The sequence below is a fragment of the Bacteroides sp. MSB163 genome, from assembly GCF_036416795.1.
GTDB lineage: Bacteria > Bacteroidota > Bacteroidia > Bacteroidales > Bacteroidaceae > Bacteroides > Bacteroides maternus.
The window spans coordinates 5,753,725-5,811,395 of sequence record NZ_CP143867.1 but is presented as its reverse complement, the minus strand read 5'-3'; the positions used below and the strand labels follow the sequence as shown (position 1 = coordinate 5,811,395).

Sequence of the window (57,671 nt, the reverse complement as noted above, 5' to 3'; positions counted from 1 at the left end):
TTGCTGTATTGATAGCGTCGCAAACAAGGTCAGTATTCAATGCTTCAAGTATTGTCTTGCCCGGAAGGATTTCGGCAGCCATAGCCGCTGAGTGAGTCATACCGGAGCAACCGATTGTTTCAACCAATGCTTCCTGAATGATACCTTCTTTTACGTTCAAAGTCAGTTTACAAGCACCTTGTTGAGGAGCACACCAACCTACACCATGTGTTAAACCTGAAATATCAACTATTTCTTTTGATTTTACCCATTTGCCTTCTTCGGGTATGGGAGCCGGTCCGTGGTTAGGACCCTTCTTTACAACACACATGTGTTCCACTTCGTGTGAATAAGTCATAATTAGCTCTTTTTTTAAGTTATATAAATTAAAAAACGTAATCCTCTTTCTAAAATCGCTCGCAAAGTTACTCCTTTTCTTTATTTATGCAAATCGAGTTATCTGACTTTTTTTATAAAAATAGATAATAAGAGACAGTGGTTCTGTGTATTGCAATCTCCACATTACAATAAAATTAACGGGGACTTTTGAAACTGTACTTTTTCCCTCCGGAATAAATCTTGATGACGGCAGGTTCGGTAAGAGCGTATTCGGCCTGTTCGTCAAGACTTTGATGTGAGGTTATGATTCGTCCCGATAAATCATAAATGTCGATAAGAACATTCGTCGGTACTCCAGCTCATGGTGCAATGGTCGATGATGATGTTATGATGGTTGCGTCCCCACAAAGCATCATCTTCCGTCTTTTTCTTGTCGCCCATACGGCAGCGGATAAAACGGATGATAACATTATCGGCCTTCACTGCCACTGAGTAATTTTTCAGACAGATGCCATCACCGGGTGGCAATAGTGATATTAGCATTCTTAATTTCAAGGGTGCCGAGCAGGCTGATGGTACCGGATACATCGAACACAATCGTGTGGTTACCTTTTTTGAGACCTTCGCGTAGTGAGCCGCTTCCACTGTCATTCAGATTTGTGACGTGATAAACGTCTCCGCCGCGTCCTCCGGTAGTGGTGTAATGGGCCAATCCCTCAGCACCGGGAAAGGCGGGAGTAGTTTGGGCTTGTGTAAAGACTGCACATAAAAGAATGATAAATAGAAGTGCGTAGTTTCTTTTCATGGTTTTATGATTTATATTCTGAGTGGGACAAAAGTATGCGTTTTCTGAGCAATGAATGTCGATAAATTCTTTTTCTATGTGGAAGTTTAGGTCTTACTGTGTCATTTTTTAATAAATTTTTCCTATTTTCGCATTAGAATAGAGAAAATAAAAAGCTGGTGGTTACAGAAACTTCTCATACATTTATTAGTATTAGGCTTGATGAACGGGAGTTCCATAATGTTTTTGATAAATATTATGTGGCGCTTTGTTTGTTTGCAAATCAATATACCGAGAATGAGGAAGTCTCTGCAGATATTGTGCAGGATTCTTTTGCTAAGTTGTGGCAGATCAGAGAAGATTTTTTTTATTTGCACCAGGTTAAATCTTTCCTTTATACTGCTGTACGTAATAAGGCTCTCAATGAACTGGAACATTCTAAAGTGGTATTTGAATATGCTCAGAAAGTAATTGAGAAAAGGAAAGATTCTTTTTTCCATGATGCAGTAGTCGAAGAAGAAACTTATCGGATGCTGACGGATGCCATTGATAAGCTTCCCGGTCAGATGCGGGCTATCATGCGATTGGCCATGGAAGGAAAAAAGAATGGAGAAATAGCTGAGTACCTAAATGTATCCGTTGAAACGGTACATACCCTTAAAAAGATTGCCTATAAAAAGCTTCGTATATATCTGAAAGACTATTACTATTTCCTTATTCTCTTCTATTTGTAAGCGGCCGGTTAAAAATAAACGTAGTTTCAGTTTTTTTTCCGTAGCCGGTCTGTATTATCTCCATACCATCTCCGTGTCATCTCCGTACCAAGTCCGTACTAAGTCCGTACCAAGTCCGTTCGTATAGATACGGAGATGATACGGAGCAGGTACGGAGCGGATACGGTTCGGGCTTTGAGAAGCTTTTATTTTTTCGTCGATAAATAGAATACGGCCATATCACTTTCCGTTCCTATTCTGAAAGGCGGTCCCCAAAGAGATAATCCGCTGGAGACGTATATGTGGCTGTTTCCCCACTGCCGATAGCCATGGCTTTGTTCATAGATATAGTCTGTCACCCAACTCATGGGCCATACTTGTCCACGGTGTGTATGTCCGCTGAACTGTAAATCTACACCGGCTGCCTCACTTTCGGTTAGTTTATACGGCTGATGATCCAGCAAGATGATGGGTTTACTTTTATCTATCCCGGCCATCAACTCTTGCAAGGAGCGGCGGGCTGTGTTCGACCGGTCGTCGCGTCCTATCAGCTGTATGCCGTTGGGAAGCGTTACTACTGAATCGCGCAGCAACTGTATGGGGGTATCTTGTATGAATCGGGCGCTTGCCTTAATACCACTGATATATTCGTGATTTCCGGGAACCATATAAACACCCAGCGGAACTTTTAATTCCGACAGTTCCTCCATCATCTTTTCAGTGTAAAGAGGTACTACGCTGTTATCAATTAAATCTCCTGCGATCAATATCAAATCGGGATTTTGTTCATTAATCATTTTTACATACCGTTTCAAGGCTGTTTTCCCAGTTCCATTACCCAAATGCAGATCGCTTACGGCAACTATCTTAATCGGTTTTGCGTCACCGGCTAAAGGTTTGTCGAGGGCGATGTTGATTGTATTTGTCTTAGGATGATGGTAATTATAGTATCCATATCCTAATAAGACGACCGTGAATATAAGAGAGAGGATGAAACCGTAGTTGACGGGGACACGGTAGAGTTTCAGCAGATCAAACGCGAGCAGGAACAAAACCATGTATAAAGTGAATATCAGCCAGCCGGTTCCTACTTCATACATGGTATGGGATAAGAAAACCGGCATTTTTATATTGCGGGTTAGCATAGTTCCTACGATGGATAAAGTCGCGAGCCAGAACAAGATGGCCAATGATATTTTAAATCCACCGGGAAGACCGGATAACGCTTGCGCACCCCTGTAAAATATATAGGTGTTTCCGCCAAGGTATACAGTGATAAGAATAATGAAGAATATCGGCATAAGATTTATGTATTGAGTTTAAGTGACAAAAATAAGCTAAATTCCGGTTTATTAAAAAAAAAGTGCTTTTTGATTCACCATGATTTTAATTACTCCTGTTTTATAATAAAAGACAACGAAAAAAGTTCAATTTATGATAAAACAGGATTTTTATATAGCTAATATTATAGCCAGGCACTTATCCGGTGAAATCACTCCTGAAGAGAGCGCTCAATTGGAGAGTTGGCGAAAGGAAGATTCTGCCCACGAAGCTCTCTTCCAGAAAATATGCAGTAAAGAGAATCTTAAGAAACATGTGGAGAAAGGTGTGTCATTTGATGTCGCAACCGGCTGGCTGGAAGTACAAAAGCGTATTAGGAAAAGCAATAACCGGGAACGAATGATGAAAATACTCCGTTATGCCGCCGCTGTTTTAGTCCCTGTCTTTTTGGTAGGCATTACACTGAAGTATACTGATCATGGTCATTCTTCTGATAAGTCCGTACTGATTGCTCAGCCCATATTGCCGGGGGCTGCCAAAGCGATATTGACTTTAGATAATGGAGAAACAATCAATTTGGATAAAGAAACGGCAGATGCTTTGCAGAAGATAGAAGGGACACATATTCAGGTAGATTCGACTACTTTGAATTATCAACTGGCACAAACCACATCCGTTCAGGTAAAACCTGTATATAATAAGGTGGAAATTCCGCGTGGCGGTGAGTATGCGTTGGTGCTGAGTGACGGGACAAAGGTTCATTTGAACTCAATGAGCAGCCTCCGTTTTCCGGTTGCTTTTACTACGGGTAAAAGAGAAGTAGAACTGCAAGGCGAAGCATATTTTGAAGTGAGCAAAACCGGGCAGCCTTTTATTGTAAACGTCAATGGTATGCAAGTTGAAGTATTGGGCACAACCTTCAATATCTCCGCTTATCTCAATGAAGAATATCAGACAACTTTGGTCAACGGTTCGGTAAGGGTCAGTGCCGAAAAAGGTGAAAGCCTTGTTCTGAAACCGTCTCAACAGGCCACCATTGTTTCGGGTGGCAATTCCATACAGGTGCGAACGGTGGATACTTCGTTCTATACTTCATGGGTAAAGGGAAAGATCAATTTTAAGGACCAGCGTCTGGAAGATATCATGAAGATACTTTCCCGTTGGTATGACATGAATGTGATTTATGAAAATGAAGGACTTAAGAATATACGTTTCGGTTGTAACCTGAACCGTTATGAAGAGATAACTCCTTTCGTCAAGTTGCTGGAAAAGACGGAAGAAGTGCATGTGAAAATCGAAGGTAATACAATAACATTCTATAATTAACCAAAAAATGATTACTATGAGCAAGAAAGGACACAAGAATCAAGCTGAAAGAAGTAGTAGACGTTTATGGATAACGTTGCTGTTTTTTTGTTTCACAGTTACCGGTTTTATGCAGGCTGCCAATACCGTATTTGCACAAACCACTGTCACTGCAACCTTTAAGAATGCCACTCTTGGCGAAGTATTGTGGGAAGTTCAGCGACAAACAGATTTCACGTTTGTGTATAGCACTGAAGATGTGAAAAAGGTGAAAGTAGCAAACTTGATTGTAAACCATGAAAAAATAGCTGATGTACTGGAAAAATGCCTGAAAGGCAGTGGACTGACTTATACGGTTCATGATGGAGTCATTGCTATCAAATCGGTTTCTAAAGTTGAAGCTGTAGCTGCTCCCCAGCAAAAGACTAAAGTAAATGGAACCGTTGTAGATGAAACGGGTGAGGCTGTAATTGGAGCCAATGTGATAGTGAAAGGCACTACTAACGGTTGCACCACCGACCTGGATGGTCATTTTTCTCTTGATGTAGATCACCTTCCGGTTACTTTGGTTGTCTCCTATATCGGCTATATCCGCCAGGAGATCAAGGTAACTTCTGCAAGGACGGTTAAAGTGGAGATGGTGCCAGATAATAACCTGATGGAAGAAGTGGTAGTCACTGGTTACGGTACTTTCAAGAAATCTGCTTATGCCGGTTCTGCTGCCAGTGTAAAGGGAGAAACTTTAAAGGACGTTCCGGCTATTTCTTTTAAAGACCTGCTTCAAGGCAATGCGCCGGGCGTGCAGTTCACTTCTTCCTCTGGTCAGCCGGGTGCGTCTTCTTCATTGAGAATCCGTGGTATGGGTTCTTTCAATGCCAGTAACTCGCCCCTTTATGTCATAGATGGAGTGCCGATGCGCTCAGGTACCATTAATACAATGAGTTCGGATGCCGGTCTTGATATTATGTCTACCATTAATAGCTCTGATATTGAAAGCGTTACGGTGATAAAAGATGCTGCTGCCGCTTCACTTTACGGTTCGCGTGCCGCAAATGGTGTCGTGCTGATTACGACGAAGAAAGGTAAGGCGGGAAAGCCATCCATTTCATTGAAGGCCGATTGGGGTAGTTCTGATTTTGCCATGGATTATCGTCCGATTATGGGTGGAGAAGAGCGTCGTCAGTATATCTATGACGGTTTGGTAGCCGGACAGATAAAGAAAGGTAAGAGTGAAGTTGATGCAATGGCTTATGCCGATGGGAAAATTGATGACTATGCTCCGGTTCCCTGGTGTGGATATACGGATTGGGATGATGTTCTGTTCAAGAAAGGAAATCACCAGTCTTATGAAGCTTCTCTTTCAGGAGGAACGGATCGGTTCAAGTATTACTCTTCACTTTCTTATCTGAAGCAAGACGGTATTGCCATCAACTCAGGTCTGGAACGTATCAGCGGACGCTTGAATGTGGATTTTCAAGCTACCAGCAAACTGAAATTGGGAGCCAATGTCTTGTTTGCTACGGTTAACCAGGACGTATATAGTGAAGGTACTTCTTATTCTTCCCCTTTCTACACCTCACGTAATGCTGTGGTACCTTCTGATCCTATATATAATGAAGACGGTAGTTGGAATCGTGACTTGATCCGTATTGGTGACCGTAACCCGTTGTTGTCGGCAACTTACGATTATCAACGCGAATATGTGACCCGTACGTTCAACACCATCTATGGTGAATATGAATTTATCAAGGACCTGAAGTTTAAGTCTACTTTCAGTTATGACTATGTAATTACGAAAGGTAAAGACTGGAGTGATCCGCGTACTTCCAACGGTGATGATATCAACGGTGGCATGAGCAAGAAGTATTATGAATACAATAAAATGGTATGGGCCAATCAGTTGAGTTATAAAACTACAATTGCTGAGGATCATCATATTGATGCACTGGTAGGTTACGAAATAGATGATCAATACCGGGATTATCTGTCAGGATATGCCACTAACTTTGCAACTCACGATAGAAATCAAATCAGTAACGGTATGAAGACGGAATCGGTCGGTGGTAATGATACCCGGACACGTATGGTTTCTTACTTGATGCGTTTGAACTATGATTATAAGAACAAATACTATTTAGGCGGCAGTTTCCGTACGGATGGTAGTTCCCGTTTCCAAAGAGATAACCGTTGGGGTAATTTCTGGTCTTTATCCGGTGCTTGGCGTATTATTGAGGAAGAATTCATGTCTCCAACTAAAGATTGGTTGACTGATTTAAAAATACGCGCGTCTTATGGTGTGAATGGTACCCTTCCTTCCGATTACTTCGGATATATGGGATTGAGCAGCCTGACTAACGGTTATCTGGAACAACCGGGCATCATTCAGTCGCAGCTGCGGAATGACGACTTGCAGTGGGAGACTAACTATAATCTGAATCTGGGTTTGGACTTCGCCTTGTGGAACCGTATTAACGTTACTTTGGAGTATTATACCCGTACCACCAAGAACCTGTTGATGGACCGTCCTATTTCTATGACCACCGGTTTTGGCAGTTACCTGATGAATATCGGTGAAGTGAAGAATAAAGGTGTGGAGTTGGAAATCAGCTCAACTAACATTCAGACTAAGGATTTCTCATGGAATACAACATTCAATATTTCGCATAACAAGAATAAGATTGTAACTCTGGATGGTATGCAGACGGAAATTAAGAGTGGTTCTCAGATTCGTAAAGTAGGAAAATCATACCGTACTTTCTATATGATTGAATTTGCAGGTATCAATCCGGAAACCGGTGCTCCCCAATTCTATACGAATGATGTGGACGAAAATGGAAATTACATTAAAGACATCACCGAAGAAATCAATAAAGCTCATGCTATTGTGCTTGATAAACATGCAGAGCCGAATGCTATAGGCGGTTTATCAAATACGTTGCGCTATAAATGGTTCGATCTGAACTTTATGTTCTCTTATCAGTTTGGTGGTTATTCTTACGACAACTGGGCACAGAAAACCGAGCATGGTGGTAATGACCTGGAAGCTAACATTCCGTCTTACTATAAAGACAGTTGGAAGAAGCCGGGAGATGTTACAAAGTATGAGTTATTCTACGAGAAACCTTCTGTAGCAATGAATAAAGTAACGACTACCCGCCGTCTGCACAGCACTGACTTTATCCGCTTGAAGACGCTGACATTCGGCTTCACCGTTCCGAAGGACTGGACACAGAAAATCGGTATCGAGAACGTACGTTTGTATGCATCGGCCAATAACCTCTGGACATGGGCGGCATATGACTTTTATGATCCGGAAGCGGTGAGTGGCGGTACTGCCATCTGGGGAACTCCTCCTTTGAAGACTGTAACTTTTGGTATTAATGTAAATTTCTAACCCGATAAAAACGATATATTATGAAACCATTAAAATATTTATTTATCAGTTCCATGTTGTTCATCGCTACTTCTTGCGGGAACAGCTGGTTGGATTTGGAACCTTCCACTTCGGTAGATACTGAAACCAGTATTAAGATATTGTCGGATGTTGAGTTTACTCTGAACGGTATCTACAGTACGATGCAGAGTTCGGATGCTTACTCCGGGCGCCTGGTATATTATGGAGATGTGACGGGTGATGATATGCAGGCTGTTAGCTCTACTAAGCGTGTGGCCAACTATTACCGTTTTAATTTTACCAAGGATGATAACCCTTCCAGTCATTGGTCTTATCTTTATTCTATCATTCAGAATTGTAATCTGATTTTGATGAACATTGATAAACTGGCTATTGATGAAGAAGACAAGGCGTATCGGGATGATCTGAAAGGAGAGGCACTGGCCATCCGTGGTCTGGCATTGTTCGATCTGACCCGTATTTTCGGTTATCCGTATCTGAAAGATAACGGGGCATCGCTGGGTGTACCTATTATAGAAGGGCTGTCCACGATTGATAGCAAGCCGACACGTAACACAGTAGCTCAATGCTATACGAAGATAATCGATGATCTTACTCAAAGTATTTCTTTATTGGGCGAAAAATTCAATAAGGGTAAAATAAATAAATGGGGTGCAATGGTACTTCTCAGTCGTGTGTATCTCTACAAGGGTGAAAATGCCAATGCTTTAAAAATGGCGAGCGATGCTATTACAGGAGCTGAAAAGAATAAATACGCTTTGTGGACCAATGAAGATTACCCCACGGCTTGGGGAGAAGATGCTTCAGCCTCTAAACCAGGCGAAGTATTGTTCGAAATCGTAAATCTCACTACTGACAGTCCGGGTAAAGAAAGTATGGGGTATCTCAACTCTTATGACGGTTACGATGATATGTGTATCACTTGCTCTTTCTATCAGTTCCTGAAGGAAGACCCGAAGGATATACGTCTTAAGCTGCTGAGCTTCGATAAGAAATACTATGCGTATGTAAATAAGTACCAGCCGCAGAGTGAAGAGAATATTGAAGATGCCAACATCCCGCTGATTCGTCTTTCCGAGGCTTATCTGAATGCAGCCGAAGCAGCTGTGAAGGAGAATGATAATGATGCTGCTGTTAAGTATCTCGATCCGATTGTGAAGCGTGCTAATCCGGATAACACTGTGGTGGGACAGACTATTACTTTGGAGAGAGTGCTGAACGAACGCCGTAAAGAACTGGTTGCCGAAGGACACCGCATGTATGACGTTATCAGAAATGGATTGACAGTAGAGCGTAAGGATGTAAAAGACAGTAATCTGAGTAAAACCAAACATGATACGAAGTATATGACCTATGACTGGAATTTCTATATGATTGTACTTCCTATCCCCAAGAAGGAAATGGATGCCAATCCTAATATGGAACAGAATCCTGGATATGGTGGAAGGTAATTTTAATAAATGATATATGACGAGTAAGACAAGTTTCACGAAGTACTTTCTTATCGCATTTACTCTAATGTTCATCAGTTCCGGCCTGAGTGCCGGAACTTTTGATTCAGACGGTAAGAAGAAAGACAAAGAGAAAAAAGAAGAGTTATCGGCTGATGGCCCGTATGTGCTTTATCAGCCTGATGGTAAAACGCGTGTGATCAGTGTCGATAAGAAAGGGAAGATTACCGATAGGACTTATGTTGCGCTACTCGAAGATTTTACCTTGCATGTGGTAGATCATAAGGGGCGGTTTCCGTTTGATGTGAAATTGCATCCTGTGAAACGTCCCGATTGGCAATATCGGCAACCGGAGAAAGTGTTTGTTATGTCCGACCCGCACGGTAGGTTGGATTGTGTTATTAGCTTATTGCAGGGCAATGAGGTTATCGATAAAAACTATAATTGGAGCTTTGGTAATAATCACCTGATGGTTATCGGTGATATTTTCGATCGTGGAAAAGATGTATCGCAAATATTCTGGCTGTTTTATAAGTTGGAAGATGAGGCTGCAAAAGCGGGTGGAACGGTTTCTTTCCTGTTAGGGAATCATGAGCCGTTGGTATTGGCCAATGACTTGCGTTATACGAAAGATAAATATAAAGTGCTGGCACAGAAATTGAATATGGATTACCCTAAACTTTTTGGACCCGATACGGAATTGGGTAAATGGTTAGGAACTCGCAATACGATGCAGACCATTGGCAGCGACCTTTATGTTCATGCCGGATTAGGCAAGAATTTTTATGATCATAATTTAAGCATTCCTACCGTGAACGAAGAAATGAGCAAAGCCCTTTTCATGAATAAGAAAGAACGCAGGGCTCTTTCTCCATTGACCGCATTTCTGTATGGTAACGATGGTCCTATCTGGTATCGTGGTCTTGTGCGTACAGATGCCAAGTATCATCCAATGGCACAGGACAGCCTGCAAATGGTGATGGAACGCTATAAAGCCAAACACATTATCGTAGGGCATACCATCTTTAAGGATATTTCTACTTTTTATGATGGTAAAGTGATAGGTGTCAATGTGGATAATAAAGAGAATCGCAAGAAGAAACGTGGTCGTGCATTGCTGATTGATAAGAATACTTACTTCGTTGTGGGAGATAAAGGAATTCTGCGGAAATTGTAGGGACACTTTTCATACTACATCTAAATATTACTATCTTTGTGGGCATTAAGATCGCAAAGATAGTAATGTTTAAGATGAAAGTGATATGACATCAGAAACCAATCGTACTGAATATAAGCAGTATCTTACAGATGATTTAGAAAAAGAAGCTGTAGCTTTTTTAAATTATCTTGAGGGGGGAGTGATATATATTGGTGTTCATAAAACTGGAACTCCTATTGGTGTTGATGACATCGATGGAGATATGTTAAGAATAAAAGATCGTCTGAAGAATAATATTATGCCTTCTTGCATGGGATTGTTTGATGTGGCTGTAGCAAATATTGATTCTAAGGATGTAATTAAAATAACTTTTGCGAGTGGAACAGAGAAACCCTATTACATTAAAAAACTTGGAATGTCAGAAAAGGGTACATTCATTCGCGTTGGGACTGCTGCCGAGCCTATGCCGGTGAGAATGATCGAGTCCCTTTTTGCGAAACGAACTTGTAATTCTATAGGCAAGATCAGATCTTCCAATCAGAATCTTACATTTGAACAGCTTAAAATATACTATGAAGGAGCCAATAAGACTTTAAATCAGCATTTTGCGTCTAATCTTGAATTACTTACAGAAGATGGTGGTTATAATTATGTAGCTTACTTGCTGTCTGATGTTAATGGGATTTCTGTAAAAGTAGCAAAGTACGATGGCCTTGATAGGGTGGACTTGATTGAAAATAACGAATATGGCTATTGCTCATTAATAAAAGCTACGAAGCAAGTGTTAGATAAAATAGGTGTAGAGAATAAGACATTAGCTAAAATTACTCCTAAAGAACGTGAAGAGAAAAAGCTTTGGAACCCTGTAGCTTTGCGCGAGGCCGTAATAAATGCAATGGTTCACAATGATTATACTTCGGAAATACCGCCAAAGTTTGAATTTTTTGATGACAGAATTGAAATCACCTCATTCGGTAGTTTACCGCAGGGCATAACCGAAAAGGAATTCTTTGAAGGCTACTCTGTGCCTCGCAATAAAGAATTAATGCGTGTTTTTAGAGACTTGGATTTGGTTGAGCATTTAGGTTCCGGTGTTCCTCGTATTTTAAAAAGTTATGGAAAGGAATGTTTTAAGTTCACGGAAAACTTTTTGCGGATGATATTTCCTAGTACGGAAAAAGTCACCCCGCAAGTCACCCCGCAAGTCACCCCGCAAGTGAGGGAACTGATAAGAGTATTGGATAAAGAAATGAATAGACAAGAGTTGCAGGAGAAATTGCAACTCTCTGATAGAGAGAATTTTCGTCTGCTTTATTTAAAAGCAGCTTTAGATTCGGAAGTTATCGAAATGACAATACCTGATAAGCCGAATAGCCGCTTGCAGAAATATCGTTTAACGCAGAAAGGAAGATTACTTAAAAAATCACTTTAACATATAAGAAGACTATGATAGAAATTACTGATGCCGCCTTGCGCAAAGCCGCAGGCGAGGGAATGGATACTTTTATTCAGGTATTTACCGATAGATATAAAGAAGTGATAGGTGGTGAACTAACCGCTGAATCCATGCCGTTGCTGACAGGTGAGCAGCACACTTTGCTTGCTTACCGGATATTCCGTGATGAAGTAATGGATGGTGGCTTCTGCCAGTTGATACAGAATGGGTATGGTGGTTATATTTTTGCCAATCCGTTTGCTAAAGTGATGCGTCTGTGGGGAGCAGAAGATTTCGGCAAACTGGTATATAGAGCTAAAAAGATTTATGATGCCCATCGTGAAGATTTGGAACGGGAACGTACAGATGATGAATTTATGGCTATGTACGAGCAATATGAAGCTTTCGACGAACTGGAAGAAGAATTTTTGGAGAAAGAGGAAGGAATCACAGCTATGGTAGCCAGTTATGTAGATGAACATCTGGAACTGTTTGCTAAAATCGTCTGACAAGAGAGTTTTTTGACAATCTTGTCTGCACACCTACATCCATGTGACTGAAACCCTTTGCTGATGGGAGGGGGAGGCATGTGTAGGTAAGCTGAAAAGTGGTGTAGATAAACAGTTTATCTACACCACTTTTTGTAGAATATTTACAAAAAAAAGACTTATCTTCTTGTCTGACAGTTGATAATTCGATAAATGTTGAATAGAGGTATTTTGTGTGAAAAAGCAGCATTTTTGGGTCTTATTATCTCTAATGTAGGGCTTTTTCCTCTCAAAATCGTATTTTCTCCCTTTCTTCCTTAGGATTTATCCGTAAATGACTGAAGAAAGATCTCTTTTCCTTTACTCCTAAAAGTACATACCCTTAATTTAAAATGTGGTTAGGTCTAAACTAAAACTCTATCCCCCAATTATGGGCCCGTTGGTTTCCATCTGTGGGCTATCCGTTTTCCAATTGTGGGCTGAACAGCCCGCAATTGGAAAACAAAGATTAGAATAAGGCATAGTGATAAAAAGGTTAAGGCAAAGTAATGTTTTACTTTAACTTTATTGCTATTTATCTGCTGTTGGGAAGATGTTCGCCACAAGTACACTGTTTGGTTACTACACTTTTTCCTTTCTCTGATGTTACGCTGTTTGTGAATTGATGTTAAATAGGAGGCAGGGGTGCAGTATTTAGATTAATATTTCATTTACTCTTAAAAACAATGAAAAAACGAGGAGAGTGCTATGCAACTCGATTCTTTTATCTAAATTTGCAAACTCTAATATTTATAGAACAATGAAAATGGCTAAATTAAAAATCTGGATGGTTGCCCTTACCTTAATAATGGGTGTTTCTTTATCTTCATGCTTAAATAGCGAAAGTGATCCTATATATAGTGATGCTTTTCCTGTTAAGTGTGTGAATTTCTATCCTCCCACTTTTCAGACTATTAATGGACAAAAATTAGTTTTATCAGGTTCCTCTACAGCGTCTTTTAATGTAGGAGAACTTTATATGCTATATTTCCAATTTAATACGGAAGAACAATCAGTTGATGCACCTTCTATAAATGTAACAGTTTGGAACGGCATTGAACCGATTGCCTTAAATGCAAAGAGCTCTGAAGGACCAACCGGTATTTCTGAATCTACCAAAGCAAACTCGGCTTTATACGCTTTTTCCGGTATTGTATCTTCCTCGACAGGGAGTGTGAATATAGATCCGGCTGTTATCTTTGATAATGAATATTTGTATGTAAGACCTGTATATTGGGTAAAACAGGTAACTGGCGATGAAAAGCAAAAAGAAGAGTTAGCAAAACATGCTTTTGTACTTACTTATGATTTAGAAAGTATTAAGGAGGGAGATGAAGAACTTGTTTTGACTCTTAATCATGTAATTACAGAAACAAGTGAGGAGGAGGTTAAACGCGATGCATATACTTCCACGATTAAGGCATATCCATTAACTTCTGCACTGTATGCATTTCAATCTAAAGCGAAACAAAAGCCGACTAAGATTAAGTTGGTAGGTCAGGTTAATACTTCGAAGAATTCTTTGGAAGGAGCTACTGAACAAGTGTGGGAATATACAATTAAATAATTTGGATTATAAAGCATTATTCCATATAGCAATGTTACTGATTTCCTCTCCGGCCAAGGCCTGGGAGGAAATTCGTTTGGAAGAGGATAGGCGAAAAGTATTTACTGCTTTTGTCTATCCTATGATTGGTTTATGTGGATTGTCCGTCTTCATCGGTTCTTTGCTGGCGAAGGGATGGGGCGGTCCCGAGAGTTTTCAATATGCCATGACGCAATGTTGCGCGGCGGCAGTATCCCTCTTTGGAGGATATTTCTTGGCGGCGTATCTCATAAATGGGATGCGCGTTAAAATGTTTATGATGGACAGTGACATGCCGTTGACGCAACAGTTTGCGGGCTATGCGCTGGTTGTTCTTTTCTTGCTCCAGATTATTATCGGCATATTGCCGGACTTTAATATCATCGGATTGCTGTTGCAGTTCTATATTGTGTATGTGGTGTGGGAGGGGGCTTCCACGTTGATGAAAGTAGAAGAAAAAGACCGGTTACGGTTTACAATCATTTCTTCCATCCTACTGATTGCCTGTCCTATGCTCATCCAATTGGTATTCAACAAGCTGACGATGGTGCTTAATTAACGTTTGAAATCATGAAACAAGCTCCTGTTAATATAAAAAATAAGCGCGCTACATTCGATTACGAATTGGTAGACACTTATACCGCGGGCATTGTGCTCACGGGTACGGAAATTAAATCGATCCGCATGGGTAAAGCAAGCCTTGTGGATACCTTCTGTTACTTTGCCAATGGCGAGTTGTGGGTGAAGAATATGCATATTTCCGAATACTTCTACGGTTCGTATAATAACCATTCGGCACGCAGGGAGCGCAAACTCTTACTTACTAAAAAAGAACTTGATAAACTGGCACGTGGAGCAAAAGACCCCGGTTTTACAATGGTTCCCGTTCGTATGTTTATTAATGAAAAAGGGCTTGCCAAAGTAGTGGTGGCCCTTGCTAAAGGTAAAAAGCAATACGACAAGCGCGAAGCGTTGAAAGAGAAAGATGATAAACGCGATATGGCGCGGATGTTTAAGAGATAATTGTTTAACGTGGTAATGTGATAAAGTGATAATGTGATAGAGTAATATCACTTTACCACTTTATCACATTACCATTCTATCATTGAATACAAATGGTTTCTATTGAAAAGTTGGTGCGTGAGCGCATCCTTATTTTAGACGGTGCTATGGGCACCATGATACAACGGTACAACTTAACGGAGGAAGACTTCAGGGGGGAGCGCTTTGCCGGCATCCCCGGGCAAATGAAAGGAAACAATGACCTGCTTTGCCTGACGCGCCCTGATGTGATACAGGATATACACCGTAAGTATCTCATGGCAGGTGCCGATATCATTGAAACCAATACGTTTAGTTCTACCAGTGTCAGTATGGCCGATTATCATGTGCAGGAGTATGTACGTGAGATGAATCTGGCTGCCGTTAAACTGGCACGTGAAGTAGCCGATGAATTTTCCACACCTGATAAACCACGTTTTGTAGCCGGCTCTATCGGACCTACCAATAAGACTTGCTCCATGAGTCCCGATGTGAATAATCCGGCTATGCGTGCGCTGACTTACGATGAACTTGCCGATGCCTATCGGGAACAGATGGAAGCCTTGCTGGAAGGTGGAGTAGACGCTCTGCTGATAGAAACCATATTCGATACATTGAATGCCAAAGCAGCTATCTTTGCTGCGGAAGAGGCGATGGAGGCTACAGGCGTTCAAGTTCCTGTTATGCTGTCCGTTACCGTATCCGATACAGGCGGACGTACTCTGTCGGGACAGACTTTGGAGGCTTTTCTTGCCTCAGTTCAGCATGCCAATATCTTTTCGGTAGGTTTGAACTGCTCCTTTGGCGCCCGTCAGTTGAAACCTTTTCTGGAACAGCTTGCTGCCCGTGCTCCTTATTATATCAGTGCATACCCCAATGCGGGGTTGCCCAACAGTCTGGGACAATATGACCAGACGCCTGCCGATATGGCGCATGAAGTGAAAGAGTATATTCAGGAAGGGCTGATAAACATCATTGGCGGTTGCTGTGGTACGACCGATGCATACATTGCCGAATATCCTGCCCTGATAGCCGGTGCTGCTCCCCATGTTCCTGCTCCGAAACCCGAAAGTCTTTGGCTTTCCGGCCTGGAATTGTTGGAAGTGACTCCTGAGAAGAACTTTATCAATGTGGGAGAACGCTGCAATGTGGCCGGTTCCCGCAAGTTCCTGCGTCTGGTTAATGAAAAGAAATATGATGAAGCCCTCAGCATTGCCCGCCAGCAAGTAGAAGACGGGGCGCAGGTGGTGGATGTAAATATGGACGACGGCCTGCTGGATGCACAGGCTGAAATGACTACTTTCCTCAATCTGATTGCTTCTGAGCCGGAGATTGCCCGCGTTCCTGTGATGATTGACTCTTCCAAATGGGAGGTAATTGTTGCCGGATTGAAATGCCTGCAAGGAAAGTCCATCGTGAATTCAATCTCTCTGAAAGAGGGAGAAGAAAAGTTTCTGGAACATGCCCGCACGATCAGGCAATATGGTGCGGCTACCGTAGTAATGGCTTTTGATGAAAAAGGGCAGGCGGATACATACGAACGTAAGATTGAAGTGTGTGCCCGTGCTTATCAGCTTTTGGTTGAGAAGGTGGGCTTTAATCCTCATGATATTATCTTTGACCCTAACGTCCTTGCCGTAGCTACGGGTATGGACGAACATAATAATTATGCTGTAGACTTCATCCGGGCTACCGGTTGGATACGTAAGAATCTGCCGGGTGCGCATGTCAGTGGTGGCGTTAGCAACCTTTCATTCTCTTTCCGCGGCAACAATTATATCCGTGAAGCCATGCATGCGGTGTTCCTTTATCATGCCATCCGTGAAGGAATGGATATGGGGATCGTAAATCCGGCTACGGCTGTACTTTATACCGACATCCCTGCCGATATATTGGAACGTATAGAGGATGTGGTTTTAAACCGTCGTCCCGATGCTGCCGAACGCTTGATAGAAACTGCTGAACAACTGAAAGCAGTTGCCGAACAACAGAAAGGTAATGCCACTGATAAACAAGTTGCTCCTCTTTCATGGCGTAATGGAACAAGTGTGGAAGAACGCTTGAAACATGCTTTGACAAAAGGAATTGGTGACTATCTGGAGGAAGACTTGGCAGAAGCCTTGAAACTTTATCCGAAAGCAGTGGATATCATCGAAGGTCCTTTAATGTCAGGTATGAACTATGTAGGTGAGCTCTTTGGTGCCGGAAAAATGTTTTTGCCCCAGGTGGTGAAAACAGCCCGTACCATGAAGAAAGCCGTTGCCATTCTTCAGCCTGTAATTGAAGCGGAAAAACAAGAAAGTTCCACCTCTGCCGGAAAAGTCCTGCTTGCCACGGTGAAAGGTGATGTGCATGATATAGGCAAAAATATCGTTTCTGTGGTCATGGCCTGCAATGGTTATGAGATTATAGACCTTGGTGTGATGGTACCTGCCGAAACGATTGTTCAGCGTGCCTTGGAAGAAAAGGTGGATATGATTGGACTCAGTGGTCTGATAACACCATCATTGGAAGAAATGGTACACGTGGCTATGGAACTGGAAAAGGTAGGTGCTGATATTCCTTTATTAATAGGTGGCGCCACTACTTCCCGACTGCATACGGCATTGAAAATAGCTCCCGTCTATCATGCTCCTGTGGTTCATCTGAAAGATGCCTCGCAGAATGCAACGGTAGCCGCCCGCTTGATGAATCCGAAAGCCAAAGAAGAATTAAAAGAAAAATTAAGATCAGAATATCAACGGTTGCGTGAAAAGAGCGTTACGCAAGCACCGAAGACTGTTTCGTTGGAGGAGGCGCAGAAGAATAAGCTGGAACTCTTTTAATAAGTATTAGGTATTAAGTATGAAGTTGCGCTATGTACTGCATTGTCATATTTCATACTTAATACTTCATATTTCACTTCTTTATCTTCTTCTTATACGTCTCATACCTCCCCATAATATCCCTCACAAAGTTATATGTCTCTATTCCACGGAAGTATCCGTTTTTGCAGACAGGGTCGGTGAAGTATTCTTCATTGCTTTTCAATAAGATGAAGTTTTCTACATTGTCTTTCCAGACATATTTGTTCTTTCCATATTTCTCAGCCAGTGCCATTGCATCCTGTACGTGGCCGATACCCGAATTGTAGGAAGCAAGTACGAAGTTGAGCCGCTCCTCTTTCGGTACTGAAGAGAAACTCTTACTGGTGGCATTGATATATTTTATGGCAGCTTTCACACTCTCTTCCGGATTCTGTTCTTTTCCTTCAGGCATTCCCATTGCACGTGCTGTAGCAGGCATCAGTTGCATTAGCCCTTTGGCTCCGGCCCATGAAACGGCAGTCGTATCAAAGTTCGACTCCGTATATGCCAGAGAAGCAAGCAATCGCCAGTCCCAGTCTATTTCCGAAGCATACTTTTTGAATAATTCGTCGAAGTGCGAGATTTTTCCCTCACGAAGTGAAAGGATAGAAGTGTGTGGAGTTGCTTTGCTGATCTCAAAATATCTCTTCATACTGGCAGTGTAGGCGGGAGAAGTCATATTTTCTTCATGCCATTTATTAGCGGCAGCTGCCAGTTCCGGACTATCCTTGCGCACCGCCCAGGAAGCTCTTTGATCGAAACTGATGGATAATTTAATATTCAGGTTGGGGTAATACGTAGTGTTAAGTCTGGCTACGTCATTATCGGCTACCGTATAAGGTATCTTTCCCTGGGATACTTGTGTGATGAGGTCCTCTACTGAAATGCTGTCATTAGTCACTTTGTGGATATGGATGCCGCCACCGAGTTCTTTATCCAGATTTACCAGGCGGTCGTAATACTTCCCGGGCTTTACATATACATCCTTACCTATCAGTTCCGTTACATCCGTCAGCGGTTTTGTCTTCCCGCCTGCGCGTTGCACAATAACCTGGTGTGTGATGACCTCTTCACCGCAATAGATCAGACTATCTTTTAATTCCTTCGTGATGGGGACATTGTAGGCAATGATGTCTCCTTCGCCTGCCAGTAACTTTTTTATAAGTCCCTGTACATTCCTTGCCACCACTACGCGCAGTTTTACCCCGAGACTTTTGGCAAACTGTTCACTCAACTCGTACTGGAACCCCATTTCCTGGCCACGATAGTTGAAGTAGGAAGTAGAACTGTATAGCGTCAGTACAACGAGTTCACCGCTATCTTTTATCTGTTGCAAATCGCCCACAGCCTCATCGGGCATGGAACCATGCCGTTTATTTCCGCACCCCGACAGGCAGCACAGACATAGCAAGAATATTAAGATACTTCTATTCATTCAAATATATAAATAACTGAGACGCCTCAGTTGTTCATTTATCAGAGATGCTTCTTTATATACATCGTCAGAATATCGATTGCCACCTGATTATTTCCTCCTTCGGGTATAATCAGATCCGCATATCGTTTGCACGGTTCGATGAATTGCAGATGCATAGGTTTCAAGATACGGGTATACCGCTCCATAACAGCTTCTGCCGTACGTCCACGCTCCACTACATCCCGTTGTATAACACGAATCAGACGTTCGTCCGGATCAGCATCCACAAAGATTTTGAGGTCCATCATGCTGCGCAGTTTCTTGTCGCACAGGGCAAGAATCCCTTCAATAATCACTACTTCCCGTGGCTCGATATGAATCGTTTCGGGCTCTCGTGTACAAGTAAGGTACGAGTAGGTGGGTTGTTCAATGCTTTTTCCTGCACGCAGCATGGCTACGTGTTTGGATAAAAGCCCCCAATCGAAAGCATCCGGGTGGTCAAAGTTGATGTTCTGTCGTTCTTCTACAGGTACATGGCTACTGTCCTTATAGTAAGAGTCTTGCGGTAACAGTACCACTTCGCCTGCCGGCAGGCTTTCAATGATTTTACGTACGACGGTGGTTTTTCCCGAGCCAGTTCCGCCTGCAATTCCTATTATTAACATCCGTTTAAGTGTATATTTAAAACAAAACGAGTATTTTTGCGGTTAATATTAATCGCTTTGGTTGACAAATATATAGATAAATCATTAAAATTGCAAAGTTATGGTCAAACACATTGTATTATTTAAATTAAAAGACGAAGCTCCGGCTGACAAAAAGCTGACAGCAATGAAAGAATTCAAGGCCGCTATCGAGGCTTTACCAGCTAAAATATCTGTTATACGTAAGATAGAAGTTGGACTCAATATGAATCCCGGCGAAACTTGGAGCATTGCCCTCTACAGCGAATTTGATACGCTGGACGACGTGAAATTTTATGCTACTCATCCCGAGCATGTGGCAGCAGGCAAGCTGATTGCTGATGTTAAGGAGAATCGCGCTTGTGTTGACTACGAAACAATTGACAATTGACAATTCGTAATTTGTAATTCGTAACTCGTAATTAAAATCATTGTATGAAGAAAATATTATCCATTTGTCTGTTGCTGATTGCTGTCGTGGCACAAGCGCAGATACAGGAGCCCGTCAAGTTTAAGTCGGAACTGAAGACGCTTGCAGCGGGAGAGGCGGAAATTGTATTTACCGCTACTATCGATAAGGGGTGGCATGTATATTCTACCGACCTGGGTGACGGTGGTCCTATCTCGGCTACCTTCAATATAGAGAAGATTTCCGGTGCTACAGTTGTAGGAAAGTTGCAGCCGAAAGGAAAAGAAATAGCTTCTTATGATAAGTTGTTTGAGATGAACGTACGCTATTTTGAGTCTACGGCACAATTTGTTCAGAAGCTGAAGCTCACAGGAGGAGATTATAAGATTGAAGGTTTTCTGGAATTCGGTGCTTGTAATGATGAAAACTGCTTGCCTCCTACGCAGGTAGAGTTTAATTTCTCAGGTAAAGCAGAAGCCGCTAAAGGTGCGGCAGCCGCAACTCCTGCTGAAAAGGTAACAGCTCCGGCAGAGGACACGAAAACGGAAACTCAGCCTGCTTCTCAAACTGAAACACCTGCGGATACAGCTTCTATTGGCATCATAGGTGGTGCAGATGGTCCGACGGATATAAATGTGGCAGGCAATATTGACTTGTGGAAACCTGTCATCAATGATCTGCAATCTTATGGTGAAACCACTTCACAGGACGACATGTCATGGATTTATATCTTTATCACCGGATTCCTCGGTGGACTGTTGGCATTATTCACGCCTTGTGTGTGGCCTATTATCCCTATGACTGTAAGTTTCTTCCTGAAACGTTCCAAAGATAAAAAGAAAGGTATTCGAGATGCCTGGACGTATGGCGCTTCTATCGTGGTGATTTACGTAACTTTAGGTTTGGCCATTACGTTGATCTTCGGTGCCAGTGCGCTGAATGCACTTTCCACGAATGCTGTGTTTAATATTCTTTTCTGTTTGATGCTGGTGGTGTTTGCGGCTTCTTTCTTCGGAGCTTTCGAACTGACGCTGCCCTCTAAATGGAGTAACGCAGTAGATAGTAAGGCAGAAGCAACAAGCGGTTTGCTCAGTATCTTCCTGATGGCATTCACGCTTTCACTGGTGTCTTTCTCATGTACAGGTCCTATTATCGGTTTCTTGCTGGTACAGGTATCTACAACAGGTAGTGTGGTAGCTCCGGCTATCGGTATGCTCGGGTTTGCTATTGCTTTGGCATTGCCGTTCACACTGTTCGCCTTGTTCCCGTCCTGGCTGAAGTCTATGCCGAAATCAGGCGGTTGGATGAATGTCATTAAGGTTACTCTCGGTTTTCTGGAACTGGCTTTCGCTCTGAAGTTCCTTTCTGTAGCCGACCTGGCTTATGGCTGGCGCATCCTCGACCGCGAAACGTTCCTGGCATTGTGGATTGTTCTGTTTGCTTTACTGGGCTTCTACCTGTTGGGCAAGATCAAGTTCCCGCACGATGATGATGATACGAAAGTGGGGGTGGGCCGTTTCTTTATGGCACTCTTCTCGCTGGCATTTGCCGTATATATGGTTCCCGGTTTGTGGGGTGCTCCGTTGAAAGCGGTCAGTGCTTTTGCACCGCCTATGCAGACCCAGGACTTTAACCTCTATAATAATGAAGTGCATGCCAAGTTCGATGATTACGACTTGGGTATGGAATATGCCCGTCAGCATGGCAAACCTGTAATGCTCGACTTCACCGGTTATGGTTGTGTAAACTGCCGTAAGATGGAGCTTGCTGTATGGACAGACTCTAAGGTAAGTGACATTATCAACAACGACTACGTACTTATTACACTTTATGTAGATAATAAAACCCCGTTGACCTCACCTGTTAAAGTGACAGAAAACGGCCGGGAACGTACATTGCGTACAGTAGGCGATAAGTGGAGTTATCTTCAACGCGTTAAATTCGGTGCCAATGCACAACCCTTCTATGTATTGATAGATAATGAAGGCCGTCCTTTGAATAAATCTTATTCGTATGACGAGGACATTCCTAAGTATATCGAGTTCCTGCAAACAGGATTGGAAAACTATAAGAAAGGAAAATAAACGAACGAATGCCCGGCTGATATATACGACCGGGCATTTTTCATTAATCAATAACTTTATGAGACATATTGTAGACATCGAGACATGGGAGCGCCGGGACAATTACAATTTCTTCCGGGGCTTTGTAAATTCCTGGTATTCCATTACCACAGAGATTGATTGTACCGAAGCCAGTGCCGCAGCGAGAGCCTCGGGCCATTCCTTTTTTCTCTATTATCTGTATGCCGTAGTGCGTTCGGCGAATGAAGTTCCGGAACTTCGTTATCGTACCGACAAGAACGGACAAGTTATTTTTCATGATGAAGTGGATATCATTTCTCCGATAGCTGTTCCCGGAAAGACTTTTTATACGGTTCGGATTCCTTACCACGAAGATTTCAAACGCTTTTATGCCGAAGCGTATGAGTTGATAACCAATATCCCCGAAGATGGCAATCCTTATGGTGCCGAAGAGGAGTTGGCAAAACAGGGAGATTATGACGTAGTGCATTTAAGTGCTGTCCCCAAAATGTATTTCACTGCCACCACTTATACGCTGGCCGAGGCCGGCAATGGTTGCAGTTACCCTTTGATGACTTCCGGTAAAGCGGTAACCCGTGAGGGACGTCTGGTATTTCCTTTATCCATTTATGTAAATCATGCCTTTGTAGATGGTTCGCATCTGGCATCATTCTTTCAAAAGATAGAAGAGCACCTGAAACGGATTTCACTGGAATAAATCGATAGAATAAGTAAGCTATGCTTTTTTCTTATTTTATCTTTTCCCTTTTTTATTTCCCGGATTTTACATACGTTTGCAGCATCTATTAAACTTTTGTTTCCTGAAAAAACTAAAGATTGCTATATGTGTGCAGATAATTTCTCAGAAGAACGTTCACTCATTCTCCGCTTGATAGAGGGGGATGAGGACGCCTTTTGTGAATTGTATGCTACTTATAAAAACCGTCTGATATACTTTGCAATACGTTTTCTTAAATCGCGGGAGTATGCAGAAGATGTTTTTCAGGATGCTTTCACTGTAGTTTGGCAAAGCCGCCGTTTCATTAATCCCGATGCTTCCTTTTCTTCCTATCTTTACACCATTATGCGCAACCGGATACTGAACCAGTTGCGCAATGCCGCTAATGAGGAAAAACTGAAGGAAAGCATTCTTTCACAGGCATTGGATTATACGGAAGATACCAAACGTGAAGTGATGCTGAATGATTTGAAATCCCTCATTTCCCATGCCTTGCAGCAGCTGACTCCCCGCCAGCGTGAGATTTTCGAGATGAGTCGTGAAGCACAGCTCTCCCATAAAGAGATTGCAGATAAGTTGGGCATCTCCGTCAACACCGTTCAGGAGCATATATCTACCTCCCTTAAGTTGATTCGTACCTATCTCATTAAGTATTCAGGCAGTGAATATGTGGATTTGCTATTGCTGCTAATTTGCCTTAATACATAATAAATGTTAATCACACCCCAGATGTTTTCCTTTACTGTGTATTACTCTATGTAAAGGAAGAGTTTTCATGACCTTTATACTAAAAGAGCCCGCACAATGAAGAATGATGTAACAGACAAATCTATAATGCGCCGCTATCTGGACGATATGTACACCCAGGAAGAGGCACGTGGATTATTATCCCGACTGAAAGATGATACTCATGCCCCAATGCTGGATGAACTGGCAACGGATGTCTGGAAAGAAGCCGCTATGGAAGAGTTCACCACCGGCATGGAGCGTGAAAAATATAAGGAAGAAGCCGGTCGGTTGCTGAAACGCATTGAGCATAAGAGACGCACCTGGTTTCGGCGGATAGCCCTGACGGTGGCAAGTGCTTCTGCTGTTGTACTGCTCATTTTCGGGGGAATCAATCTACTGGGTTATATGGATAAACGGCAGATTTCTTATTTGGAAGCCTCTACCTCTTATGGTGAATCCAGACAAATCCGGTTGCCGGATGGAACACAGCTGATCTTAAATTCCTGTTCTCGTGTTCGCTATCCGAACAGTTTTGTAGAAGATGAACGGCAAATAGAACTGGAAGGCGAAGCTTATTTTCAGGTGCAACGAAACGAGAAGCAACCTTTTATTGTCAGGACCGCCCGTTTTGATGTAAGGGTTCTGGGAACTTGCTTTGATGTGAAAGCTTATTCTTCGGATGAAGTTGTTTCTGTAGATGTGGAAAGTGGCAAAGTACAGGTGGATCTGCCTGAAGCGATGATGCGTTTGCAGGCTAAGGAACAAGTGTTGATCAATACACTTTCCGGTGAATACAGCAAACGGTGCGAAGAACGTGATGTTGCCGTATGGCGCAAAGGTGGATTACGTTTTAGCAGCACTCCGGTGCGCGATGTGGCTAAAGAGCTTGAACGCATGTATAATTGTCGCATTACGTTTGCGGAAGGACAGGAGTTCAACAACCTGATTTCCGGAGAACATGAAAATAAAAGTTTGGAGGCGGTACTCCAATCAATGGAATATACCAGTGGCATCCGGTATAGAAAAGAAGGAAATCATATCTTCTTATTCAAGTAGCAGAAAAGCATGGATATACGTCCGGCTGGTAAACGGATGTGTATTATAATATATGTGAGTATTAATATGTTTAACCTTTAATTAAAAGAGAATATAGAATATGAAAGCACCCACTTAGTGTCTCCTCTAAGAAAAATAGGAGCTGTCTCACAGAGAAGCCCCTATCTCGTAATGCGAACAGGTATTCATTCGTTTCGACCCGCGTGAATCATGTATCGCGAATTACTCCTTTGTTCTAATTAATTTTATCAATTACTAAAACGCACAAATAAATGAATAATCTTCCTAATTCCAAAAGGAAAAGTAGAAATATACATTCGTTTTTAGCTTTTTTACTATTCGTATGCTTGTCATTGATGCCTGATCAGGCGCAAGCTCAGAAGGAAAAAACTGTAACGTTGAACGTTCAGAATGAAACAGTAGAGAATGTTTTTGTTCAGTTGGGCAAGCAGACAGGCTTGAAATTCTTTTATGATCAAAATGTTGTGAATACTGCTCCGCGCATATCTATCAAAGTAAAGAATAGTCCCCTACAGACTGTTCTGGACAAGATTACGGAGCAAACCAATTTGTTTTTCAATAGGGATAATAATACAATATCTGTAGGCAAACAAAAAATAGGGAACGATGCCCTGAAGTCGAAGACAAGAACTATAAAGGGAACAGTGGTAGATGAAACCGGTGAATCGGTAATTGGTGCTACTGTAATGGTGAAAGGCACTACTAATGGTGTAACCACTAATCTTGATGGAAATTACACGTTGAATGATGTTCCCGATGGTGCTACTATCTTAATTTCCTATATCGGTTACCAGACTGTTGAACTAAAGTCCGGCAGTAAGGAACTGGCTAAAATTACATTAAAAGAAAACAGCGAATTATTGGATGAGGTTGTAGTCTTGGGATATGGTAATATTCGCCGTAGTGATGTGACGGGATCTATTGCGTCCGTTTCCTCGGAATCTATTTCTAAAGTAGCCTCTGCCTCTGTGGCCGATGCCTTGGCAGGAAAGATGGCAGGTGTACAGATTACTACAACAGATGGTGCATTGGATGCTGAAATCAGTATTCGTGTACGTGGTGGAGGATCAATCACTCAGGACAATTCACCGTTGTTCCTGGTCGACGGCTTTCCGGTTGACGATTTGAGTGGTATTCCGCCTACAGATATCGAGTCTATTGATGTCTTGAAAGAGGCTTCTATGACTGCTGTTTACGGTGCCAGAGGTGCGAATGGCGTAGTCATTGTAACCACGAAGAACCCGAAAATGGGTAAGACCTCGGTTCAGTTCAATAGCTATGTACAGACACGTACACTGGCAGGGAAGTTGCCGGTAATGGACAACTATGAATTTGTGATGGCGGAGTACGAGTACCAGATGATACGTAAAGGATCGGCTGATACCTTTATTAAGAATTTTGGCTATTATGACGATATTGACTTATACAAATATACGGATTCCACCGACTGGCAGGATGAAGTATTGGGAGGCAATCCGATTTCACAATACTATAATCTGACTATCAGCGGTGGTAGTGAAAAGACGAAATTTAATCTAAGTTATAACCGTAATAAAGATGAAGGACAGCTGATAGGTTCCGGTCTGTCACGTAACAATATTATTCTGAAGCTGAACCATGAACTGTTCAGGAACCTGAAACTGGAGACGAATGCCACATATCGCACCCGTACCATTGACGGAGCAGGTACATCGGGAACCAACATTGTCACGGCTCTTCGTTTTCGTCCCACAAACGGACTGACTTCCGGCGCATCCCTTGATCCGGATGATGATGATGAGAACTTGGACGAAGATGGTAATTCCTTAAACCAGAAGTATACACCATTGGAGGAAAATAAGCAGAACTATAGAAAAAGGAAAGAATCTGCAATCAGTCTTAAGGCAGCTTTGGTGTGGGATATGTTTAAAGGAATGCAATTCCGTTCCGAATATGGCATCAGCACAACGGACTCGAATGATGACCAGTTTTATGGAGCTTTATCCGGTACAGCGTCTGCTGCGGGAATGAATAATATGCCTTCGGCTAAGCGTACTAAAACACATAAAGAGTCGTATCGACTGGCAAATACAGTGACCTATCGCAATTTGTTCCGTAAAATCCATAATGTAAACCTGATGCTTGGACAGGAAATAAACCATTCGCAGAATAACAATACTTTTATGAGTGCACGTTATTTCCCGGTTTCCATTACAGCAGAAGCAGCTCTTGAAAACTTTGCATTGGGAACTCCTCATCAGAGTACCAGTTATAAAGCTGCTCCGGACAGAACAGCCTCTTTCTTTGGCCGTGGCTTGTACGACTACAAAAGCCTTTACTATGCCACTTTTACATTTCGTGCAGACGGCTCGACGAAGTTTGCACCCGGTAAACAATGGGGCGTGTTTCCTGCCGGTTCCATAGCTTGGAGGCTTTCCAAAGAGAAATGGATGAAATCGGTCAAGTTTATTTCGGAACTGAAACTGAGAGCAAGTTACGGGTTGGCTGGTAACAACCGTATCAGTGATGATTTGTGGCATAACATCTATCGTGTGTATAGCGGATCGAGCGCTCCGGGTTTCAATAATGAAGAATATAATTACTATCAGTTTGCTGACCAGACTTATTTGTATGATCCTGATTTGAAATGGGAAACTACCATTACACGAAATCTTGGTTTGGATTTCGGTATCTTCAAAAACCGTTTAACCGGTACAGTCGATGTATACTGGAATACAACTAAAGATTTACTGGTGCCGTCAATCATTCCTAATTCATCAGGTTATTCGCGACAGATGACAAATGTAGGCCGGACTTCCAATAGGGGAGTTGAGCTTTCATTGAACGGTAAAATCGTCCAGACAAAGAACTTTAATCTGTCTGCCAGTTTCAATGTGGCCTTTAATAAGAACAAAGTCGATAAGCTTTCTTCCGGTGAGATGGAATGGAAAACAAAAGCTTCCTTGTCCAACTGGTATGGAACCTACAATTATAAAATGGAAGTGGGCAAAAGTATGGGACTCATCTATGGTTTTGTGAATGATGGTTTTTATACGGTTGACGATTTTAATTTTGATGAAACGACGAAGAAGTGGACTTTGAAACCGGGAGTTCCGGATAATTCTTCATTCAGCTCAGGCAACTTTAGCTTTAAACCGGGAGCAATGAAGTTCAAGAAACTGTCTGACTCCGACTCAGACCTGATAACGGAAGAAGACATGACGGTCATTGGAAATACGAATCCGAAAGTAACAGGCGGTTTTGGCCTTTCCGGCAGTTGGAAGAACTTGGATTTTACCGCATTCTTTAATTATATGTGCGATTTTGATGTATTCAACGTCAATAAACTCTATTTGAATTCGGCTGTTCGTCGCAACTATTCCAATCTGTCTACCAATATGAATTTGGCACGCCGTTTCCGCTATGTGGATGATGCCGGTGTCAATGTCTCCAGTGATCCGGTTGCATTGGCCGCATTAAATCAGAATGCCGCCACTTATTCCTGGATGTCCGTTACACAGGGTATCACAATGAGCGATTTGATTGAAGACGGTTCATTCTTGCGTCTGAGTACGCTGACTGTGGGATATACATTTCCGCAACGTTGGTTGAGCCGCCTGGGAGTCAAGAGTCTGCGTCTGTACTTCTCCGGTAGTAACCTGTTCACTTTGACGGGATATAGCGGATATGATCCGGAAGTGAATATACAGAAAGGTTTGACACCGGGTATAGATAATAATGTGACTCCTCGCAGTCGTGTTTATACGCTTGGAATGAATTTGAATTTTTAATACTATAGAATTGAACCATGAGAAAATTTTATATTCCAGTTATCATATTGATGATACTTACATCTTGTGAAGATTACCTGAATGTAAATTCGCCTTCCACTTTTGATAAAGATTATATATTTACCAGTGAATCGGAGATTGCGACTGCCGTCAATGGCATGTACGTGCCTATGGTCAGTGGTAAGGGATGGGTAGGTAACCTGGCCCAGAAAATGCTGTTTAATACGGATGTGGAGTTTACTACGGTCACTACATCGTCCAATTTGAAAGAGAGTGCTTTCGAACCGAGTGCAGGTGATATCAGTTCGTATGGCAGCATCTGGACAGGTATGTATGACGGAGTAAACCGGACGAATGACGTGATAGAAGGTATCGAGCAAAGTCCCTTGTTTGAGGCTGCCGATAAAACCAAACCTTCCCGGGTGATGCACTATTATGGTGAAGCGAAAGTTTTGCGTGCCATGTACTATCTGGAATTAGTGAGAAACTGGGGAGACGTGCCTTATAGGAGGAAACCGGCGGGAAACAAGGATGAACTGTTTATTGGTGCAACCGACCGTGACATTATATTGGCGGATATGATCAATGATCTTATTGAAGTCGAGCCGGTGATGTGGTATGCGGAAGAATCGGACAGGGGAGTGGAAGCTGCTTCAAGAGAGTTTTGTCAGGGATTGATTGCCCGCATGGCATTGTATAGAGGAGGATGGACTCTGCGTCCGGATTACTCGAACCCTGCCGCTATCGGTTCAATGCAGCGCAATGATGACTGGCAGAAATACTATGAGATAGCCGAGAAATATGCAGGTAAAGTGATTAATGAAGGCAAACACTCGCTGAATCGCTCATTCCGTCAGGTTTGGGTGGACGAATGTAGTTGGATTGTTCCGGTGAATGATGATAATATCTTCGATGTACCGGCAAAGGTAGGAGGCTCCGGAGAGTTGGGATATTCCTGGGGGACATACATCGTTTCGCAAAAGAATTCAGAGGGACAGAATGCATCTAATGCTCCGCATGGATATTCTTCGGGAGGTTCCAAACTGGCGCTTACTTATATGCTGTCGTTTGATAATAGGGACTTGCGCCGCGACCTTACGTGCGAGATGTTCCGTTATGAAAATTCAGGAATGACTAATATAGTCCAAAAACCGATAGCTGCCCTTACGGTTTATTGCGGAAAATGGAACCGCCTGTTTATGGCAACTCCTCTGGGTAGTACTTCCAATAAAGGTACTGGAATCAATTACACTTATATGAGATATGCAGACGTACTACTGATGTATGCCGAAGCTGCCAATGAGAATCATAATGGTCCTACACCCCAAGCCAAAGAGGCTCTGAAGAAAGTCCGCAACCGTGCTTTCGCGGCGGAAGATCAGGCGGAGATGGTAGATGCCTATGTCGATAAACTTACTTCAAAAGAAGATTTCTTTGATGCGATTGTTAAAGAGCGCGCATGGGAATTTGGGGGTGAAAAGCATAGAAGATATGATCTGGCGCGTTGGAATCTGTATGGAAAGACCCTCTATAACTTGTATTTTGATTGGATTACGTTAGGAAAAGTTGCCCGTACCAAGCAATATGAGAATACGACCACTGCATTTGAGGAACCGACTTATGATGAACGTTTTGAATCTTATCCGGCAGTTGCTTATTACAAGATGGTCGATGCCGTGAATCCGGCTGCCGTGTGTGTATCACAAATCATAGACTGGTATAAAGAGGGAGGCAAGAACTCTTATGATGAGGCTTTTGAATCCTATCCTTCAAAGGCACCTACGGGATATACACTTATCAATATGTGTAATCAATATTGCACGCAGGTCAAGAATACCTCGAATCCGCGTCAATGGGTTCCTGCCCCTGCTGTCTTGTTTTCTTTTTACGGCTACATCAATGAGTCGAATGCGGCTACAGTGAATCCGGAAACCGATCCGGTCCGCTATCTGGTACCTATACCTCCCGATGCTTTGTCAAGCCATCAGGGACTGTTGAAGAATTATTATGGATATTAAAAAAGAGAGTATGAAAAAGTTATTGATATATTTGATACCTGTATTGGCATTTTGTCTATTGAATATTACTTCATGCAAGGATGATGCGGAAGAGCTGCCCCGCTTGTTCAGGCCTTCCTTTATAGCCTCCTCCTGTTTTGCGGAAGGTAATTCGATTACCCTTGCCTGGAGAACATCCGGAGAAGCGACCTCTTATACGGTGGAACTTTCACATGACCAAACTTTCCAGTCGGAACCCGCTGCAACGCAGACGGTAAACAAAGGTAAGTGCACTTTTACGGGTTTGCGCTATGAGACAGGCTACTATGCCCGGGTAAGAGCAAATAATGAGAGCTTGGATATTATTTCAAACTGGACGGAATATTCTTCCCTTATCACTACTTTGACGCGTGTCATACCCAAGGTGCTTTATGCATTGGATGAACATCAGATAACGGAGAATTCGGCTGTGATAGAATGGAGAGTCTCTCAGCAGAATCCTGTGGACGGTGTTTCTATCTGGCAACAGGAAAATGGAACGGATGAAAAGCATTTTGACTTGTCCGGATCGGAAATAGCTTCAGGCAAGTATGTAATTTCAGGATTGACTCCCCGTACCTTCTACTATGTTGCATTGACCAATAGTAAAGCTCCCGAAGGTGCGGAAAAGTACAACCGGCAGAAATTCACAACAGCCGGTATGCCTTCCGGTGCCGTACTGGTGACGGACGGCATTGACTTACTGTCGAAGATAAAGGAGGGAATGGATGATGACAGCCAATCAAGTTTGATTTTTCAATTGAAAAATGGGGTTGATTATTATCTGTCGGCAAACGGACTTCCCGAAAGTAGCACCGGTGACATCAAACTGACGAAAAGCATTGCATTTTTGGCTAATCCCGGAGATCGCCCTACGCTTTATATACGTAAAGGTGGCTTTATCATTAAACCGGAAGTGAATAAGATTCCTGAAATTGAGTATTTTATTGTTGAGAATGTGAATGTCAAAGAGCCAATCGTGTCCGGGGGAAGTGGCGGCAGCAAAACACGCTTGTTGAATATCGGCAAGCATGATGCCGGAACTGATATCACGATAGATCGTTTTGAAATCCGCAACTCTGATATTGTCCTTCCTTCTACCGTTCTGATGATGAGCGATGCCAGCGAAGGAATGACGACCATCAATCATATCCGGATTGATAATTGTCTGGTTACCGGAATCAATGACACCAAATATGTGACGAAACAATTCGGATTCATACACGCCGTCAATAAAGGCTCCAATGTCTGGAATGATGTTTCTGTAACGAACTCCACCTTCTATGAGTTTTATATCTCACCGGGTGTCTTTGGAGTGCTTACCGCTGATGTGCCGGTTTCATCTAACGCTAAGGTTTCTATCTCGAATTGTACATTTTATAATTGGGCCACAAGCAAGTCTTCGTATACGGCAATTGGTAATTTCTCTAAACTATCTGTAGCATTGCCGCTATCCGTTAATGCCTGTGTGTTTGGATATAGTGCAGGAAAAGCTCTGGTTCCGGGACAAGCCAACCTGACGGGAAAGAATAATTATTGTACCACAGACTTTGAACAAGCGGCCGATACGGGACTGACGTTGATAGATCTGGGTATGTCGGATTCTTCATTTTTCAGGAATGCCAAGGATGGTGACTTTACGATTATCAATACCGAGTCTACGGTTTATAGCCAGGAATATGGTGACCCGCGCTGGATATCGGTTTCCGAATACTAACTTATTGATAAAAAACAGAAAGTGTAAGATTCTGTAAGAGGGCTGTGCTTAGTATGGACGGATTTTGATCCGTTCATACGGGCTGCCTGTTGACTTACACTATTAAAAATAGGAGATTAGAATAATGAGATATGCTACAATTGGAATACTTCTTCTGGCATGGGGGCTGCTAGCCTGCGATGAAAAAGAGGAGGTTTCCGGCCCGTCTGTTCCTTTCCCTGATTATGGAGAAGTACTTGCTTTTCCGGGAGCAGAAGGGTACGGGCGCAATGCGGTAGGCGGAAGACATGGCGAGGTCTATCACGTCAATACGCTTGCCGATTCTGGAAAAGGCTCTTTGCGTGATGCGGTGAGTAAACCCGGAAGAATCATTGTTTTTGATGTTGCGGGAATCATTCGCCTGCAATCCCCGCTTGCTTTTTCCAAGAATCTGACTATTGCTGCACAAACGGCTCCCGGTGACGGAATTGTCGTTTATGGAAATCAGGTCTCTTTTTCCGGGGCCGATAATCTCATTTGCTGCTATCTGCGCATACGGATGGGAGTGAACGGGAAAGACGGCAAAGATGCCGCCGGTGTAGCTTACGGATCGAATATGATTTTTGATCACATGTCGGTTACCTGGGGACGTGATGAATGTTTTTCCATCAATGGAGATCCGAAGAAACCGGGTGATCAGCCCCGGAATATAACTATCCAGAACTCCTTTATAGGGCAAGGCCTGCAACCACATTCTTGCGGAGGACTTATCCAGACTACGGCTGAAAATGGAGTGACCTTATACCGTAACCTGTATATCGATAATAAAACCCGTAATCCGAAAGTGAAAGGTCTGAATCAGTTTGTAAATAATGTGGTTTACAACTGGGGTAACGGTGGTGCTTATATTATGGGGGATACGGAACAGACTTCCGAAGCCGATATCCGGAATAACTATTTCATTGTGGGTGCTACTTTAAATTATGATGGGAAAACGCTGGGTGCCACCGCTCCCTTTACGCGCTATAACGAACATTTCCGTGCCCATTTATCCGGTAACTATTATGATGAAAATAAGGATGGAGTGCTGAATGGCCGCGAACTGACCCGTGAAGATTGTACGAAACGTAAACAAGAGTCTGGCACTGAAGTCGTGATAACTCCTACTTTTCTGGATAAACCGTCGGATGTGCATCCCGCTATCGAAGGCTTGATGACCGCTCGGGATGCTTACGAGTGGATTGTGCAGCATGGCGGAGCTTCATTACCCGCCCGTGACCAGGTAGATAGCTATCTTGTTGGAGAATTAACTTCATTGGGTAAGAAAGGAGGAATCATTCTCACGGAGATGGACCTGCCTACACAAGGTCCCGGTGAAATAAAGTCGGGAACCAAACCGCTGGATACGGATAATGATGGTATGCCCGATGACTTTGAAGATACATACGGACTTGATAAAAATGATCCGTCCGACGCTATGAAGATAGCTTCCAACGGATATACTAATATTGAAAACTACATATTCCTGATAAACAAATGAAAAAGATATATACTTATTTAATCCTCTCATTCGTCCTGTTGTGCAGCACTTCATTGATTGCGCAGACCAATGAGAAAGCCAGAGAAACTGCCGTAATGATTGCCGACCGCATTCTGAAGTCAACAACTTATGATTTTGTAGATAAGAAAAGTGGCAAGACTTACACATCGCTCAAAAACGTACCTTTGAATAAGAATGTGAAAGTACAAAGTAAATATCTGGATTGGCATTATACAAACGGAGTCACCAACATAGCCCTGATGGAGTTGGGAGATAAATTAGGTACTTCGAGGTACGAGAACTATGTTTTGAAGAATATGAATTTCATTTTCGAAGATGCAAACCAGAACTACTTCCATCGCTTGTATGACCAAACGCTGAAGCAGGAAGGTTGGAGAGCCGTGAATAATGTGAATTGGCACATGATTTACCGGAATAAACGTCTGGATGATAATGGTCCTATGGGCGCCAGTCTGATTGTGCTCAACCGCCGTCATCCGGAACAGGCTTTCCAGAAGTATATCGACCAGACTGATCATCACCTGATGGTGTCCGAACCTCGTCTTGCCGATGGCACTATTGCCCGGTTATGGCCGCATGTCAATACCATTTGGGCAGATGATGCCTTTATGGCTCTTTCTTTTCTGGTCAGAATGGGAGAGGCGACAGGTGATGCCAAATACTTTGATGATGCAGCCAATCAGATACTGAACTATACCCGCTACCTGTGGTGTCCCGAAAAAGGACTGTATTATCATTGCTATCACACGGATAACAAAGCGCATGGCGTTGCCCATTGGTCCAGGGCAAACGGATGGGTTTTCATGGCTACTGCCGATTTGCTGGCACGAATGCCCGCCGACCATCCGATGCGTGAAGATGTCATCCGGAACTTCCGTATGCAGGCGGATGGACTGATTCGTTATCAGGGTGCGAACGGATTGTGGCATCAGCTTCTGGATAAGGAAGATTCCTATGAAGAAATCACGGGAACCGCTATGTTCGTCTTCGGCATTGCCAGAGGGGTGAAACAAGGGTGGCTGCATCCCGACTATATCTATGTGGCATGGGAAGGGTTGAAAGGCATGTTCACCAAGATTACTCCGGAGGGTGATGTAACGGCTATCTGTGCAGGTACAGGCATAATGCCCGCTTTGTCATTCTATTATAATCGTCCCCAGTGGAAGAATGATCCGATGGGAGAGGGCCCCGTGCTGAGGGCATTGGTAGAAATGATAGACGCGCCTAAGTATACGGAAATCAAGGCCGAACAGCAATACGATAAAATCGAGTGATTTCTTGATATTACAGGAATATTACAGATTTATTACAGAATCTTTCTTTAGCTTTGCACCTTCTAAGAAAATAAGTTGAAGTAAACCTTTGAGGATAATATGCTAAAGAAAGATTCTGTATTACGGGGATTCGTCATTTTATGTGTAGGACTGCTTGTCTTCTGTCTGCCTCCTTTGCAGGCGCAGGACAGTGATTTCGTGACTTGGAACAAGATGAAAGCCCGGCACGATGTATCCCCCAGAGTAGAACTTTACGGAGATGTCGAGATGCGTACCCGTGACGCACTGGATGAGATAGACCGTTGGGGCTTCGGTGTAGGTACTTCTGTTCTTCTTCTTCCGTTTCTAAAAGCTGAGGGCGGTTACGAATACCACTACCGCAACCGTGGTGAAGACGGCTGGAAATCCCGGCACCGTTACCATGCAGGCGTCTCTTTCACTCTCAAAAAACGACAATGGACGTTCACCTTGCGCGAACGTTTCCAACATACTTTCGACGGACGCGGAGCGGATGAGTTCCGTCTCCGCACCCGCCTGAAAGCTGCATATAAGGTAACCACATGGTCACCGTATGTTTCTTTAGAGCAATATCACGGTCTGGGCAAAGATGAATGGTTCCATGCCTCCCGCTTCCGTGCCGGTGGTGGGGTGGAAGCTAAACTGTCATCCTCCTGGTCGGCAGATGTTTTCTATTGCTACCAGCACGAGAGTGATCTGGATAGGCATATTTTGGGGTGGGAGTTGATTTACCGGTTCTGATTGCTTTTGCTACCACTATTTATTTGTCCCCATCTAGGTCCATTTGTGCCAGATATGTTCCAAAAGTAATGCTCCGGCGGAAGATGTGAAACGTGATTATGGGAAATATCTGGATAAGGTGGTTTTCATGCCGAAAGTTAATTTGGATGAAGAAGATGCCATTCAGAAGTTAAATGATTATCCTTCGGGTATTGAAACCGGCGGTTATTGAATTTAAGTTCGCCCATGATACCAATCCGTTACCTTACGAAGTGAAGAAGATAATGGCCGGGAAGTCCCATATCTGGTATAATACCTTGTGGGATACACATGCGGGCGGACATGATGACGATTGTTCACTGGCCAATCGGGATAAAGGTTACGGATATCTGATAGATAATCTAGGTGCAACGATCTTACAGACAGATCGTCCGGCATACCTGATTGATTATTTGAAACATAAATCGAAAGTAATGGATTGTAAACGCGATTGGACATACCTACAGTCAGAAAATGAATATCAAGCACCTTTTATTCCTCATTTTACGGTTGAGGAATGTTTCCTAAAAAGCAAGAAGAGCCCGCAGACCAATGAGGATGGCATTATTGTTACACCTTACTTTGCAGCAGTGATTGACGGGGCTACGATGAAAGATTTGGAGTCTCACGATCCGGGGCGGGAATTTATCTATCCTTTTCTGCAGAAGCAGGCTGTTTTGCAGAATTGTCTGCTAGAAGACCAGCGGTTTGCCTTTCCTGTGTTTGATAGCTTTCCCGTGCGGATGAAGCAGGTGAATATTTTTCCTGTGGGTGATGCGGAAGAAGTGGTATTGTCTTCTGACGGTTATCCTCATTTGTATTCCACTTTGCATGAATCGGAATGTTATCTTGCTGATATTTTGGAGAAAGATCCTTTGTGTATGCGATTGTATAAGAGTACAAAAGGAGTGCAAAAAGGTAATTGTTCTTTTGATGACCGTGCTTATCTGAGGATAAAAATAAAGAAATAAATATTATATTAGTTATGGAACTTGAAGAATTACGCGATGCACTGAAAATTGTTAATGCTCGCGAGTATGCTCTTATTGAAGAGTCGCTGGTATCGTATACGAAGTGGGTACAGGCAGGGGAGTTGTTGGAAGAATAAAGGGGAAAAGGCGGAGTAATCCGCCTTTTTGCTAACTTTGCAAAAAACATTGCATACCTTTATAGACATATAAAGGCAGCATCAAAAAAACATTTATGGCGGCATTAAAGGAAAAAGGGCTAATCAAACGTGTCGGCTCTAACAAATCAGGACATTGGGAGTTGAGAGGGACATAAATAGGTAATGCTGAATCATTGAGAATTCTTCAAAATCAGTAAGCGAATAAAAAACAATCCCTTTTTCATTTTGTATTGGAACAAAATTTTAATAGGTTTGCAAAACCTAATTATTCACTTCTAACAATCTTTGTTCCTTAAAATATAAGCATGGAAAAGAATATGACTGATTTTTCAGATGATAGCTATTTATTGGAGGAGATAAAACGGGGAAACGAAGAAGCATTCGTTTATCTGTTTAAAAATTACTTTCCGCGTTTGCGTGGATATGCTGTTCGCTTTATTGAAGATGAAGAAATCGTTAGGGATATTATTCAGGAATGTTTTCTGAAGTTCTGGGAGAAGAGAGACTTACTTTCGTCGGTCTCCATAACTTCTTTGCTGTTTGCAATGGTGCGCAACGGATGCCTGAACTACCTGAAACACGTATCCATTGTAGAGAAGCACCGGATTGAGTACCTGGCATCCATTGACGGGGAAGAACGGCTTTACTATACCGACTTCACCTTTGATGCAGACAATAAACTTCTCTATGATGAATTGCAGGAGCAAATCAAGCTCGTCATAGGTCAGCTGCCTGACCGTTGCCGCGAAGTCTTCCTGCTGAGTCGGTTCACACATCTCAAGAACAGGGAAATAGCCGATAAACTACAAATATCCACTACAGCCGTGGAGAAACATATTTCTAAAGCCCTTGCCCTTTTTGAACGTCACTTCAAGGATAAGTATCCGGTAGACATTTATATAATGGTCTTAGCTTGGGTGATTATGAACGAATAAATAGAATAACCAGGAAGAGAAAAAGTAGAAAACTGATAATTTTCTGCTTTTTTCTTTTTCCGGGGTTGGGTAGAATTAAAATTAGTTGTTACATCCTATAGAAAGAGAATTTATGAAAACAGAAACAAACATTCACGAATTGGCGATCCGCTACTTTGAAGGACAAATTTCAAAGGCAGAAGAGAAACTCTTGTTCAACTATATTGAGCAAGCGGAGGAAAACCGCCTGCGGTTTCGTCAGTGGGAAAAAGAATGGAAGGTTACTAATGAAGGAGACGAACAGACCATGCAAGAATGGCAACGTTTGCAACGCCGCCTTCGCACGCAAGAGGCTATTATGCCGATGTTGCCTCGTCGTAATTTCAGCTTCTGGCGCAGGGTGGCTGCCGTAGCTGCCATTGTGGTGCTTACCGCCGGGGCTACGTTGGGCGTTTGGAACATTGCTTCCTTATCTACTACCGAAGATTATTTCGTATTCGAAGCTCCCTACGGAGAAAAGAGTAAGATGACTTTGACAGATGGTACAGTGGTATGGCTGAATGCCGGTTCCATATTGAAGTATTCGGATAAGTTCAACGAGCGGAATCGTAAAGTGATACTTAGCGGTGAGGCTTATTTTGAAGTTACGAAGAAGGAAAAGGCCGAATTCACGGTACAGACCTGCGGATATGATGTAGTAGTAAAAGGAACTAAATTCGATGTTTCCGCCTATCCTGAAGACTCAGTTGTCACTACGGCACTGATGGAAGGAATTGTAGAAATCCATCGTGGGGAACAGCGAATAGAGATGATACCCGGTGAATTTGTAAAGTTGGATATGGCTACCGGAAAAATCACACGTACCCGTAATGATGTGAAGCAATGGAAAGCCTGGTCGGAGAATCGAATTGAATTTGAGGATATTACGTTGAAAGAGTTGGTAGCGAAGTTATCTCGCCAGTATGACGTCAATATCAGTCTGGAATCGGAACAGGTAGGTGCCAAACGCTTCCGTATTTCATTAAGAAACCGTGAGACGATAGGAGAGGTGATGGCTGCTTTGCAGGAGATCATCCCGATAACCGTCGAACGTAGAGGAAAGGATATATATATCAGAGAATAAAATCAATTTTGTAACAACTAATTAAATCAAGAAAAAGCTATGAACAACCGAAAATCAATTCTATGCTTATTCCTTTTGTTCTTGCTCAGCTTTGGTGCATTGTCAGTAAATGCCCAGACAGTCAGCAAAGTTTTTAGGGAACAAACATTGAAAACTGTATTGAAGGAAATAGAGAGTCAAACAGGGCTGTCCATTATCTATCAGAAAGATGAGATAAACGAGAATAAAAAGGTTAATGCGACTTTTGAAAATACTCCCGTCGTAGAGGCATTGTCATCTATCCTTGACAAATCATTGGAAGTGAATCTTAAGAATAAGATGATTGTGATTTCTCTCAAAAAGCTAATGCCAGGTGATGACAAAACAAAAGTAAGATCAATTAACGGAAAGATTCTTGATGAAAACGGTGAACCGGTGATTGGGGCGAGTGTGGTAATACAAGGAACGACATTGGGGGCAATTACAAACATTGACGGTGAATATACTTTAGCTAATGTTCCGGAAAATGCAGAAGTAACCATTTCATTCATTGGCTATCAGACATTGACATTTAATGCTAATGACAAAGCCTTGCAAAATGTCACTTTGAAGGAAGATAGTGAAATGTTGGATGAAGTCGTAGTGGTGGGATACGGTGTACAACGTAAACGCGATGTAACCACTTCTATCTCCTCAATGAAAGCGAGCGAACTGGCTGTTCCGGTTTCCAGTGTGGATCAAGCTCTTGTCGGTAAGATGACCGGTGTGCAGGTTTCACAACCGAATGGTATTCCGGGGGGAGGATTATCTATTAAGGTAAGAGGTAGTGGTAGTATTACTGCCGGTACGGAACCGTTGTATGTGGTAGATGGTTTCCCCATGTCCGGTGAAGCAGGAAATGGTACAGGACAAAATGTATCTCCTTTGAGTTCCATTAATATGAATGACATTGAGTCCATTGAAGTTTTGAAAGATGCTTCAGCGGCAGCCATTTATGGATCAAGAGGTGCAAATGGTGTAGTCATTATTACCACTAAGCAAGGTAAGGAAGGAAAAGATATGAAGCCTACTGTGCAATATGATGGATATGTAGGTTTCCAGCAGCGTACTAAAAAAATAGATATGCTGGATGCGTATGAATATGCTTGGCTCTCCTATGACGGACACAACAATGCGTATCTTGATTTGCTGGAAAGTAAAGGTATTGAAGGTAGCATCAATGATTCTAATGAAGTTCGTAACCAGAAGTTGGGAAAGAAACCGGATGTTATCAATCAGGCTTATTTGCTACCTCCCGAAATAATGCCATATATCAATGGTGAAACCGGACTGACGAATACGGATTGGCAAGACGAGGTTATGAGAACAGGAATTGTCACAAGCCATAATCTTTCTTTGTCCGGAGGAAACAAAGCTGCCAGATATTTTATTTCCGGTAATTACATGAAAGAGCAGGGTATTGTTATCGGTTCGGATTTTGAACAGATGGGAGCCAGAGGAAAAGTCGATGCTAATTATAAGAAATTCACCTTCGGGACTAATCTGTCTTTTAATTATTCAGTGTACAACATTGTTCCTACCGAGGACAGATATAAAGAAGAGACAATCGTTGCTTCTGCTTTGGCCATGTCACCTACTATGCCGGTGTACAATGCCGACGGTTCTTATAATTTCGATCAATGGAACTGGCAGTATAAGCATCCGCAGATTGTAAATCCTGTAGCTTTGGCAAACGAAAAGGAAGATCAGATGAAACGTTACCGTTTTATGGGAAATGTCTATGGTGAATATGAACTCTATAAGAATCTGAAATTCAAGACAAGTTTCGGTGTGGATTTCAACAGCTACAGCCGTTCTTATTACAGACCTTCCACTTTGCCTACTTCTTTAGACAGACTTCCGCCTTCAGTGCCGGAAGGGTCGAAGCGTGATAAGAATATGTTGAACTGGGTATGGGAAAATACATTGTCATATACTACAGTCATTAAGGATGTACATAATTTGTCTGCCATAGCCGGATGGACTGCACAGAAAGAATCTGTGAACACTTCATTGCTGGCCGGTAATGGTTATCCTAATGACTTGGTACATACCATGAATGCAGCATCTGCTATTACAAGCTGGAGTGCAACCGCTTACGAATGGTCGTTGTTATCGGCATTGGCACGTGTGCAATATTCATATAAGGGCAAATATTTATTATCAGCTGCTGCTCGTATGGATGGATCTTCCCGTTTTGGAAAGAATAACCGCTGGGGTATGTTTCCGTCAGCTTCTGCCGGATGGTATATCAGTGAAGAAGATTTTATGAAAGATATAAAATGGCTTACTTCCTTAAAATTGCGTGCGAGCTACGGTATCAGTGGTAATTTCAATATTGGAAATTACGAGTATTACGCCACGTTATCGGAAGACAATTATGTGTTTGGAAAAGCTGATGGCACTTTGGCCAGCGGTTTACGTCCTGCAACAGCTGGAAATCCTGATTTAGGTTGGGAGAAGACTGCTATGTTCAATCTGGGGCTGGAAATAGGACTGTTCAATATGTTGACTTTAGAACTGGATTTATATAACAGTAATACAACGGATATGCTACTGAATGTACCGGTTGCCGAGTTTTCCGGTTTCAGTACAGTGCCTATGAATATCGGAAAAGTTAATAATAAGGGTGTTGAATTCGCTATTTCTACTACAAATTCTTGGGGAGATTTTACATGGAACAATCGCTTTAATATTTCTGCCAACCGGAATGAAGTGAAAGACCTCGGTGGTGTTGATGAAATGATAACTACTTCCGAGAGTGTGACTTTCATTACTAAAGTCGGAGAGCCTATCGGTAACTATTATACCTTGGTTACGGATGGTGTATTCGCTAATCAGGCAGAGATTGATAACTCGAAGAATCCGGATAAGAGCCAACGTAAATATGCTTATGTCAGTGGTGCGAAACCGGGAGACTTCCGTTTCAAAGATATGGACGGTAATATGGAGATTGACGAGAACGACCGTACTATTACAGGAAATTACATGCCGAAGTTCACGTATGGTTTCTCTACAGAGTTGAAATATAAGTGGTTTGATCTCTCTATTGCCCTGCAAGGTGTACAAGGGAATAAGATTGCCAATATATTCCGTCGTTACATTGATAATATGGAAGGAGGAAATAACTGTCAGGTCGATGCTTTGGACCGCTGGCAATCAGAAAGTAATCCGGGTAGCGGCTATGTAGTTCGTGCAAACAGAAGTGCAACGGGTATGAATGGTACTACTTCTACCTGGCATATTGAAGATGGTTCTTATATGAGAATTAAGAATATCACTTTTGGATATACGCTGCCTAAATCATTGCTTACCAATGTAGGAATCAGCCGGGCAAGAGTTTATTTCTCTACTCAGAATCCTTTCACTTTTACCAAATATAGCGGATACAATCCGGAAGTGAATATGAAAGGCGGTTCACTGACTCCTGGTATCGATTATGGTACATATCCTCTGTCTAAATCATTTGTATTCGGATTAAACGTAACTTTTTAAATAATCAAGATATGAAAATTAAATATTATATTGTAGCTTTTGCATCTCTGTTGCTTACCGGCTGTAGTGATTTTCTGGACTTGACACCTATATCTGAGGCTTCTTCAGTCAATTACTATAAAAATACTTCTGATATAAATTCTGCATTGTCCGCTTGTTATGGTTCCTTGCAGGGAACCTATCAATATGGCGAATATTTTATTTCCCTCATGGAGCTAAGGTCTGATAATGTGGAAGATATTAATCCCGGTGGAGCAGCTGGTATGTTCTACTTCATTGATAACTTTACTGCTACATCCGGAAATAATGTCGTTCGTTATGCATGGAAAGAATTGTATAACCAGATATATAGATGTAACAATGCACTTGCAAGTATAGATGTGATAACAGATGCCGCGCTGAAAAAGCAGTATGAAGGGGAAGCTCTATTTTTACGGGCTTTAGCATATTTCAATATTGTTCGTCTTTGGGGAGCTGCACCTCTGATCCTGAAACCGGTGACGGCTATTGAAGCCAAGGGGTATGGACGTAGTTCTGTGGCGGATGTTTATAGAGCTATAGAAGAGGATCTGGAGGCTGCGTCCGGTATGCTTACTTCTGCTCATGATGATGACAATCTGGGAAGAGCCACTTCCGTAGCTGCAAAAGCATTATTGGCAAAAGCTTATCTGACACAACAAAAGTGGTCGGCAGCAGCGACTTTGCTGGATAACATAGTCAAAGATTATTCATCTAAATACGGTTTACAGAACACTGTTGCTGATGTTTTTGATGTAAATCAGGAGATGAATAAAGAAATTTTGTTTGCTGTACGATATTCAAAGTCAGTTCTTGGAGAAGGACATGGATACAACGATTACTTTAAGGATAAGTCGGTTATTGATAGCAAACTCTTAGCATCTTATGGAAATACGGACGATCGTAAAGCCATGATCGAATATAAAAAGGTGGATGCTAACAATAATGTAATAGCTAAGTATTATGATACGTTTGACGCTACTACGGCAAAGGTTGGATTTGACTTACCATTATTGAGATGGGCGGATGTATTGCTGATGTGTGCTGAGGCTCATAATGAAGTAGCTTATGAAAACTCTGAATCAAGTAAGGCACTGAGTTACTTGAATTTGATTCGTAAGCGTGCAAATGCAGTGGAATATAAAGTGACGGATTTGAAAGACCAGAGTGCTTTCCGCAAGGCTGTATTGGAAGAACGCCGTTTGGAATTTCCGTTCGAACTGCATCGTTGGTTTGATTTGATCCGTACAGATACGGCGATAGAAGCTATGTCAAAGGTTGGTTTCACAATAACAAAGAATGACTATTTATATCCGATTCCGAAAACAGAGGTTGATTTGATAGACAATCCGGAAACGTTCCCTCAAAATCCGGGATATAACTAATCTGAGTATTTATTGAGTGAGGATGCCTGAAAGTATTGCCTCTCAGGCATCCTTCTAAAACTATGAAACATGAAATATATTTGGGGATTGTTGTTTGCCTTGGTGGCTGAATGTGCTTTCTCGCAAGAATTGCCTCAATGGAAAGAGGGATATATGGATATCCATCATATCAATACCGGACGTGGGGATTGCACCTTTTGTATTTTGCCGGATGGAACTACTCTGTTGATTGATGCCGGAGAGAATAATAGAGTTGGAGCGAGAGTCGTGGCTGCAAAACCTGATGATACCAAGAAAGCTGGTGAGTGGATCGCAGATTATATCCGCTATTTTATACCTAAAGACAAAGAGAACATTGATTATTATCTTTTGACGCATTATCATTCAGACCATATCGGTAGTTGGTTGCATAAAAAAGAGGATAAAGGCAGGTATTATCTGACTGGGATTTCCGAGGTATATCGGAATTTTCCTGCTAAGGTAATCGTGGACAGAGGGGATGACTTTATGCCTCCTTCCGATAAAGATTCTTGCTATATGAACTATCGTAATTTCGTAAAATCAATCTCTGACTGTACCAAACGTGAAACCTTTAATGTGGGATCGTGCAAGCAATTTGTGTTATGCAATGAACCGGAAAAATATCATTCATTTGGTGTGCGTAATGTATATGCTAATGGTAGGGTTTGGGATGGAGATACAGGAGTTACCTCATTATTTTCAGATAAGAGCAACTATTCAAAAAGTGAAATGCCCAGAGAAAATATGTATAGCTGTGTGATAAAGTTGAGTTACGGTGCATTTGATTACTATACAGGAGGGGATATTCCTGGTTTTCCTCGTCCGGGACGTCCTAAATGGCATGATATTGAGACTCCGGTTTCAGATGTGGTAGGTAAGGTAGAAGTGGCGGTTTTAAATCATCATGGCAATGAGGACGGGACTAATGAAAATTTTCTCCGGAATTTATCACCTCAGAATGTCATAATGTCTACTTGGGATGCTCTGCATCCTAATCATACGGTGTTGTATCGTCTGTTTTCTAAAGAAATTTATCAGGAAGAGAGAAAGATATTTTCCACGAATATGCATCCGGCTACTAAAATTGTTATCGGTGATTTGGTTGACAGAATGGCATCCCATCAGGGACATATAATGGTACGTGTATATCCGGGAGGTAACAAATATCGTATCTATGTTTTTGATGATGCGGTTCCTATATCCGAAAGCTATGTCATCTATGAATCGAATCTATTTGAATGTGTAAAATAAACAATAAAATTTATGAGAAGGAATCTATTTTTATTGAGTTGCCTCTTATTGCTGTGTACAGTTGCTTTATGGGGACAAAATCCTGCTGAACGGATTCATACAGCATTTAATGAACCCGCTGAAAAATCAATTCTGGTGGTTTCGCACCGTGCAGATTGGCGTAATGCTCCGGAAAACTCATTGCAAGCCATTCAAAATTGCATTGATATGGGAGTGGATATGGTTGAAATTGATTTGAAGCGTACTAAAGATGGGCATCTTGTTTTGATGCATGATAAAACTATTGACCGTACTACTACGGGTAAAGGTAAACCGGAAGATTATACGTTGGAAGAGTTGCATCAGTTCCGTATGAGAAATGGGGCCGGACATAAAACTCGTCACTTGATACCTACTTTTGAAGAAGTGATGAAGTTATGTAAAGGCAAAATCATGGTGAATGTGGATAAAGGGTATGATTATTTTAAAGAGGCATACGTTATTCTTGAAAAAACAGGTACTGTGCATCAGTGTATAATGAAAGCCGGGCTCCCTTATGATCAGGTGAAAGCTGAGAATGGTGAAGTGTTGGATAAGATGATTTTTATGCCTGTGATCGATTTACACAAGGAAGGTGCAGAAGCGGTTGTTGACGGTTATTTAGAACACATGAAACCCCAGGCTTTTGAATTGGTATTTGATAATGACGGTCCGGAGGTGCAGAGACTGATAAAGAAAGTACGTGATAGTGGTGCTAAGATTTTTATAAATAGTTTGTGGCCGGAACTTTGTGGTGGTCATGATGATGATCTTGCTGTAGAGTTGAAACAACCGGGGGAGAGTTGGGGATGGATCATTGGACAAGGAGCTAAACTGATTCAGACAGATCGTCCTGCACTATTACTGGAATATCTGAAAGCAAAGAAGCTTCACGATTAACCTCACAAGAATATGCTGAAATATATTATTAATTTTTACAGGGTCTCAATGCCGAGACCTTGTAACGGAGAGTCTTTGTCCAAACAGAAGAAACGGTTGAAGCATTTGCAATGGTCTACTTTTTTGGCTGCAACCTTTGGGTATGGTTTGTATTATGTCTGTCGGTTGAGCCTGAATGTAATGAAGAAGCCTATTGTGGATGAGGGAATTTTTTCGGAAACTGAATTAGGAATTATTGGTTCTGTGCTTTTCTTTACTTATGCAATCGGAAAATTTGCAAATGGATTTCTCGCTGATCGTAGCAATATAAACCGCTTCATGACTACCGGTTTATTGGTTACTGCATTGGTTAATCTGTGTTTGGGATTTACCAATTCATTTATCTTGTTTGCCATTCTTTGGGGGATTAGTGGTTGGTTCCAGTCTATGGGAGCTGCTTCGTGTGTAGTGGGGCTTTCCCGTTGGTTTAGTGATAAAGAGCGTGGATCTTTCTATGGATTTTGGTCTGCCAGTCATAACATAGGAGAGGCTTTGACTTTCATCATCGTTGCTTCTGTGGTTAGTGTTCTGGGATGGAGGTATGGTTTTCTGGGCGCAGGTCTCGTGGGGCTTATCGGAGCATTGATTATATGGCATTTCCTTCATGATACTCCGCAGAGTGAAGGCCTGCCGGCGGTGAATCAGCCGAGAGAGAAAAAAGAAATGAATGCTGCGGAAGCAGCTGATTATAATAAAGCGCAAAAACAGGTTTTGTTGATGCCTGCTATCTGGATACTGGCTTTGTCCAGTGCTTTTATGTACATCAGCCGTTATGCAGTGAATAGTTGGGGAGTGTTTTATCTGGAGGCGGAGAAGGGATATACTACTTTGGATGCCAGCTTTATTATTTCGATCAATTCGGTTTGCGGCATTGTTGGTACAGTCTTTTCCGGATTCATATCGGATAAACTGTTCGGAGGGCGTCGCAATGTGCCTGCATTGATTTTTGGATTAATGAATGTAGCCGCTTTGTGTCTGTTTTTACTCGTTCCTGATACACATACTTGGGTAGATGTGACGGCTATGATTTTATTTGGAACAAGTATTGGTGTGTTACTGTGCTTCCTGGGTGGACTGATGGCGGTCGATATTGCTCCGCGTAATGCTTCAGGTGCGGCACTGGGAGTAGTGGGGGTTGCCAGTTACATAGGTGCCGGATTGCAAGATGTGATGAGCGGTGTGTTGATAGAAGGAAACAAAACGGTAGTGAATGGGGCGGATGTTTATGATTTTACGTATATCAATTGGTTTTGGATCGGTGCGGCGGTATTATCAGTATTGTTGGCACTGTTAGTTTGGAATGCTCGGAATGAAGAAATTGAATAGGATTGTAGAAATTAGTCCATCATTCTTGTTTTGAAGTAAAAGCGGAGGCGCGGGAGTAAAAAACTCCCCGCCTTTTTTTGTGCGTGCCGAAGTATTGTTACATTTGTGGCAACATATTGAAAAACACTATTGAATATGAGATACCGATTTATTTCTGAGAGATGTAAAATATTGGGTTTGCTTCTTCTGTTGGCAGCTGGTTCGACTGCACTTCGCGCCCAGGATCAGCCGGGCATTAAAAACATACGTACGGTGGTGTATGAGCCGCTACTGAAGGACACTGTGTGGGTGACCGGTAAGGTGGTGGATTATATCACATTCGTGAAGTATGACAGCAAAGGCCGTACGATGGTAGAGAACAGGCTGAAGCCGGATGGCAGTCCGCATGGTAAGCTGGTGTATGTGTATAACCCTGCCGGACAGGTGTCGCGCGAGATTTATGCGACTGCGGACAGGGGAGTCAGCGATTGCTGGAATTATACGTACGATGAAAAGGGGCGTCTGAATAGCATTGTCTCTATGAACGGGCAGGAAGATACGCTTCAGATTGTTTCTGCGTTGTACGATGAAGCGGGAAAGGTACTGAAAAAGTACTCCAAAGACTATGTGAAAAATAGGTCATGGGGCAGACAAGTGTTGTACAATGCGGAGGGAATGCCGGAGAAAGTAATCCTGATAGATGGTCCGGATGGAAATATGGAACGTGTGGGAGAATACCGGGTTGAAAGTTGGGATACACTGACTCTGAAAAGAATGGGCGCACTACGGTTTGGGAAGATGCGGGTGGTAAAAGAGGATAATCAGAAGAATCCGATTCGGAAGATAGATGAAGCGGGTAACTGGACAGAGCGTTTTGAAGGTTGCAATGAGTATGGAGAACCGAATTTCATTATCCGTAGAGATATAGAGTATGCAGACGGTGGAAATGACTGGGAGAAAATACCCCTGCGCGGTAAAGTGAAGAAGGTACAGCAAAGGTCGTACGTTGCTATCGCCAAAGGTCCGCAGGCTGTGGATAAGGGAGAGAAGAAAGGACAGTTCTTTGTTTACGAGTTTGGTGAAAACGGACGGAAAATGAAAGAAGAACGGTTCACAGAAGCGGGGGGATGCCGGGAAAAGATTCAGTATGAATATGATGAAAATGGGAATTTGTTGAAAGAAAACCATTATACACCGGCGGGGGTACTGACGGTAAACAAGAATTATGGATATGATAAAGAAGGGCGTCTCAGACATTGTTCGATACTGGATGATAAGGGTGAAATTATGCAACGGGATATATTTCGCTACGACATAGAAGGTAATATGGTACAGGAAGCCGGTTACCTGACGAATGGAACAAAATGCAGTGAGTTCCGTTATATGTATGATTCCTATGGGCAGCAAATAGAGCGGAAAGTGCTGTTGCAACCCGAAGGAGTTGATCCGGTTGGCTCTGTCCGGAGAGGCTATAATTTTCAGGGGCGTGTAGTGTTCGAGGAATATCTTTCACCGGATGGTACACCTCAAAGCCAGCATACGTACCGGTACAATACCAAAGGGGAACTGATTTCCGGAACAGAGCGTCCGGAAGGGCAAACTGAAGAAGTGAAATACGTCTATAAGTTCCATAATGACAACCAGGGAAACTGGAAAATCAGAATTAAGTATATAGACGATGTGCCTGTGGTGTACGAAGAGCGTGAATATACATATTATAATTAATCCGCGTTCGTCCGCTTTATTCGCGTTGTCCGCATACCCATTAAAAATAAAAACGAAATTGTATGAAGAAGATTATTAACCCGTGGAAAGATTTGGAAGGATACAATTGTTTCGGTTGTGCTCCCAATAATGAGTCCGGTGTGAAAATGGAGTTTTACGAGGATGGCGATGAGGTGGTAAGCCTTTGGAAGCCGCGTCCTGAGTATCAGGGTTGGCTGAATACGCTGCATGGTGGCATTCAGTCGGTGTTGCTGGATGAAATTTGCGGATGGGTGGTAGTGCGTAAGTTGCAGACAAGCGGGGTGACCTCGAAGATGGAAACTCGTTTTCGTAAACCGGTGTCGACTACAGACTCGCACGTCGTGTTGAGGGCTTCCATACGTGAGCAAAAGCGGAATATCGTGATTATCGACGCGAAACTTTATAATGAGGCGGGAGAGGTGTGCTCGGAGGCGGTATGCACTTACTTCACTTTCCCGAAGGAGAAGGCGGAGCAAGAAATGCACTTTCATCACTGCGATGTGGAGAAGGAGGAGATTCTGCCGCTGATTTAAGTTTGCTCACTATTGGAGGGTTTTGAATGAAGTGATGATTTATTTTTTAGACGCGGATGACACGGATGACGCAGATTTTTTATTTATTGATGTGACAGCGCAGCCTTTAAATCCGTGTCATCCGTGTCATCTGCGTCTAAGAGATTGAATACATAGGCTAAAATCATTTACCTCATTTCTATACCATAATAAATTGATCTGTGCAAATCGGTGTAATTTGTAGCGTAAACTAAGAAAATGATAGGAAAACGAAACTTTTTGTGATAAATCTTTGGAAGTTTCAAACGGATAGTTTACTTTTGTCGCATCAAAACAAAAGAATTGTATGAAAAATATTGTTGCACATCATCACCATCATCATTACCTGACGAATAATCGGTAGGCGTATGATTGTATGTGCATAATGAATAAACATATAAATGACGAGGCTTGCCGGATAATGGCAAGCCTCGTTTTTTGTTTTCAAGAATAAATCATAAATTAAAAATCATAAATCTTATGTTATTAAGAATTGCAGTACAAGCTAAAGGTCGTCTTTATGACGAGACGATGTCATTTCTGGGAGAGTCGGATATCAAATTGAATGCAGTGAAACGTTCATTGCTGGTACAATCGTCTAATTTCCCTGTAGAGGTATTATTCTTGCGTGATGATGATATTCCGCAGTCAGTGGCAACAGGCGTGGCGGATATAGGTATCGTAGGCGAGAATGAATATGTGGAGAAGAATGAAAATGCAGAGATTGTAAAGCGTCTCGGATTCAGCAAATGCCGTTTGTCACTGGCAATTCCGAAGGATATCGAATATCCGGGTGTGCAGTGGTTTGAAGGACGGAAGATTGCGACGTCGTATCCGGGTATCCTCAGTACATTTCTGAAAACACAGAATGTGAGTGCGGAGATACACGTGATTACGGGTTCCGTAGAAGTGGCACCGGGCATCGGACTGGCGGACGCGATTTTTGATATTGTAAGTTCGGGGTCTACGCTGGTGAGCAACCGGTTGAGAGAAGTGGAAGTGGTGATGAAATCGGAAGCACTGCTGATTGGTAACAGGAATCTGTGTGACGAGAAAAAGGAAATCCTGAAAGAGTTGCTTTTCCGTATGGATGCTGTGAAGACAGCGGAAGATAAGAAGTATGTGCTGATGAATGCACCGAAAGAACGTTTGGAAGAGATTATCCAGGTGCTTCCGGGTATGAAGAGTCCGACGGTGATGCCGTTGGCACAGGAGGGCTGGTGCTCAGTTCATACGGTGCTGGATGAAAAGTGCTTCTGGGAGATTATCGGAAAACTGAAGTCGCTGGGGGCAGAAGGAATTTTGGTGCTGCCGATTGAAAAAATGATAATTTAATGAAGAATTAAGAATGAAATTAATAAATAATCCGGATAGATCACAGTGGGCGGAGATATTGAAACGTCCGGTGATGAATACTGAGAATCTGTTCGATACGGTGCGGGAGATTATAGACCGCGTGAAGTCGGACGGTGACCGTGCGGTGCTGGAGATGGAGGCAAAGTTTGATAAGGCGGAGCTGGCATCGCTGGCAGTGACGGAGGCGGAACTGAAAGAAGCGGAGATGCTGGTGGATGAAAAACTGAAGGCGGCTATCCGTCTGGCTAAACAGAATATAGAGACTTTTCATGCTGCACAGCGTTTTGAGGGCAAGAAGGTGGAAACCATGCCGGGCGTGACGTGCTGGCAAAAGGCGGTGGCTATTGAAAAGGTGGGATTGTATATTCCCGGAGGAACGGCTCCTCTGTTCTCTACGGTGCTGATGCTGGCTGTGCCTGCGAAGATTGCGGGTTGCAAGGAGATTGTGCTTTGCACACCGCCGGATAAGGAAGGAAGGGTGCATCCTGCTATTCTTTTTGCCGCACAGGTGGCAGGGGTGAACAGGATATTCAAGGCAGGTGGCGTACAGGCTATTGCTTCGATGGCTTACGGAACGGAAAGCGTGCCGAAGGTTTATAAGATATTCGGTCCGGGAAACCAGTATGTGACGGCAGCGAAACAGTTAGTCAGTCTGCGTGATGTGGCGATTGATATGCCTGCCGGTCCGTCGGAAGTGGAAGTGCTGGCGGACGAAACGGCGAATCCGGTATTTGTAGCTGCGGATCTGCTGAGCCAGGCTGAACACGGTGTGGATAGTCAGGCAATGCTGATTACCACTTCGGAGGCTTTACAACAGGCTGTGAAAGAGGAGGTGGGACGTCAGCTGGAACTTCTGCCCCGTAAGGAAATTGCGGAGAAATCTCTTGCCAACAGTAAGCTTATTGTGGTGAAAGATATGGAAGAGGCCATCGAACTGACAAACGAATATGCGCCCGAACACCTGATTGTGGAAACTGCGGACTATATGCAGGTGGCAGAACGTGTGGTGAATGCGGGCTCGGTTTTCTTGGGATCGCTCTCTCCGGAAAGTGCGGGAGACTATGCTTCGGGAACGAATCATACCTTGCCGACGAACGGATATGCGAAAGCTTATAGCGGTGTGAGCCTGGATAGTTTTATCCGCAAGATTACGTTCCAGGAAATCCGTCAGGAAGGAATGAAGAATATCGGCCCTGCCATTGAAGAGATGGCGGCGAACGAACATCTGGATGCGCACAAAAATGCGGTAACAGTGAGATTAAAAACAATATAGAATACAAATTACAGGGATTACACGAATAAGGGTAAAGATGAAATTTGTGTAATTCGCGTAATTAGTGTTCAATACTTTATCATATTTATAGATCATGAAAACATTGCAAGAATTGACCCGTCCGAATATCTGGAAGCTGAAACCTTACTCTTCGGCGCGTGATGAATATAAAGGTGTAACGGCATCGGTATTTCTCGATGCGAACGAGAACCCGTACAACTTGCCGCACAACCGCTATCCCGACCCGATGCAGTGGGAACTGAAAGCGGAACTTTCCAAGATAAAGAAAGTGTCTCCCGAGCATATTTTCCTGGGCAATGGTAGTGACGAAGCTATTGATCTTGTTTTCCGTGCTTTCTGTGAGCCGGGATTGGACAATGTGGTGGCTATCGATCCTACTTACGGCATGTATCAGGTGTGTGCTGATGTGAATAATGTGGAGTATCGCAAAGTCCTGCTCGACGGGCATTTTCAGTTCTCGGCAGACAAGTTGCTGGCAACTGCGGATGAACGGACGAAACTGATATTCCTGTGTTCGCCCAATAATCCTACGGGAAACGATCTGTTGCGCAGTGAGATAGAGAAGTTGCTGCGTGAGTTTGAAGGGCTGGTGATACTGGATGAGGCGTACAGTGACTTTTCTGAATCTCCGTCGTTCTTGCTGGATTTAGATAAATATCCGAATCTTGTTGTGTTCCAGACTTTCTCTAAAGCATGGGGCTGTGCGGCTATCCGCCTGGGAATGGCGTTCGCTTCTACGGAAATCATCGGTATCCTGAGCAAGATAAAGTACCCTTACAATGTGAACCAACTGACTCAGAAACAGGCAATAGAGATGTTGCATAAGTACTATGAGATAGAGCGTTGGGTGAAGAGGCTGAAAGAGGAACGCGAGGATTTGGAGAAACGTTTTTCCGAACTGCCGTTGACGGTAGAAGTATTTCCGTCTGATGCCAATTTCTTCCTTGCACGGGTGACGGATGCGGTGAAAATTTATAATTATCTGGTAGGAGAGGGGATCATCGTCCGCAACCGTAATTCTATATCGCTTTGCGGAAACTGCTTGCGTGTGACGGTAGGAACGAGGATGGAGAATGATAAACTGATAGAAGCGTTGAAAAGCTATGAGTAAGAAAGTATTATTTATAGACCGTGACGGGACTTTGGTGATTGAACCGCCCGTAGATTACCAGTTGGATTCGCTGGAAAAGTTGGAGTTTTATCCCAAAGTGATGCGTAACCTGGGCTTTATCCGTAGCAAATTGGATTTCGAATTTGCGATGGTGACCAATCAGGATGGGTTGGGCACGGCATCTTTCCCGGAAGAAACTTTCTGGCCTGCGCATAACCTGATGATGAAGACGCTGGAAGGTGAAGGGATTGCGTTTGATGAAATCTTCATCGACCGTAGTATGCCGGAAGATATGGCACCTACCCGGAAGCCACGTACAGGAATGCTGACGAAGTATCTGAATAATCCGGAGTACGATCTTGCCGGAAGTTTCGTTATCGGTGACCGTCCGACGGATGTGGAACTGGCTAAGAACTTGGGGTGCCGGGCTATTTTTTTGCAGGATGATACTGCATTGCTGAAACCGGAATCCGAAGGTGGAACTGCTGCCTGCGAAGGTCTGGAAGAGGTATGTGCCCTTGTCACGAAAGATTGGGATAAAATTGCCGAATTCCTTTTTGCCGGAGAACGGAAAGCGGAAGTACGCCGTACAACAAAGGAAACGGACATTTTCGTGTCTCTGAATCTGGATGGTAACGGTGCCTGCGACATCTATACCGGACTGGGTTTCTTCGACCACATGCTAGAGCAAATAGGCAAGCATGGCGGTCTGGACCTGACGATCCATGTGAAAGGCGATCTGGAAGTGGACGAGCATCATACCATAGAAGACACTGCGATTGCATTAGGCGATTGCATCTATCAGGCATTGGGAAACAAGCGTGGTATCGAGCGTTATGGCTATGCCCTGACGATGGATGACTGCCTTTGCCAGGTTTGCCTGGACTTCGGCGGACGTCCCTGGCTGGTATGGGATGCAGAGTTCATTCGTGAAAAGATTGGTGAGATGCCGACAGAAATGTTCCTGCATTTCTTCAAATCCCTGAGCGATGCTGCCAAGATGAATCTGAATGTAAAAGCGGAAGGTCAGAACGAGCACCATAAGATAGAAGGCATTTTCAAAGCGCTGGCCCGCGCTATAAAGATGGCGGTGAAGAGGGATATCTATCACTTTGAATTGCCGAGTTCGAAGGGAGTGCTTTAATCTAAATATGAAGTATTAAGTATGAAGTATAGCTATGCAGAGTCACAGCGTAGCTTATACTTCATATTTTTCTCACCGTTCAGAAATGGACATCCCCACTGTCCGATAATGAACACCCACCCCTGCCCAGAAGCATCCTAGCGCTTTGGCACGCTCTTTGCTTTTCTGTTTACAACTATTTTTTGATAAACATGAAAAGGAATATTTTACTCGCAGCTTGGATGCTATTTCCGTTCGCCGCTTTTGCACAGAACGATACATTGACAAACAAACGTGAACGTCTCATCACTTTAAATGAAGCGATAGCTTTGGCACGTACCCAGTCAGTGGATGCCGCCGTAGCGCTGAATGAATTGAAGACTTCATACTGGGAATATCGTACTTTCCGTGCCGACCTGTTACCGGAAGTGAATCTGAACGGTACTTTACCTAATTACAATAAATCTTACAGTAGATATCAAAACTCGGATGGTTCCTACTCATTCGTGCGTAACAATACGCTGGGACTTTCCGGAACGCTCTCCATAGACCAGAACTTATGGTTTACGGGCGGTAAACTGTCACTGGCCTCTTCTCTTGAATATATCAAGCAATTAGGCTCCGGAGGAGATAAACGGTTTATGTCCGTCCCCGTCAGCCTGGAATTGTCGCAACCTATTTTCGGAGTGAACAACTTGAAATGGAACCGTCGTATTGAACCGGTGAGATATGCAGAAGCAAAAGCTGCCTTTATCACTGCTACGGAACAGGTGACGATGAAGACAATCACTTATTTCTTCAATCTGCTGCTGGCAAAAGAAAATTTGAAAACTGCTTACCAGAATAAAGTGAATGCCGACCGCCTCTATGAAGTGGCAATGGCAAAGCGCAAGATGGGGCAGATTTCTGAAAATGATCTGTTACAGTTGAAATTGAATGCTTTGCAAGGCAAGGCGGATGTGACGGAAGCGGAGAGTAACCTGAATGCGAAAATGTTCCAGTTGCGTTCCTTCCTCGGTTTGTCGGAAGACGAGAGCCTGAATCCGATGTTGCCGAATTCTGCACCGGATATGAAGATGGAATATAATCTTGTATTGAACAAAGCTCTGGATCGGAACTCGTTTGCACAGAATATCCGTCGTCGCCAGTTGGAAGCGGACTATGAAGTGGCTACGGCTCGCGGAAATTTGCGCAGCATAGACTTGTTTGCCAGTGTGGGTTATACAGGGCAGGATCGTGATTTGACATCCGCTTACAAGGGGCTGCTGGATAATCAGATTGTGCAGGTAGGTGTGAAAGTACCTATCTTGGACTGGGGAAAACGCCGAGGAAAAGTACGTGTGGCAAAGAGTAACCGTGAAGTGGTGCTTTCCAGAATCCGTCAGGAACAGATGGACTTCAATCAGGATATTTTCCTGCTCGTAGCGAACTTCAATAATCAGGCACAACAATTGGGCATTGCACAGGAAGCTGACGGCATTGCCGAGAAACGTTATAAAACCAGTGTGGAAACCTTTATGATCGGACAAATCAGTACGCTGGACCTGAACGACGCACAGAAATCAAAAGATGAAGCAAGACAGAAACATATTTCCGAGCTCTATTATTATTGGTACTATTTCTATCAAATCCGCAGTCTGACACTTTGGGATTTTGAACGGAATTGCGAACTGGAGGCGGACTTTGAAGAAATTGTGAGAGACTGAGTTTGAGTTATGAGTTATGAATAATAACTTATAACTCATAACCGTTTTTCTCTTGTTATTGAAAAAAACAGTGTTATTCTGTGCATTCTGTGTGAAATCGTTTATTTTTGCAAACCATAAAACAACGAAATCTTATGATACTGATAATCGACGATGATAGTGCCGTACGTTCTTCCCTCAGTTTTATGCTGAAACGTGCAGGATATGAAGCGCAAACTGTTCCCGGACCGCGCGAAGCAATGGATGTGGTGCGTGCCGAGGCACCTGCCCTCATTTTGATGGACATGAACTTCACCCTTTCCACAACGGGAGAAGAGGGATTGACTTTGCTGAAGCAAGTGAAAATATTCCGCCCTGATGTACCCGTTATCCTGATGACAGCATGGGGTAGTATACAACTTGCCGTGCAGGGTATGCAGGCAGGCGCGTTCGACTTTATCACGAAGCCGTGGAACAATGCTGCTTTGCTGCAACGCATCGAGACAGCCCTTGAACTGACTGCCGTCCCGAAAGATGCACCGGAAGAACAGAGTGAGACGTTGAACCGCAGCCATATCATCGGAAAATCTCAGGGATTGATGGAAGTGTTGAATACGGTGGCACGCATTGCGCGTACCAATGCTTCGGTGCTGATTACCGGTGAGAGTGGAACAGGTAAAGAATTGATTGCCGAAGCCATCCACATCAACAGCCAGCGGGTGAAACAGCCGTTTGTAAAAGTCAACCTGGGCGGTATCTCGCAGAGTCTTTTTGAAAGTGAAATGTTCGGTCATAAGAAAGGTGCTTTTACAGATGCGACAACAGACCGTGTAGGGCGCTTTGAACTTGCCAACAAGGGTACTATCTTCTTGGATGAAATTGGTGACCTTGATCCTTCCTGCCAGGTGAAACTGCTTCGTGTATTGCAGGATCAGACGTTTGAAGTGCTGGGTGACAGCCGTCCCCGCAAGACGGATATCCGTGTGGTATCCGCCACCAATGCTGACCTCCGCAAGATGGTATCGGAACGTACATTCCGCGAAGATTTGTTCTATCGTATCAATCTGATAACTGTTA

The 57,671-nt window shown here is 43.0% G+C and carries 42 protein-coding genes and 2 pseudogenes (2 of these 44 only partly in view); 39 read left to right on the top strand and 5 right to left on the bottom strand.

Annotation, left to right across the window (positions count from 1 at the left end):
• Together VYM24_RS22930 and VYM24_RS22925 are read right to left on the bottom strand one after the other, a co-directional pair.
• On the bottom strand, window positions 1-337 hold the beginning of the coding sequence (locus VYM24_RS22930; RefSeq protein WP_299092242.1) for an iron-sulfur cluster assembly scaffold protein. 365 nt of this gene lie to the left of the window's left edge; the window shows 337 of its 702 coding nt (coding positions 1-337); the start codon lies at window positions 335-337; its stop codon lies off the left edge, out of view.
• A 317-nt stretch (window positions 338-654) separates the two neighbouring features.
• Window positions 655-1,123 (bottom strand): annotated as a pseudogene (locus tag VYM24_RS22925) (pectate lyase); the annotation flags it as partial.
• Between the two features lie 158 nt (window positions 1,124-1,281).
• Between VYM24_RS22925 and VYM24_RS22920 the strand changes: the two are divergent.
• A complete protein-coding gene (locus VYM24_RS22920; protein WP_291552198.1) occupies window positions 1,282-1,836 on the top strand; it encodes an RNA polymerase sigma-70 factor in 555 nt (184 codons plus the stop codon).
• A gap of 185 nt (window positions 1,837-2,021) precedes the next feature.
• On the opposite strand, the gene VYM24_RS22915 is transcribed toward VYM24_RS22920, so the two are convergent.
• Complete coding sequence (locus tag VYM24_RS22915; RefSeq protein WP_291552200.1) at window positions 2,022-3,116, bottom strand: metallophosphoesterase; 1,095 nt, start codon at window positions 3,114-3,116, stop codon at window positions 2,022-2,024.
• A gap of 133 nt (window positions 3,117-3,249) precedes the next feature.
• On the opposite strand from VYM24_RS22915, the gene VYM24_RS22910 reads away from it, so the two are divergent.
• The 10 genes from VYM24_RS22910 to metH all read left to right on the top strand — a co-directional run bounded on the left by VYM24_RS22910 (window position 3,250) and on the right by metH (window position 17,839).
• Window positions 3,250-4,422, top strand: a complete 1,173-nt coding sequence (locus VYM24_RS22910; protein ID WP_299092247.1) for a FecR family protein — start codon at window positions 3,250-3,252, stop codon at window positions 4,420-4,422.
• A 16-nt stretch (window positions 4,423-4,438) separates the two neighbouring features.
• Entirely contained in the window at window positions 4,439-7,795 is a 3,357-nt protein-coding gene (locus VYM24_RS22905) for a TonB-dependent receptor (protein WP_291552204.1), read from the top strand.
• A gap of 20 nt (window positions 7,796-7,815) precedes the next feature.
• On the top strand, window positions 7,816-9,267 hold the full coding sequence (locus tag VYM24_RS22900) for a RagB/SusD family nutrient uptake outer membrane protein (protein ID WP_291552207.1): 1,452 nt from the start codon (window positions 7,816-7,818) through the stop codon (window positions 9,265-9,267).
• A 16-nt stretch (window positions 9,268-9,283) separates the two neighbouring features.
• Entirely contained in the window at window positions 9,284-10,444 is a 1,161-nt protein-coding gene (locus VYM24_RS22895; RefSeq protein ID WP_330941002.1) for a metallophosphoesterase, read from the top strand.
• A gap of 85 nt (window positions 10,445-10,529) precedes the next feature.
• Entirely contained in the window at window positions 10,530-11,858 is a 1,329-nt protein-coding gene (locus VYM24_RS22890) for a Fic family protein (protein ID WP_291552212.1), read from the top strand.
• 14 nt (window positions 11,859-11,872) lie between these two features.
• Window positions 11,873-12,370, top strand: coding sequence for a DMP19 family protein (locus VYM24_RS22885; RefSeq protein WP_291552215.1), 498 nt, complete (start codon window positions 11,873-11,875; stop codon window positions 12,368-12,370).
• Between the two features lie 778 nt (window positions 12,371-13,148).
• Complete coding sequence (locus VYM24_RS22880) at window positions 13,149-13,955, top strand: hypothetical protein (protein ID WP_299092255.1); 807 nt, start codon at window positions 13,149-13,151, stop codon at window positions 13,953-13,955.
• 31 nt (window positions 13,956-13,986) lie between these two features.
• Window positions 13,987-14,532: a Yip1 family protein gene (locus tag VYM24_RS22875; protein ID WP_330941001.1), complete on the top strand. Its 546-nt coding sequence runs from the start codon at window positions 13,987-13,989 to the stop codon at window positions 14,530-14,532.
• Between the two features lie 11 nt (window positions 14,533-14,543).
• A complete protein-coding gene (gene smpB, locus VYM24_RS22870; RefSeq protein WP_007664142.1) occupies window positions 14,544-14,996 on the top strand; it encodes an SsrA-binding protein in 453 nt (150 codons plus the stop codon).
• A 92-nt stretch (window positions 14,997-15,088) separates the two neighbouring features.
• Window positions 15,089-17,839: a methionine synthase gene (gene metH, locus VYM24_RS22865; protein ID WP_330941000.1), complete on the top strand. Its 2,751-nt coding sequence runs from the start codon at window positions 15,089-15,091 to the stop codon at window positions 17,837-17,839.
• 73 nt (window positions 17,840-17,912) lie between these two features.
• Here metH and VYM24_RS22860 read toward each other — a convergent pair whose 3' ends face one another.
• Both VYM24_RS22860 and udk read right to left on the bottom strand, forming a co-directional pair.
• Window positions 17,913-19,220 carry an MltF family protein gene (locus VYM24_RS22860; protein ID WP_007214588.1) on the bottom strand — a complete coding sequence of 436 codons (1,308 nt, stop codon included), beginning with the start codon at window positions 19,218-19,220 and terminating at the stop codon, window positions 17,913-17,915.
• A 116-nt stretch (window positions 19,221-19,336) separates the two neighbouring features.
• Window positions 19,337-19,942, bottom strand: coding sequence for a uridine kinase (udk, locus tag VYM24_RS22855; RefSeq protein ID WP_299092260.1), 606 nt, complete (start codon window positions 19,940-19,942; stop codon window positions 19,337-19,339).
• A 100-nt stretch (window positions 19,943-20,042) separates the two neighbouring features.
• Here udk and VYM24_RS22850 point away from each other — a divergent pair, with 100 nt between their 5' ends.
• From VYM24_RS22850 to VYM24_RS22715, 28 genes and pseudogenes are all read left to right on the top strand, one after another.
• Window positions 20,043-20,351 (top strand): Dabb family protein, encoded by a 309-nt coding sequence (locus VYM24_RS22850; protein ID WP_007664136.1) that lies wholly within the window; start codon window positions 20,043-20,045, stop codon window positions 20,349-20,351.
• 44 nt (window positions 20,352-20,395) lie between these two features.
• A complete protein-coding gene (locus tag VYM24_RS22845; RefSeq protein ID WP_299092263.1) occupies window positions 20,396-22,453 on the top strand; it encodes a protein-disulfide reductase DsbD family protein in 2,058 nt (685 codons plus the stop codon).
• A gap of 58 nt (window positions 22,454-22,511) precedes the next feature.
• Window positions 22,512-23,171 carry a chloramphenicol acetyltransferase gene (locus VYM24_RS22840; protein WP_299092266.1) on the top strand — a complete coding sequence of 220 codons (660 nt, stop codon included), beginning with the start codon at window positions 22,512-22,514 and terminating at the stop codon, window positions 23,169-23,171.
• 126 nt (window positions 23,172-23,297) lie between these two features.
• Window positions 23,298-23,900: an RNA polymerase sigma-70 factor gene (locus tag VYM24_RS22835; protein ID WP_299092268.1), complete on the top strand. Its 603-nt coding sequence runs from the start codon at window positions 23,298-23,300 to the stop codon at window positions 23,898-23,900.
• A gap of 96 nt (window positions 23,901-23,996) precedes the next feature.
• On the top strand, window positions 23,997-24,977 hold the full coding sequence (locus tag VYM24_RS22830) for a FecR family protein (RefSeq protein WP_330940999.1): 981 nt from the start codon (window positions 23,997-23,999) through the stop codon (window positions 24,975-24,977).
• Between the two features lie 398 nt (window positions 24,978-25,375).
• Window positions 25,376-28,768, top strand: a complete 3,393-nt coding sequence (locus tag VYM24_RS22825) for a TonB-dependent receptor (RefSeq protein ID WP_330940998.1) — start codon at window positions 25,376-25,378, stop codon at window positions 28,766-28,768.
• 17 nt (window positions 28,769-28,785) lie between these two features.
• Window positions 28,786-30,786: a RagB/SusD family nutrient uptake outer membrane protein gene (locus VYM24_RS22820; RefSeq protein WP_330940997.1), complete on the top strand. Its 2,001-nt coding sequence runs from the start codon at window positions 28,786-28,788 to the stop codon at window positions 30,784-30,786.
• A 10-nt stretch (window positions 30,787-30,796) separates the two neighbouring features.
• Window positions 30,797-32,521 (top strand): fibronectin type III domain-containing protein, encoded by a 1,725-nt coding sequence (locus VYM24_RS22815; protein ID WP_299092278.1) that lies wholly within the window; start codon window positions 30,797-30,799, stop codon window positions 32,519-32,521.
• Window positions 32,522-32,645: 124 nt separating this feature from the next.
• Complete coding sequence (locus VYM24_RS22810; RefSeq protein ID WP_330940996.1) at window positions 32,646-34,040, top strand: pectate lyase; 1,395 nt, start codon at window positions 32,646-32,648, stop codon at window positions 34,038-34,040.
• The gene (locus VYM24_RS22805) at window positions 34,037-35,335 is read left to right on the top strand and encodes a glycoside hydrolase family 88/105 protein (protein ID WP_291552248.1); all 1,299 of its coding nucleotides are present in this window, start codon (window positions 34,037-34,039) and stop codon (window positions 35,333-35,335) included. The genes VYM24_RS22810 and VYM24_RS22805 overlap by 4 nt, the downstream gene beginning before the upstream one ends.
• 99 nt (window positions 35,336-35,434) lie before the next feature.
• A complete protein-coding gene (locus VYM24_RS22800) occupies window positions 35,435-36,094 on the top strand; it encodes a DUF2490 domain-containing protein (RefSeq protein WP_330940995.1) in 660 nt (219 codons plus the stop codon).
• Between the two features lie 52 nt (window positions 36,095-36,146).
• A pseudogene (locus VYM24_RS22795) lies at window positions 36,147-37,083 on the top strand (DUF4996 domain-containing protein); the annotation flags it as partial.
• Window positions 37,084-37,097: 14 nt separating this feature from the next.
• On the top strand, window positions 37,098-37,220 hold the full coding sequence (locus VYM24_RS22790; protein ID WP_299092316.1) for a hypothetical protein: 123 nt from the start codon (window positions 37,098-37,100) through the stop codon (window positions 37,218-37,220).
• A gap of 338 nt (window positions 37,221-37,558) precedes the next feature.
• The gene (locus tag VYM24_RS22785; protein WP_299092318.1) at window positions 37,559-38,176 is read left to right on the top strand and encodes an RNA polymerase sigma-70 factor; all 618 of its coding nucleotides are present in this window, start codon (window positions 37,559-37,561) and stop codon (window positions 38,174-38,176) included.
• 112 nt (window positions 38,177-38,288) lie between these two features.
• Window positions 38,289-39,278: a FecR family protein gene (locus VYM24_RS22780; protein ID WP_330940994.1), complete on the top strand. Its 990-nt coding sequence runs from the start codon at window positions 38,289-38,291 to the stop codon at window positions 39,276-39,278.
• A gap of 39 nt (window positions 39,279-39,317) precedes the next feature.
• Window positions 39,318-42,791, top strand: a complete 3,474-nt coding sequence (locus tag VYM24_RS22775) for a SusC/RagA family TonB-linked outer membrane protein (RefSeq protein WP_330940993.1) — start codon at window positions 39,318-39,320, stop codon at window positions 42,789-42,791.
• A gap of 11 nt (window positions 42,792-42,802) precedes the next feature.
• Window positions 42,803-44,194, top strand: a complete 1,392-nt coding sequence (locus VYM24_RS22770) for a RagB/SusD family nutrient uptake outer membrane protein (RefSeq protein WP_330940992.1) — start codon at window positions 42,803-42,805, stop codon at window positions 44,192-44,194.
• Window positions 44,195-44,263: 69 nt separating this feature from the next.
• Window positions 44,264-45,466 (top strand): ComEC/Rec2 family competence protein, encoded by a 1,203-nt coding sequence (locus VYM24_RS22765; RefSeq protein ID WP_299092326.1) that lies wholly within the window; start codon window positions 44,264-44,266, stop codon window positions 45,464-45,466.
• Window positions 45,467-45,478: 12 nt separating this feature from the next.
• Entirely contained in the window at window positions 45,479-46,384 is a 906-nt protein-coding gene (locus VYM24_RS22760) for a glycerophosphodiester phosphodiesterase family protein (protein ID WP_299092329.1), read from the top strand.
• A gap of 12 nt (window positions 46,385-46,396) precedes the next feature.
• Entirely contained in the window at window positions 46,397-47,749 is a 1,353-nt protein-coding gene (locus VYM24_RS22755) for an MFS transporter (RefSeq protein WP_299092331.1), read from the top strand.
• 135 nt (window positions 47,750-47,884) lie between these two features.
• Window positions 47,885-49,453: a hypothetical protein gene (locus tag VYM24_RS22750; protein ID WP_299092333.1), complete on the top strand. Its 1,569-nt coding sequence runs from the start codon at window positions 47,885-47,887 to the stop codon at window positions 49,451-49,453.
• Window positions 49,454-49,515: 62 nt separating this feature from the next.
• The gene (locus VYM24_RS22745; RefSeq protein ID WP_138291176.1) at window positions 49,516-50,007 is read left to right on the top strand and encodes a PaaI family thioesterase; all 492 of its coding nucleotides are present in this window, start codon (window positions 49,516-49,518) and stop codon (window positions 50,005-50,007) included.
• Between the two features lie 498 nt (window positions 50,008-50,505).
• Window positions 50,506-51,360, top strand: a complete 855-nt coding sequence (gene hisG / locus VYM24_RS22740; RefSeq protein ID WP_291552302.1) for an ATP phosphoribosyltransferase — start codon at window positions 50,506-50,508, stop codon at window positions 51,358-51,360.
• A 13-nt stretch (window positions 51,361-51,373) separates the two neighbouring features.
• Window positions 51,374-52,654 carry a histidinol dehydrogenase gene (gene hisD / locus VYM24_RS22735; protein WP_299087533.1) on the top strand — a complete coding sequence of 427 codons (1,281 nt, stop codon included), beginning with the start codon at window positions 51,374-51,376 and terminating at the stop codon, window positions 52,652-52,654.
• Between the two features lie 94 nt (window positions 52,655-52,748).
• A complete protein-coding gene (gene hisC, locus VYM24_RS22730) occupies window positions 52,749-53,786 on the top strand; it encodes a histidinol-phosphate transaminase (protein WP_330940991.1) in 1,038 nt (345 codons plus the stop codon).
• A complete protein-coding gene (gene hisB, locus VYM24_RS22725) occupies window positions 53,779-54,930 on the top strand; it encodes a bifunctional histidinol-phosphatase/imidazoleglycerol-phosphate dehydratase HisB (RefSeq protein ID WP_291552306.1) in 1,152 nt (383 codons plus the stop codon). The genes hisC and hisB overlap by 8 nt, the downstream gene beginning before the upstream one ends.
• 191 nt (window positions 54,931-55,121) lie before the next feature.
• Window positions 55,122-56,615, top strand: a complete 1,494-nt coding sequence (locus VYM24_RS22720) for a TolC family protein (protein ID WP_291552308.1) — start codon at window positions 55,122-55,124, stop codon at window positions 56,613-56,615.
• 134 nt (window positions 56,616-56,749) lie between these two features.
• Window positions 56,750-57,671 carry the 5' portion of a sigma-54-dependent transcriptional regulator gene (locus VYM24_RS22715; protein WP_007664058.1) on the top strand. 440 nt of this gene lie beyond the right edge of the window, so only the first 922 of its 1,362 coding nucleotides appear in the window; the start codon lies at window positions 56,750-56,752; the stop codon falls past the right edge of the window.

Coding starts and splice junctions, on each gene's coding strand:
- VYM24_RS22915 (WP_291552200.1), bottom strand. CDS start 3,116: ATGCCGATATTCTTCATTATTCTTATCACTGTATACCTTGGCGGAAAC.
- VYM24_RS22910 (WP_299092247.1), top strand. CDS start 3,250: ATGATAAAACAGGATTTTTATATAGCTAATATTATAGCCAGGCACTTA.
- VYM24_RS22905 (WP_291552204.1), top strand. CDS start 4,439: ATGAGCAAGAAAGGACACAAGAATCAAGCTGAAAGAAGTAGTAGACGT.
- VYM24_RS22900 (WP_291552207.1), top strand. CDS start 7,816: ATGAAACCATTAAAATATTTATTTATCAGTTCCATGTTGTTCATCGCT.
- VYM24_RS22895 (WP_330941002.1), top strand. CDS start 9,284: ATGACGAGTAAGACAAGTTTCACGAAGTACTTTCTTATCGCATTTACT.
- VYM24_RS22890 (WP_291552212.1), top strand. CDS start 10,530: ATGACATCAGAAACCAATCGTACTGAATATAAGCAGTATCTTACAGAT.
- VYM24_RS22885 (WP_291552215.1), top strand. CDS start 11,873: ATGATAGAAATTACTGATGCCGCCTTGCGCAAAGCCGCAGGCGAGGGA.
- VYM24_RS22880 (WP_299092255.1), top strand. CDS start 13,149: ATGAAAATGGCTAAATTAAAAATCTGGATGGTTGCCCTTACCTTAATA.
- VYM24_RS22875 (WP_330941001.1), top strand. CDS start 13,987: ATGTTACTGATTTCCTCTCCGGCCAAGGCCTGGGAGGAAATTCGTTTG.
- smpB (WP_007664142.1), top strand. CDS start 14,544: ATGAAACAAGCTCCTGTTAATATAAAAAATAAGCGCGCTACATTCGAT.
- metH (WP_330941000.1), top strand. CDS start 15,089: ATGGTTTCTATTGAAAAGTTGGTGCGTGAGCGCATCCTTATTTTAGAC.
- VYM24_RS22860 (WP_007214588.1), bottom strand. CDS start 19,220: ATGCCCGATGAGGCTGTGGGCGATTTGCAACAGATAAAAGATAGCGGT.
- udk (WP_299092260.1), bottom strand. CDS start 19,942: ATGTTAATAATAGGAATTGCAGGCGGAACTGGCTCGGGAAAAACCACC.
- VYM24_RS22850 (WP_007664136.1), top strand. CDS start 20,043: ATGGTCAAACACATTGTATTATTTAAATTAAAAGACGAAGCTCCGGCT.
- VYM24_RS22845 (WP_299092263.1), top strand. CDS start 20,396: ATGAAGAAAATATTATCCATTTGTCTGTTGCTGATTGCTGTCGTGGCA.
- VYM24_RS22840 (WP_299092266.1), top strand. CDS start 22,512: ATGAGACATATTGTAGACATCGAGACATGGGAGCGCCGGGACAATTAC.
- VYM24_RS22835 (WP_299092268.1), top strand. CDS start 23,298: ATGTGTGCAGATAATTTCTCAGAAGAACGTTCACTCATTCTCCGCTTG.
- VYM24_RS22830 (WP_330940999.1), top strand. CDS start 23,997: ATGAAGAATGATGTAACAGACAAATCTATAATGCGCCGCTATCTGGAC.
- VYM24_RS22820 (WP_330940997.1), top strand. CDS start 28,786: ATGAGAAAATTTTATATTCCAGTTATCATATTGATGATACTTACATCT.
- VYM24_RS22815 (WP_299092278.1), top strand. CDS start 30,797: ATGAAAAAGTTATTGATATATTTGATACCTGTATTGGCATTTTGTCTA.
- VYM24_RS22810 (WP_330940996.1), top strand. CDS start 32,646: ATGAGATATGCTACAATTGGAATACTTCTTCTGGCATGGGGGCTGCTA.
- VYM24_RS22805 (WP_291552248.1), top strand. CDS start 34,037: ATGAAAAAGATATATACTTATTTAATCCTCTCATTCGTCCTGTTGTGC.
- VYM24_RS22800 (WP_330940995.1), top strand. CDS start 35,435: ATGCTAAAGAAAGATTCTGTATTACGGGGATTCGTCATTTTATGTGTA.
- VYM24_RS22790 (WP_299092316.1), top strand. CDS start 37,098: ATGGAACTTGAAGAATTACGCGATGCACTGAAAATTGTTAATGCTCGC.
- VYM24_RS22785 (WP_299092318.1), top strand. CDS start 37,559: ATGACTGATTTTTCAGATGATAGCTATTTATTGGAGGAGATAAAACGG.
- VYM24_RS22780 (WP_330940994.1), top strand. CDS start 38,289: ATGAAAACAGAAACAAACATTCACGAATTGGCGATCCGCTACTTTGAA.
- VYM24_RS22775 (WP_330940993.1), top strand. CDS start 39,318: ATGAACAACCGAAAATCAATTCTATGCTTATTCCTTTTGTTCTTGCTC.
- VYM24_RS22770 (WP_330940992.1), top strand. CDS start 42,803: ATGAAAATTAAATATTATATTGTAGCTTTTGCATCTCTGTTGCTTACC.
- VYM24_RS22765 (WP_299092326.1), top strand. CDS start 44,264: ATGAAATATATTTGGGGATTGTTGTTTGCCTTGGTGGCTGAATGTGCT.
- VYM24_RS22760 (WP_299092329.1), top strand. CDS start 45,479: ATGAGAAGGAATCTATTTTTATTGAGTTGCCTCTTATTGCTGTGTACA.
- VYM24_RS22755 (WP_299092331.1), top strand. CDS start 46,397: ATGCTGAAATATATTATTAATTTTTACAGGGTCTCAATGCCGAGACCT.
- VYM24_RS22750 (WP_299092333.1), top strand. CDS start 47,885: ATGAGATACCGATTTATTTCTGAGAGATGTAAAATATTGGGTTTGCTT.
- VYM24_RS22745 (WP_138291176.1), top strand. CDS start 49,516: ATGAAGAAGATTATTAACCCGTGGAAAGATTTGGAAGGATACAATTGT.
- hisG (WP_291552302.1), top strand. CDS start 50,506: ATGTTATTAAGAATTGCAGTACAAGCTAAAGGTCGTCTTTATGACGAG.
- hisD (WP_299087533.1), top strand. CDS start 51,374: ATGAAATTAATAAATAATCCGGATAGATCACAGTGGGCGGAGATATTG.
- hisC (WP_330940991.1), top strand. CDS start 52,749: ATGAAAACATTGCAAGAATTGACCCGTCCGAATATCTGGAAGCTGAAA.
- hisB (WP_291552306.1), top strand. CDS start 53,779: ATGAGTAAGAAAGTATTATTTATAGACCGTGACGGGACTTTGGTGATT.
- VYM24_RS22720 (WP_291552308.1), top strand. CDS start 55,122: ATGAAAAGGAATATTTTACTCGCAGCTTGGATGCTATTTCCGTTCGCC.